Genomic DNA, 55,722 nt, shown 5'->3' with positions numbered 1-55,722 from the left:
CGGTTTCGATGTCCGCCGCGCCAGTGAAACGCAGCGCCTCGACGCTGTTGCTGGTCCACACATCGATGCGCGGTAGCAATGCCTGCATCATCGGTGAATCCGGCGATTCCACCAGCGGGCCCGGATCGAACACCACGTTGATTGTCCTCGGCAGCGCCAGCGTCCAGTCCAGCAACGCCTGGGCCTTGCCGCTGTGCAGCAGGCTGTAGCCGCTGACGTAGACGTAATCTCCCGACTCGGCGGCAACGCTGTTCAGCTCCGCCGCCGTGACCTCGCCTTCAGCGCCGATGTAGGAAATGAAACTGCGCTCGGCCGACGCATCGGTCAGCGCCACGCAGATCCCGGTGTCACGCTCTGCAGGCTGGTCGATGCCGATGCGGATGCCTTCGGCGTTCATCGCCTGCCGCGCCAAATCTCCGAAACGCCCGTTGCCGTGGCGACCCAGATAGACCACCGGCAAGCCGTTGCGCACAGCAGCGGCCATCACATTGAAGCCGCCGCCGGCTTCGAAACTGGCGGACTGCGCCAGCACGTCACCGCCGATTTGCGGCAGCGCTTCCACGGCCATGACCAGGTCGATGATGACCTGGCCGGTGTGCAACATCTTAGGCATGAGCATTCTCGGATTGCGCAGCGCGGCGATCTCTTGCCCCGCCGAGTACGAAGTAAATGCCGCCGGCGACCACGAACGTCACGATCCAGCCGAGGCCGTTATGGCCCAGCCAGGAGTCGGACAGGAAGCCCTTGAACCAGACATTTTCAGCCGTGGTGCCGATGGTGGTGAAACTGAAGCCCAGCACGATGGCGATCGCCCACGCGCCGAATGCACGCCACTCGATGCCGCCGCTGTACCAGTAGGCGCTGCTCGGGCTGACGTCGAGCAGGTCTTTCGGGCTGTAGTAGTGACGGTGAATCAGGTCGACCACGAAGATCCCGACCCACGCAGTGATCGGCACTGCCAGCAGGGAAATGAAGGTAATGAACGGACCGTAGAAACTGTCGGCGATCAGCATGAAGTAGATCGAACCGGCGAAGATCGCCACGATGTCGACCACCACCGCGTACACGCGCTTGACCTTCAGGCCGAGGGTCAGCGTGGTCAGGCCGGCGGAGTACACCGACAGGTTGTTCGACAGCAGCAGGCCACCGAATGCGGTGATCAGGTACGGCACGGCCATCCAGGTCGGCAGCATGTCGCGGATCGCTACGATCGGGTCAGTCGCCGAAGCAAGGTCGTTGTTGCCCACAGACAACAGGCCACCGAGGGTGATCAGCAGCACCAGCGGAATCCCCGCGCCGAACGCCGCCGACGCGACCAGACGCACGGCTTTGACGCTGCGATGCTGATAGCGCGACATGTCGGCGCCAGCATTCGCCCAACCGATCCCGGTGCCGGCGGCCATGGTGCCGATGCCGATGATCATCGCGCTCATCGGCGCCGGCGTGGCGTTGAACACCGCGCTCCAGTCGATGGTCGCGCAGAGGAAGCCGCCCACCAAAATGTTCAGCGCACCGAACACGTAGGTCGCCCACTTCTGGATCACCAGCAACGTGGCGTGGCCGAGGCCGGATACCGACAGGGTCAGCAGCACGAAAATCGCGATGAAGATCAGGGTCAGCACCGGCGCGCTTTTGGCTTCCACCGGCGAGCCGAACAGGATCGAGCACAACGACAGCAGCACGAACGCGGCGGTGGTGGTGTTGACGGTTTCCCAGCCCAGGCGCGACATCAGCGACACCAGCGTCGGGCCAATATTGCCGCGCACACCGAAGATTGCCCGCGACAAAGTCAGACTCGGCGCACGACCGCGACGGCCAGCAATCGAGATGATCCCCACCACCGCGAACGAACCGGCAGCGCCGAGGATCGCGACGATGATCGCCTGCCAGATCGCCAGGCCGCGAAACGCAACCAGCGTGGCGCCCAGCGGCAGGCCGAGGATGGAAATGTTGGCCGCGAACCAGACCCAGAACAGTTGCAGTGGATGGCCGTTGCACTCGCCTTCCGGCACCGGTTCGATGCCCCGGGTTTCCAGTTGCCCGGCGCTTTGTCCGGCGTTCGATGAACTCATGAAAAATGCTCCTGTTTGCCTTTATTGTGGTTGTGGCAATGACGCAGAACGACAAGAAATCCCGGCCTTCCTGGGCCTGTCTGCGCGATCCATTGCGGGTGAATATTCAGGGTTTGTGGTGCGTCCATCGCGAGCAGGCTCGCTCCCACAGGGATAACGCCGTACTTGTGGGAGCGAGCTTGCTCCGGGCGGCGATCCGACGATGGCGTCAGTTCAATCAGCGCAAGGCCAACAGCCCTGTCACCAACGGTTCCAGCTCCAGACCATTGACGGCCTTCACCGTCTCGATCATCGGTGCCGGCCAGTTCTGCAAGCCCAGGCAGGCCCCGAGCATGGCACCGAGAATCGCGGCGATGGTGTCGGTGTCACCACCGAGGCTCGCGGCCATGCACAGCGCATCGAACGGTGTCATTTCGCCGACCGCGACTTGCTGCGCGAGGGCGAATGACACCACTACCGACTCCTGCGAGGCCACCGAGGTGCCGATCACGTCGTACAGCAGATCCGCGAGCAACACCGGGTCGCTCTCGACACTGATGCTGCGCGCCCAACTGATCCGCGAGGCGATGCGCCCGCCGGCCACCCAGTGTCCGTGCGATTCCGCTTGCTGGGCGATCTGCTGACCGAGGTTCAGCGCCTCACCCAGATCCAGACCGTTGATGCCGGCCGAGACCACCGCCGCCACCGCCGCCGCGCTGGAAATCCCCAGCGTGGTGTTGTGAGTGACCTGACAGGCCTGCACCACCGCCGCAATGAAGCGCTCGGGGTCGGCGACATCCGCCGCGATGCCCACCGGGGTGATGCGCATCGCGGCGCCGTTGGTGGTGCCGTAGCGCCCGGCCTCTTCCGGCGAGTGGCCGGCGAGGATCATTTCAATCGCACGCTTGGTCGACGGGCCGAGCAAGTCCTGCGAGCCCTTGGCCTGCATCTCGGCTTCCCATTCGATCAACCGTTGCGCGAGCACCGCCGGTTCGATCCGGCCCTTGCCTGCGACCAGCAACTCGCCGACCAGAATCGCCTGTTCGGTGTCATCGGTGATCGAGCCCTTGGGCATGTTCGCGGCAATCGGCTGCAAGGGCCCGGCGTCCTGTAGATCGGTGATCTGGCCGAAGCGCTGCTTGATGGTTTCGCGATTCAGGGATTGGGTCGGCATGCCCAGCGCGTCGCCCAGGGCAAGGCCATAAAACGCGCCCAAGGCACGGTCGAGGGCGGTCATTTCGATTCTCCAAATTGCAGGTGCAGACGGAAATGCACCGGGTCGAGCAGGCTTTCGACCTGTTCCATGAAACGGTTCTGCCGGTCGTAGGTGGTCCGCAGCGCCTTGAGGAACACCGTGCCTTCGGGGCGGCCGAGCAGTTCGGCGTCCACGGCGTTGAGCGGTTCGGCGCCGATCCACTGATCGCCGCGCTCGCCGATGTAACCGTAGGCGGCCAGGGTGATGGTCAGGGAGTTATCGATCAGGCCCACTCGCGGCAGGCTTTCCAGGCCTCCGCTGGCGGGCATCAGAGAGCGTTCAAGGGACACCGCCGTGCCGTCGTTGGAACGGCGGCGACGTTCGAGAAGAATGAATTGATCGGAGCCGAAACGCGCAAGCAGATCCGCACGCGTCACGGCCTCCAGACGCAGCACGTCGGTATTGATCATCGCCCCGCTGTCGGCCAGGGCCTGGGCCCAGCCGCTGCGCTGGTCGAGCACCACACCGTCAAACGTGACGATGGAGCCCACCCCGCTTTGCGTGGCGATGTATTTGCGCCGTTTCAGTTCGGCCAGCGCTTCGCGCAACGTGCCACGGCTGACGTTGAATTCCTGAGCCAACTGATGCTCGCCGGGCAACAGAAAGCCGTCCTCCATGAGGCCGCTTTCGATGCGTCGGACGAGCTCGTCGACCACCCGTTGTTTCTTGTCAAATCGTACCTGTCTAATCATGTACAAAGTGATAACCGAAACGGGTTGCGGCGGGCAAGGGATATTTTGGGGAAGGAGACAGAAGGCGTGGCGTTGAAAGCACCCTCCCCCGAAGGAGAGGGTCAGAAGAACTTTGATCTCAACGCTGTTTCAGACGGTCGATAACCACAGCCAACAGCAAAATCGACCCACGAATCACATACTGATAAAAAGTGTCGATATTTTTCAGATTCATCGCATTCTCGATAATCGCCAGAATCAGCACCCCGGCAATCACGTGCCGGATCATCCCGATCCCGCCACTCAGCGACACCCCGCCCAGCACGCAAGCCGAAATCACCGTCAGCTCAAACCCCTGGCCAATCATCGGCTGACCCGAAGTCATCCGCGATGCCAGAATCACCCCCGCCAACGCACCAATCACGCCATGCACCGCGAAGATGATGATCTTCGTCCGGTCAACATTCACCCCCGCCAGCAACGCTGCTTCCTGGTTGCCGCCGATGGCCATGGTGTTGCGCCCGTAGGTCGTGTAGTTCAGCAACCAGCCGAAAAACAGGAAGCAGACGATGGTGATCAGGATCGGCACCGGCACACCGAACAACTGACCGTTGCCGAACACGAAGAACGATTCCTGCGAAACGCCCACCGCTTTGCCGTTGGCAAAGATGTAAGCCAGGCCACGGACGATCTGCATGGTCGCCAGCGTCGTGATCAACGCGTTGACCCGCAACTTGGCGATCACGATGCCGTTGATCAAGCCGACGATCAGGCCCATCACCAGCGCGGCGCTGACGCCGAGAAACACGCTGTTGGTGTCACGCATCACCACCGCCGCCACCACCCCGGCGCAGGCGATTACCGAACCCACCGACAAGTCGAAATGCCCCGACGCCAGGCAATACAACATGGTGCACGCGGCGATCCCGGTAGTGGAGATCGCCAGCCCCAGGCCACGCATGTTCAGCGGCGAAAGGAAGTTGTCGATCAGCAAGGTGCAGGCGACAAAAATGCCCACCGCCGCCAGCAGCATCACCCAGTCATCGAGGAAGCGCCGCATATCCAGAGGTTTGCGCTCGGTCGGCAGGGTTTCGTTTTGGGTTGTCATCATAGTCACCTCTCAGTTCGCCACGCCGTCAGCGCGTTGGCGCGGCAAAGCCAGTTGCAGCAGGTTGGATTCGTTGGCCTGGTCGCGGCTGACTTCGCCACGCAGGGCGCCCTCGCACAGCACCAGAATGCGGTCGGAAATACCCATGACTTCCATCAGATCGCTGGACACCACGATCACCGAAATACCGTCGGCGGCCAGGTTATGGATGATCTGGTAGATCTCGGCCTTGGCACCGATGTCGATGCCCCGGGTCGGCTCGTCGAGCAGCAGCACTTTCATCGGCATCGACAGCCAGCGGCCGAGAATGGCTTTCTGCTGATTGCCGCCGGACAGGAACTTGATCTGTTGCCCGGCGTGGGGCGTTTTCACTTTCAGGGCCTTGATCTGTTTCTCGGCGTTGCCCTTCTCCCAGATCCCGCGCAGCAGGCAGCCGAGACCGGAATGCGCACCGCGCGCACTGATGTTGATGTTCTCGGCGACGCTGGCCAGCGGGATGATGCCTTCCTTCTTGCGGTCTTCCGGGCACAACAGAATCCCGGCGGCAATCGCATCGCGGGGCGAACGCAGTTTTAGTTCATGACCGCGCAATTCCAGGCGTCCGGCGGTGTTGCGCTCAAGACCGCTGAGCAGCCGAAACAGCTCGGTGCGCCCGGCCCCGACCAGTCCGAACAGGCCCAGAATCTCGCCTTTGTGCGCATCGAAACTGATCGGCTCGCGCAGGCCCGGGCCGAGCAAGCCATCGACTCTCAGCGCCACGGCGCCGCGCGGGCGACCGCGATAATCGTAGATGTCCTGAATGTCGCGCCCGACCATGCAGGTCACCAGTTGATCGTGGGTCAGCTGGCTCATGTCCTCGAAAGTGCGCACGTAGCGGCCATCCTTGAACACCGTCACCGCGTCGCAGATGCGGAATACTTCTTCCATGCGATGGGAGACGTAGAGCACCACTTTGCCCTCGTCGCGCAGCCGGCCGATGATCGCCATCAAGCGGTCGATTTCCCGCGCCGAGAGGCTGCTGGTCGGTTCGTCAAAAGCAATCACATGCGCGCCTCGGGACAACGCCTTGGCGATTTCCACCAGTTGCCGCTGTCCGAGGGACAGGCGTCCGACCTTGGTCTGCGGATCGATTTCATCGGCCAGGCCTTTGAGGCATGCCAATGCCTGCTGGCGCAGCGCGCCGCGATTGATCAGGCCGAAGCTGGCCGGCAGGTGACCGAGGAACAGGTTCTCGGCCACAGTCATTTCCGGCACCAGATGCAGCTCCTGGTGAATCACCGCCACGCCGCTGCCGATGCTGTCGGCGGTGGACTTGAACGCCATCGTCCGCTCGCCGATCTGCAGCTCGCCGCTGCTCGGGATGTAGGCACCGCCGAGGATCTTCAGCAGGGTCGATTTGCCGGCGCCGTTCTCGCCCATCAAGGCGTGAACCTGCCCGGGATGCGCGACGAAACTGATGCCGTCCAGCGCCTTCACGCCCGGAAAGGTCTTGCCGATCCCGTTGAAACGCAGGCTACCGCTGGCACTGTGTTCTTGTGTCTGTACTTGCGCGTGCATTTAAGCCACCTCATCACACCGTTCAAGCGGCCCGGCTGCCCGGGCCGCCGCTGCCGTCAGTTCCACAGGCCGATCTTCTCCAGCTCCTGCTTGAAGTTGTCGCGGGTGATCAGGGTGACGTCGTCCATCGCGGTGTACTTCGGCGGTTCCTTGCCGGTGGTGACCCACTCGTACATCATCTCGGCAGTCTTGTAGCCTTCGATGTGCGGGCTCGGCAGCATCGAACCGTAGAAGCCGCTGTTAGGCTTTTTCAATTCGCCGATGGCGTCGGTGCCGTTGATGCCGATGCCGATCACATTGGCCGCGGCAAACCCGGCGGCTTCGGTGGCGCGTACGCCGCCGAGCACGGTGTTGTCGTTCATGCCGCCGATGATCAGGTTCTTCGCCGCACTCGGCAGCTTGACCAGCGCCGAGTTGGTGGCGTCCATGCTGCCCGGCACGTCGAGGGTTTTCAGGGCGGCCGTCAGAATGTGTTCTTTAGGCATGCCGGCGTCTTCGAGGGCCTTCATCGAGCCGTCGGTGCGCTTCTTGCCGGTATCGAGTTCGTTGTAGGTGTTGACCACCGCGTAGGTGTCTTTCCAGTCCCAGTTACGCTTTTTCGCTTCGGCGGCCATGGCGGCGCCCTGCTTCTGGCCGACTTCGAAGGCGGCCATGCCGAGGTACGGCACGTCCTCCATGAATTTGCCATTGGCATCGACGAAGCGGTCGTCGACGGCGATCACTTTCAGGTCATTGAGCTTGGCCTTGGCCATGATCGCCGGGCCGAGCGACACGTCCGGCGGGCAGATGACGAAGCCCTTGGCACCGTTGGCCGCGAGGCTATCGATGGCGGAAAGGGTTTTCTCGCCGTCCGGCACGGCGATCTTGATCAGCTCGAAGCCTTTGTCCTTGGCAGCTTTCTCGGCGAAGGCCCATTCAGTCTGGAACCACGGCTCTTCGGCCTGTTTGACCAGGAAACCGATCTTCACCGGATCGGCGGCCAGCAGCGAACTGCTCAGGCTGAACGCAGTAACCGCCAGCGCGGTACTGCACAGGGTACGAATCCCGAAACGACGTTTCATAAGCAGACTCCTTGTTATTTTTCTTGAGCGTTATTTGAAAAACGTTAAAGCGGTCGAAGCGTTTCCTGCGAATCATGACGACAATAGTCATATCGTATGATGATTGAATTTCAGGCGGACCTTTCCACCTGAAATCCGGATTTTCAGTCGTGGTACATCACCGAGCGACCACCATCGATGGTGATGCACGAGGCATTGATGAACGGCGCTTCATCGCTGGCCAGAAACACGGCGGTCATCGCCACTTCAATCGGCTGGCCGATGCGTTTCGGCGGATGCAGATCGAAAGCCCGTTGACGTTCGGCGTGCGGGTCGGCAAAGCCGTTCCAGTAATCGACGTTGAGTTGGGTTTCGATGTAGCCCGGTGCAATCGCGTTGACCCGAATACCCTTCGGCGCGTACTCGATGCCCAGCGCTCGGGTCAGCCCGAGCAAGCCGTGCTTGGCCACCGGGTACGGAAAGCAGCCGGGAATTATGTTCGTGGAATGGGTCGACGCAATGTTGATGATGCTGCCGATGCCTTGCTCGATCATCTGCGGCAATACGGCCTTGCAGCCATACCAGGCGCCGTCGAGGTCGATGGCGAAGCAGCGTTTCCAGTCTTCTTCGGTCATTTCCAGCGGATCGCGGAACACATTGACCCCGGCGCAATTCACCAGCACGTCGATGCGGCCGTGCAGCTCGATGGCCAGTTTGGCCATGGCGTGCAGATCCTGCTGACGCGAGACGTCGGCCTTGATCGCCTGCACATCGGCGCCCTGCTCGCGCCAGTGCGCGGCGACTTTCTCGACCTTTTCAGCCTGGATATCGCTGATCACCAGTTTGGCCTGCTGCGAGGCGAAGGTCGCGACGATTGCTTCGCCGATGCCTTGGGCGGCGCCGGTCAGCAGCACGACCTTGTTTTTCAGGCGCTCACCTTTCGGTGGCTCGGGCACCGGTGGCAAGGATAGTGGTTCAGCCATGAATCAGGACTCCTGTTCGAAAGCATAAAAAAACCGGGCATCTGACGATGTCCGGTCTGGAAGGCTTGTGGAACAAGACAGGCGAGCGCACGCCGCGGCACCGAGACGGCCCGAAGCGCTGACTCCGCTATGGAGTGCGATGGAAATTCGCTGCATCACTTCACCTGTTTTGTTCTTTTTAAGTGTGAGTGCGTGTTACTGCTGGGACCGACTATAAACCCGACCGCCAAATAATCTCAATATATAATTTTGTATCCCATATTTTGGGATTTAACTGGCAAATCGCGTGCAGAGCTTTCCGGCGACATCCACTTGCAGCGACAGTACGGCGCCGTCCAGCGGATGATTCAACGGACTTTTGGCGCTGGTGATGTACAGGGTTTTCAGGTCAGCGCCGCCGAACACGCAACTGGTGGGGCGACTGATCGGCAGGTCGATCTTGCGATCAATCTGGCCATCCGGCGTCAGGCGCAGCAGGCAGCTGCCGTCCCAGCGGGCGTTCCACACGTAGCCTTCGGCGTCCATCGCCGAACCGTCCGGGCCGCCGTGCTGATCGGCGCTGTACCAGGGCTGGGCGGTGTCGAGGTTGCCGTCGGTGTGAATAAAATAACGATACAAGGTGCTGTCGAGGCTGTCGCCGAACAGCAGCGTGGTGCCGTCGTCGCTCCAGAGCAGCGTGTTGGGAATGCCCAGGCCGCGCAGCAATGGCGTGACCCTTTTATCCGGATCAACGCGGAACAGCCCGCCGGAACGACGGGTGATCGGCAGATCCTCGCCCTGCTCGCCAATGTTGTTTTGCATGGTGCCGAGCCACAAGCGGCCCTGGCCGTCGCAACGTGCCTCGTTGGCGCGGTTGCCCGGTTGCGGGTCGGCGACGCAGAACAGCGTCAGTCGCGGCTCAAGTCCGGGGGAATCCAGATCAAGCCGATAAACGCCGCTGCTCAGGGTCACCAGCGCGTCGCCGCTGGCGCAGGGAATGAACGCCGAGACGTGCTCCGGCATCTGCCAGATCTGCACGTTCTGCCCGATCAGCCGCAGCGCCTGCCTGCCGGCGATGTCCACCCAGTACAGCGCCTGGGTTGGTGCGTCCCAGAACGGGCCTTCGCCCAGTTGCGCCCGATGTTCTGTCACCGCAGTCCACGTCATGCAACCTCCTGTCTTGTTGTTTTTGTCAGCTGGCTTTCTTGTCGGCCATCACCTGCGGGTAAAACCGCTTGATGGCCAGGTCGGCATTGTCGATCAGGGTCATGCAGGCCCACACCCCGCGCGCGGCATCCCGGGCGGCAATGGCGTCGGCCATGTCCTTGTGGATGGGCAGTGTGCGGCGCAATTCGTCAGGGTCGGCCGCCGAGACTTCGAAAGACACGGCAAGCAGTGCACCGAGGGCCGGCACCATTTGTTCGATGAATTGATTGTGGCTCGCGGCGAGAATGCATTCGTGGAAGAACTGGTCGGCGCGGTTGTAATCGATGCCGCTGTCGACCGCCCGTTCCAGCGCGTTGTAAGCCTGCTGCACGGCTTGCACCTGTTCGACGGTCGCCCGCTCGCAGGCCCAGCGCACCGCCATCGGTTCGATGGTACGGCGCAGGTCGAGCAGGTCATCGACGAAATTTTCCGGCAAGCCGCTGCGTGACAGCCAGCCCACCACTTGCGGATCGAACAGGTTCCAGCGCTTGATCGGCAGCACCCGCGTGCCGACCTTCGGCCCGACTTCGAGCATGCCTTTGGCGACCAGGGTCTTGATGGCTTCGCGGATCACGGTGCGGCTGACCCCGAGCTGCTCGCCCAGATCGGCCTCGACCTTGATCGCCTGCCCCGGCTTCACCTGGCCGGCAGCAATCCAGGCGCCCAGCCAGTCAACCGTTGATGCGTGAAAACTGCTCGACATGGACACCCCGAAGCCGTTCGCTGTGGGTGCCTACGCTAATCATCATACGATTGAGAGTCAACGACAAAAAACCGCAGCCTGCTTTCACAGACTGCGGTTTTTTTAAGGTTCGAGGCCGATGCGGAAGAACACGCCACCGCTCCAGACGCCGAGCCAGCGCTGGCCATCGATTTCACGGCTGACTGCCAGCTCCACCAACTGGTAGAACACGTTGCGGTGGATCAGCGCTTCGAGATTGGTGCGGACATGCACGTAAGGCGCAGGTTCTTGCGTCGCTGGATCAATCTCGACCCGGATCGGATGCTCCGGGCCGGCTTCCGTTGTTTCATCGACGTTGGTGGTGAAGCGCAGCACTTGCGCCTCACCCTCGCCTTCCACCTCGACGGCAATCGCCACGAATGGCGCGTCATCGACCTTGATCCCGACTTTCTCAACCGGAGTAATCAGGAAATAATCATCGCCGTCGCGGCGGATGATGGTGGAGAACAGCTTGACCATCGGCTTGCGCCCGATCGGCGTACCCAGGTAGTACCAGGTGCCGTCACGGGCGATGCGCATGTCGATATCGCCGCAGAAATCCGGGTTCCACAAGTGCACCGGCGGCAAGCCTTTGGTTTTGGGGATTTGTCCCAACAGGTCATTGGCTTTTTGCGGACCACTCATGGCGTACTCCTTTGAATTACTGGTCCCCGACGCCCAGCAGGCTGCGCGCGTACTGCGCAAGCGGTGGGCCGATCAGGTCTTCGGGCTTGTTGTCGTGGAACGTCAGTAAACCGCCACGACTCTTGATCCGTGCAGTATCAATCAAATACTGGGTGCTGGTCTCGATCAACATGATCTGAATCACGCCACCGTCGATACCGAGGCGGTCCACGGCTTCCTGATCGAGCCATTCATCGGAGTTGCCGATGCGGTCGTCGGCCTTGGCGAAACGGGTGTACAGCAAGTAGTGGGCACCGGCGTCGCGCGCTTCGCCCATTGCCTGGTCGAGGCCTTCCGGCGCACGGGCGCGGCGGACCATCGGGAAGTATTCGACGAAGCCTTTGAAGGCCTCTTCGGCCACTACGTTGGGGCGCGGGTAAGAACCACCCGGCGGCGCGAACGAGCCTTGCGCGATGTAGATGAACGAATCCGGCTGAATGCGGAAATTGTTCACGCGACGGCTGTCGCTGTGGTCCAGCAGACCCGCGTCGCTCATCTGGTAGCGAGTCCCTTCGGCCATGTCACTGACAGTCATACAGCCGCCCAGCGCCAAAACGGCCAGCAGCAAAACCAGGCTACGCATCCTAATCCTCCAGAAGCCGGTGACGGAAAACCGGCGAATGGCCGTAGGATGCAGCTTTTGCGCCACCTCCAGATCTTCGTCGTTTTTTCGATCGTAATCGCGAGCAGGCTCGCTCCCACAGGAAATAGCATTTACCTGTGGGANCTCGCGATGAGGATTTTCAGCCGCCGATGATCTTCATGACGGTGGCGCCGCCGGAGAACGCGACTTCCTGCTTGTCGCCCAACGCCTTGACCAGCAATCGTTGCAACGCCGGCAGCGCCTCATGGCGCGGCTTGTCGAGCAGGTCACCGACATAGTGGCGGTTGCTCGACGACAGGCACCCATGCAGCCATCCGGTGGACGACAGGCGCAGGCGCGAACAGGTTCGGCAGAACGGCACGCTTTCGTTGGCGATCACGCCGAAATTGCCCAGACCGGGAATCGCATAGCGAACTGCCGTGGCATCCACCGGCGCGTCGGTTTGCGCGTACTCGTAATGTTCGCCGATCAGGCTCAGCAGCTGTTGCAAGCTGACGAACTGCTGCAGGAAGGCGTTGGAATCAGTGGCCAGGTGGCCCATGCGCATCAGCTCGATGAAACGCAGTTCAAAGCCACGCTCGAGGCAGTAATCGAGCAGCGGCAGCACCTGGTCGAGGTTCTGCCCGCGCAACGGCACCATGTTGACCTTGATCTTCATCCCCGCCGCTGCGGCCTGATCCATGCCATCCAGCACGGTGGCCAGGTCGCCGCCACGGGCGATGCTGCGGAACGCGCCGGCGTCCAGAGTATCGAGGGAAACGTTGATGCGCCGCAGGCCGGCATCGACCAGCAACGGAAGTTTTTTCGCCAGGAGCTGGCCGTTGGTGGTCAGGCTGATGTCTTCCAGGCCCATCCTGCCGACGGCGCTCATGAAAGATTCGAGTTTGGGGCTGACCAGCGGCTCGCCGCCGGTGATGCGCAGGCGCTCGATGCCCGCGGCTTCGATCAGATAGGCTACGCCACGTGCCATGGCCTCGGCCGACAGTTCATCCTGCGCAGCCACCAGCCGCTTGCCGTTGGGCACGCAGTAGGTACAGGCGTAATTGCAGGCTGAAGTCAGACTGATCCGCAAATTGCGAAAACGCCTGCCTTGACGGTCAACGATCATGAAGCACTCCGGCGATGGAAAATCGAGCGGCTAAAACTTGACTCACAATTCAAGTTTTAGCAAGCCCTAAGCCTGAGTATATTCCTGCGGTACTGCGCCATGTAGCGAAAAACACGGCGCATAAGGCAACTGAATGATTCAGCTGCTTGGCGTTTCAGGGTCGCGCTTGCGCTTGTTGCCCATACGCACGCCGATATCCATCAGGAACTGGAAGAAACCTTCCTGATCTTCCAGCACATTGCTCCAGAACGGCGAGTGATACAGCGCCACCGCGCCGTGCACCAGCGCCCAGGATGCGCAGTAATGGAAGTATGGCGGCACGTCTTCGAGCTTGCCTTCGCTGATGCGGCCCTTGATGAGCAGCGTCAGGCGTTCGAAGTTCGAGGCACGGATCTTGTGCAGCTCCTCGACCATCTCGGGGACCTGATTGCCCTTGACCACCTTCTCTTCCAGGCGATCGAACAGGCGATAGCGCTGCGGGTCGCGCATGCGGAATTCAAAGTAGGCACGGGACAGCGCTTCCTTGTCCTTGTCGACATCGGCCGAGTGCAACAGCTCGTTCAAGTCGCGCTCGTAATCGAGCATCAGGCGCAGGTAGATCTCGGCCTTGGACTTGAAGTGCTTGTAAATCGTGCCTTTGCCGATACCCACGGCATCAGCAATCATCTCGACGGTGACACTGTCTTCACCTTGTTCGAGGAACAGCTTGAGCGCGGTATCGAGAATTTCTTGCTCGCGGCGACGAAACTCACGGACCTTACGAGGTTCTTTGTGCATAAGAAAAGGTCTGTAGGGGTCAAAATTCGAAGCCGCGTATTATGCCTAACTTGCGCAAAAATGCACGGATCATCCGACCATATCTGTGTTTCTTGTTCATTTCACGAACGTTTCGAGGGGAATGAGAACATAACCGAAGCGAACGTATTCCAAATTTGTTTAAAAACCCCGGCCAGCCAACTGGACTCGGCGCCAGACTGATCAATACTTGAACTGTCGGGCGACATCTCCCCCAAGTGTCGTGCCGGTAAAGGTACCAAGGGACCGCGTGCCTTTGTTTTACTCCTAATGGTCTTAACCCGGATTCACCCCCCAGAACCCGGGTTTTTTTTGCCTGCGATTCAGGCTTTTACATTCGCCAGCGGAAACAGTCGCTTGAAGTTCTCGGTGGTCTGCTCGGCAAAACGCTCATAGTTCTCGCCGCGCAGCATCGCCAGAAACTCTGCCACTTCCCGCACGTATTGCGGCAGGTTCGGCTTGCCGCGATACGGGATCGGCGCCAGGTACGGTGAATCGGTTTCCACCAGCAGGCGATCGGCCGGAACCTTGCTCGCTACATCGCGCAGCGCATCGGCATTACGGAAGGTGACGATGCCCGACAGGGAAATGTAATAACCCATGTCCAGCGCTGCCTTGGCCATGTCCCAGTCTTCGGTGAAGCAATGCAACACGCCGGCCTGGGGCAAAGCGGCTTCGCGCAACAACTCGAGCGTGTCGGCGCGGGCGCCGCGGGTGTGGATGATCACCGGCTTGCCGGTCTGCTGCGCGGCTTGCAGGTGCAGACGGAACGACTCCTGCTGAAGCTCGGCGGCTTCCGGCTCGTAGTGGTAGTCCAGACCGGTTTCGCCGATCGCCACCACTTTCGGGTGATTGAGCTCGTGCAACAGCCAGCCCAGCGCCGGCGCCGCGCCCGGCTGCACATCCAGCGGATGCACGCCGACCGAACAATCGACATCGTCGTAACGCTCGGCGAGGGCTTTAACGTCGGCCGCGTTGTCGGCGCTGACGCCGATGCACAGGAAATGCCCGACGCCGCGTTCGCGGGCCGCATCCAGTGCGGCATCCAGGGAACCGTCGTGAGCGGCGAGGTCGAGGCGATCAAGGTGACAATGGGAATCTACGAGCATAAAAAGGACTGCAACTTACATCGTATGAGTGGGACGGTCGGATTTCAGGGCTCCGGCCAGATGAGTTTCGATGCGACTGCGGGCGGTGTTGTCGCCATCGTTGAATTGCACACCGACGCCGGCCGCGCGGTTGCCCTGCGCGCCTTTGGGGGTGATCCAGGCGACTTTGCCGGCCACCGGAATCTTCTCCGCCTCGTCCATCAGGTTCAGCAGCATGAACACCTCGTCGCCCAACTTGTAGTTCTTGTTGGTCGGGATGAACAGGCCGCCGTTCTTGATGAACGGCATGTAGGCGGCGTAGAGGACCGACTTGTCCTTGATGGTCAGGGACAAGATGCCGTTGCGCGGCCCCGGACTGACGGGTTCATTCATGTTGACCTCCACTGCTGATGTTCAGAGTCTAGGTACACATTCTTATCTTTGGCCAGGCAAGCTCGCCCATTGCACCAGCAACGCTTCCAGCAGCAACGCCGCGTTGAGGTTGGCCTTGCTCAGGACTTTCTGGCGCTGGGCGAGAATCCAGTCCTGAATATCCAGCACTTTAGCCTGGGCACTTTTCTGCGCCAGATACTGCACGACCTTGCGCATGTCGGTCAGGCCGAGGCCCGCTTCGTCCTGGGTCAATTGATAGCGCAGGATCAGGCTCGACCAGTCGCAGAACCAATCGAACAGCCGCAGCATCGGAATGTTTTTCCACTCCTCGGCCAATTGCGTCGGCGATTGCTGCTGCTTGAGCAGCTTCTTCACGCCTTCCACCACCTGCGCGCGCTGTTCACGTACGCCCTGCCCCTGCAACGTGACGGCGGCCAACGGCGAGCCGGCGGCCAGGGTCAACAGTTCGACCCGTTCGTCTTCGGAACATTCCGGCAGTGCCTGAGCCAGCCATTGCAGGCTCATGGATTCGCTCGGCAGCGGACAGGCCTGCTGCACGCAGCGGCTCTTGATGGTCGGCAACAACCGGCTCGGCTGGTGGCTGACCAGTAACAGCACGGTATCGCCGGACGGCTCCTCAAGGCTCTTGAGCAAGGCGTTGGCGGCGTTGATGTTCATCGACTCCACCGGCTCGATCAGCACCACCTTGCGCCCGCCCAGTTGCGCGGTTTGCACCACGAAACTGACCAGATCGCGCACCTGGTCGACCTTGATCGCCTTGTCCGCTTCCTCCGGTTCGAGGATGTAATTGTCCGGGTGGCTGCCGGCCTTGAGCAGCAGGCAGGATTTGCACTCGCCGCAGGCTTCAGGCGTCGGACGCTGGCACAACAGGCTGGCCATCAGCCGCTCGGCCAGCGCACGCTTGCCGATCCCGGCCGGCCCGTGCAGCAGATACGCGTGAGCGTGCTGAGTGCGCCCGGCCAGTTGCTGCCAGAGGCTGTCCTGCCACGGATAGGCCTCAGCCACGGCTCAGCTCCAGCAAGTTCGGAATCAGGGTATCCAGCGATTGTTGAACCTTGGCCAACGGCTGACCGGCATCGATCCGCACGTAACGCGCCGGATCGGCTTCCGCGCGCTTGAGGAACGCACTGCGTACGGCTTCAAAAAACTCACGGCCTTCCAGCTCGAAACGATCCAGACGACCTCGGGCGCTGGCCCGGGCCAGGCCGATTTCCACCGGCAGATCGAATATCAGCGTCAGGTCGGGACGCAGATCGCCCTGCACGAAAGTCTCCAGCGCCGCGATGCGCTCCAGCGACAAGCCGCGGCCGCCACCCTGATAGGCGTAAGTCGAATCGGTGAAACGATCACACAGCACCACCGCACCACGGGCCAGTGCCGGGCGAATGACTTCAGCCAGATGCTGGGCACGGGCGGCGAACACCAGCAGCAGCTCGGTGTCCGGGTTCATCACTTCGTCGACCGGGGCCAGCAACACCTCACGAATGCGCTCGGCCAGCGGCGTACCGCCGGGCTCGCGGGTCAGCACCACTTCGATACCGGCGGCGCGCAGGCGCTCGGCGAGGTATTCGCGGTTGGTGCTTTTGCCGGCGCCTTCCGGGCCTTCCAGGGTAATAAACAAGCCAGTCACAGGCAGTCCTTAATCAAAGTCATTGCGTGTTTTGGGGAGCGGACGCTTCTGGTTCCGGCGTCGGTGCAGGCGCTTGAGCAGGCGGCTGCGGCAACGATTCCGGTGCAGTATCGGGTGAGGCGGCAGGTATCGCCTCCTCGGCTGCCGGAGCGGCCTCGGGCGCTGTCGTCGGCGCCGGGCTGGAGCGGTAATCCGCGCGCCGCTTGAGCTGATACTCGCGCACCGCGTTGTTGTGCGCGTCCAGGTCATCGGAGAACACGTGGCTGCCATCGCCACGGGCAACGAAGTAGAGGCTGGTGCCATCCACCGGGTTGAGAGCCGCGTGAATGGCTTCACGTCCGACCATGGCAATCGGCGTCGGCGGCAGGCCGGGAATCATGTACGTGTTGTACGGCGTGGCTTCCTTGAGGTGGGCGCGAGTCAGTTTGCCGTTGTAGCGGTCGCCCAGGCCGTAGATCACCGTCGGGTCGGTCTGCAGCTGCATGCCCAGCGCCATGCGACGCACAAAGACTCCGGCAATCTGGCCACGTTCCTGAGGCACGCCCGTTTCCTTTTCCACCAGCGACGCCATGATCAGCGCTTGATAGGGCTCGGTGTAAGGCACGTCGGCGGAGCGCTTTTCCCACTCCTTGGCCAGCACTTCGTCGAGGCGGTCGAAGGCCTTTTTCAGCAGTTCGGTATCAGTCACACCGCGCACGAAGCGGTAGGTGTCGGGGAAGAAGCGGCCTTCAGGGAACAGACCCTTGTGACCGATTTTGGCCATGACCTCGCTGTCACTCAGACCATTGAGGGTCTGTTCGATCTTTTCATCCTTGGCCAGCGCGGCGCGCACTTGATGGAAATTCCAGCCTTCGACCAGAGTCAGGCTGTACTGAACCACATCGCCACGCTTCCACAGGTCGATCAGGCCGTTGACGGTCATGCCCGGCTGCATGCGGTATTCACCGCTGTGAATCGGCGTGCCGGCGAGGTTGAAACGCCAATAGACCCGCAGCCAGAACGCGTCCTTGATGACGCCATCGGCTTCGAGTCCAAGAAAAGTACGGGTCGGGGTGGATCCCTTGGGCACATCCAGCAGTTCTTCCTGCGTGATGTTCAGGGGCTGTTCCAGTGCCGAATGAATCTTCCAGGCGCTGGCGCCCAACAGCAGCCCTGCCAGAACCAGTCCGGTTTCCAGCAGCAGCAAAAGTTTACGTCTCACGAATCAGGCATCCAGTAGCGCGCGGGCAATGGTTTGCAGTTTACGGGTGAGCGGGCCAACCGGCCAGCTCAGAGCAGCACAGGCGCGTACCGGCCAGACGCCATACACGCTGTTGCAGACAAAGACTTCATCAGCCCATTGCAGCTGTTCGAGGGGGATGTCGGTGATTTGCACGGGAATGCCCAGGGACTCGGCCTGAAACAATATTTCTGCGCGCATCACGCCGGCCACGCCGCAACGTTTCAGGTCCGCCGTGATCAGCACACCGTCACGCACCAGGAACAGGTTGCTGAAGACTCCCTCGATCACGCGACCTGCCTGATCGAGCATCAAACCTTCGGCGTGCTCACTGTCCCGCCATTCGGCGCGGGCAATGACCTGCTCCAGTCGATTGAGGTGTTTGAGCCCGGCGAGCAACGGCTGTCTGGACAAACGCGTGCTGCAAGGAAACAGGCGAACGCCCTGTTCGGCGTGGGCCGCTGGATAAGCGGCGGGAGGATTGCCTTGCAGAATGCGTCGGCCCTGCGCCGAAGGATCCGGCGCATAACCGCGCAATCCGTCGCCACGGGTGAGGATGAGCTTGAGCACGCCCTCGCCCATCGCGGCGGCATAGGATTGCAGCTCATGGCGAACCCGCTCGATGTCGGCTGCGATGGCCAGACGCGCACAGCCGTCGGCCAGACGCGTCAGATGCCGATCCAGCAGCAACGGCTGGCCGCCACGCACGGCGATGGTCTCGAACAGACCGTCGCCGTAAGCCAGGCCGCGATCTTTCAGCGACAGAGCGTCAGCCGGCAGACCGTCGACCCAGCAGTCCATCAGCCGGCGAACCGACGGAACGCCAACGTGCCGTTGGTACCGCCAAATCCGAACGAGTTGGACAGCACGACATCGATGTCCATGTTGCGCGCGGTGTGCGGCACGAAATCGAGGTCGCAGCCTTCGTCCGGCTCTTCGAGGTTGATGGTCGGTGGCGCCACCTGGCTGTTGATCGCCAGCACGCTGAAGATCGCCTCGACCGCGCCCGCCGCACCGAGCAGGTGACCGGTCATGGACTTGGTGGAGCTGACCGCCAGCTTGTAGGCGTGATCACCGAACACCGACTTGATCGCGTTGGCTTCAGCGAGGTCGCCGGCCGGGGTCGAAGTGCCGTGGGCGTTGATGTATTGCACTTGATCGACGTTAATCTTCGCATCGCGCAGCGCGTTGGTGATGCAACGTGCCGCACCGGCGCCGTCGGCGGGTGGCGAAGTCATGTGGAAGGCGTCGCCACTGGTGCCGAAACCAATCAGCTCGGCATAGATGGTCGCGCCACGGGCCTTGGCGTGTTCGAGCTCTTCGAGCACCAGGGCACCGGCGCCGTCGGACAGCACGAAGCCGTCACGGCCCTTGTCCCACGGACGGCTGGCGCGGGTCGGCTCGTCGTTGCGGGTCGACAGCGCACGGGAAGCACCAAAGCCGCCCATGCCCAGACCGCACGCGGCCATCTCGGCACCGCCGGCAATCATCACGTCGGCTTCGTCGTACATGATATTGCGCGCCGCCATGCCGATGCAGTGCGTACCGGTGGTACACGCCGTGGCGATGGCGTAGTTAGGCCCCTGTGCACCCAGGTGGATGGACAGGAAACCGGAAATCATATTGATGATCGAGCCAGGCACAAAGAACGGAGAAATCCGGCGCGGGCCGGTCTCGTGCAGGGTGCGGCTGGTTTCTTCGATGTTGGTCAGACCGCCGATACCCGAACCCATGGCCACGCCAATGCGTTCACGGTTGGCATCGGTGACTTCCAGACCGGCATTGCGTACGGCTTGAAAGCCGGCCGCCAGACCGTACTGAATGAACAGGTCGAGCTTGCGCGCTTCCTTGACCGACAGGTATTCCTCGACATTGAAGCCCTTTACCGAGCCGCCAAAGCGGGTGGAATAGGCAGAAAGGTCGGTGTGTTCGATCAGACCAATGCCACTGCGGCCAGCCAGAATGCCCTGCCAACTGCTCGGCACATCCGTGCCCAGTGGCGACAACATACCCATACCGGTGACTACGACGCGTCTACGCGACACAGCACTCTCCTTTTTCAAATGACGACTTTGCATCAGGCCTAAAGAAAAAACCGCACGCCATGATGGCAGTGCGGTTTTTCCATGACAGCAAGCAACGATTACAAACTATTACGCCTGGTGGCTAGTAACGTAGTCGATTGCAGCTTGTACAGTAGTGATCTTCTCAGCTTCTTCGTCAGGGATTTCGGTCTCGAATTCCTCTTCCAGAGCCATCACCAGCTCAACGGTGTCAAGGGAGTCGGCACCCAGGTCTTCTACGAAGGAAGCGGTGTTGACCACTTCTTCTTCTTTAACACCCAGTTGCTCGGCAACGATTTTCTTGACGCGCTCTTCGATGGTGCTCATACCTTGTTTTCACTCCTAATGGACAAATTCAGGCAGCTGGCCAGTGGGTAAGTGTATAGAAAGACTTTTCAGCTTTTCAACTGAAAGCTTCACTCCTCAAACCCTGCGGCCCTCTGCCTATAAATAGATTGCAGCTTTATAACGGATTTTAGACAGCTCGTATGACATTTTTTTGAAGCAATCCGTCACATTTGAATTACATGTACATCCCGCCGTTAACCGGGATTGTAGCCCCGGTCACGTATGCCGCACCGTCGGATGCAAGAAAAGCGACCACGGACGCGATCTCTTGAGCTTGTCCCAGACGGCCCAGCGGAATCTGCGTCTGCAAGGCTTCACGCTGTGCTTCAGGCAGCTCGCGCGTCATATCGGTGTCGATGAACCCTGGGGTTACCGAGTTGACCGTAATCGAACGCGAACCGACTTCACGCGCCATGGCACGGCTGAAACCTTCCAGCCCGGCCTTGGCGGCTGCATAGTTTACTTGGCCAGCGTTGCCCATGGCACCCACCACCGAGCCAATACTGATAATTCGGCCCCAACGCGCCTTGGTCATGCCGCGCAAAACGCCCTTGGACAGGCGATACAGACTGTTCAGGTTGGTATCGATCACGTCGTACCACTCGTCGTCTTTCATGCGCATCATCAGGTTATCGCGGGTGATGCCGGCATTGTTGACCAGAATCGCCACCGGAGCACCGAACTGCTCCTGGATGCTCGCCAGTACCTTGGTAACCGATTCGTCGCTGGTGACGTTCAGTTCGAAACCTGCGCCCTGAATGCCGTTTTCCTTCAGGGTCGCAGCAATACGCTCGGCGCCCGAAGCGGAAGTCGCGGTGCCGACAACGATGGCGCCCTGACGACCCAGTTCCAGTGCGATAGCCTGGCCGATGCCACGGCTTGCGCCGGTGACCAGTGCAACTTTACCTTGCAGACTCATGCAAGCTTCTCCTGATTCAGACAGCCGCTGCGCGAGCAGCAGCGAAAGCGTCTGGGGTATTGAGGTTGGAAGTCGAAACGCCTTCGGCGCAACGTTTGTTCAGACCGGCCAGCACTTTGCCAGGGCCACATTCGACCAGGTTGGTCGCGCCTTTGGCGGCCAGGGTCTGGACCGATTCAACCCAGCGAACCGGCTTGTAGAGTTGCTCCAGCAGATCACGCTTGAGGGTTTCCAGATCCGCCGGCACCTGGGCGCTGACGTTCTGCACCACAGGGATCTGCGGTGCCTGCCAGTCGATGGCAGCGATGGACTCGGCGAAGCGCTCGGCAGCCGGGCGCATCAGTTCACAGTGCGACGGCACGCTGACCGGCAGCGGCATGGCACGCTTGGCGCCACGGGCCTTGCAGCCTTCGATGGCACGCTCAACGGCAGCCTTGGCACCGGCGATCACTACCTGGCCCGGGGAGTTGAAGTTCACCGCGCTGACCACTTCGCCTTGTGCTGCTTCGGCACAGGCAGCGAGAACGTCAGCATCTTCCAGACCGAGGATGGCAGCCATGCCGCCCTGCCCGGCCGGTACGGCTTCCTGCATCAACTGGCCACGGCGCTCGACGAGCTTTACCGCGTCGGCCAGGCTCAGGCTGCCGGCAGCGACCAGCGCGCTGTATTCACCCAGGCTGTGACCAGCAACGAAGGCCGGACGCGCGCCACCTTCCGCCAGCCACAGACGCCACAGGGCGATCGAAGCGGTCAGAATGGCCGGTTGGGTTTTGTCGGTTTGATTGAGCAGCTCTTCCGGGCCCTGCTGGGTCAGTGCCCACAGGTCATAGCCCAGAGCATCGGATGCTTCTTTGAAAGTTTCGAGGATCAGTGGATGTTGCGCGCCCAGCTCGGCCAGCATGCCGAGGGACTGCGAACCCTGTCCTGGAAAGACGAATGCGAGGGAAGCAGACATGTAACAAGCCCCTAATGATCTTGTCGTCGGAAAAATGGCATCCCGCTAGAGGGACGCAAGAAACTGACAGTTGGATGGCCCTTTGAACCGGGCGGTCACATTTAAGCATTGTCCGACGAAAACGCCTAAGACAACAAATCCTCCAGTCGGCCGTGCAGGCGCTCGGGAAGATTCTCCTGAATCTCGATCAGCGCTCGCTGAATCGCACTCTGAAACCCCTGAACCCCGGCCGAACCGTGACTTTTCACGACAATCCCCTGCAAGCCGAGGAAGCTTGCGCCGTTATGTCGCGCTGGCGCCAGATCAGCCTGCAGACGCTTCATCAATGGCAGCGCCAGAGCGCCAACAGCACGGGAAGCGAAGTTTTTCTTGAACAAGGCCTCGATACGCGCAGCGATCATCGTCGCCAGGCCTTCGCTGGACTTGAGCAGTATATTGCCGACAAAACCGTCGCAAACCACCACATCCGCCTCGCCGCGATACAAGCCGTCACCTTCGATGAAACCGATGTAGTTAATGCCCCGTGCAGCCTGCAGCAACGTCGCAGCCAGTTTGACCTGCTGATTGCCCTTGATGTCTTCGGTGCCGATATTCAGCAGCGCAACACGCGGACGGGCAATGCCAAGGGTTTGCGCGGCCACGGACCCCATCACGGCGAACTGCAACAAGTGCTCGGCACTGCAATCGACGTTGGCGCCGAGATCAAGCAACTGGCAGTAGCCTTTTTGGGTGGGGATGGCGGCGACCATGGCCGGACGATCGATCCCCGGCAGGGTCTTGAGCACGAATCGCGACAGGGCCATCAGTGCCCCGGTATTGCCGGCACTGACACAGGCCTGGACCTTGCCATCACGCAGCAACTCGAGGGCGACACGCATCGACGAGTCCGGCTTGCCACGCAGGGCCTGGGCAGGTTTTTCGTCCATGGTGATGACTTCGGACGCCGGGACAATCGTCAGGCGCGCGCGATCGGCAGCCGATTGGCCGGTGATCAGTTCTTCAAGAAGGGAAGGTTGACCGACGAGGGTCAGGTGCAGCGAGGGTGTAGCAGAAAGGCAAGCAAGGCTGGCCTGAACAATGCTGCGGGGACCGAAGTCCCCGCCCATTGCGTCAATCGCGATGACTTGAGCGGACAAGTGATTACTCGTCAGCGCCCTTGTCGATCACTTTACGGCCACGGTATACGCCTTCTGGCGATACGTGGTGACGCAGGTGAACTTCACCAGTGGTTTTTTCTACAGACAGGGTGCTAGCCTCGAGAGCGTCGTGCGAACGGCGCATGTCACGGGCAGAGCGGGATTTTTTGTTCTGCTGAACAGCCATAATTGATTAACTCCTAAACGTTTGGGTCACGCTTTAACTGCGCCAATACACTGAACGGGTTGGACCGCGTTACCTCGTCCTCGCTCGGTTCGGGCTCATCTGCTCCCGCCGGCTGCTGGCATTCTTCCGGATGATGAGCAGGCACAATGGGCAAGGCGAGCAGAAGCTCCTCCTCGATCAGTGACTGCAGATCCAATGGATCTTCGCCCAGTTCCAGCACGTCATAACCTTTCGGTAACGACTGGGTATTCGCACCCTCCTTCACAACAGCGTAACTGCATTCGCTGTGGATCGGCAGGGTGACCAGCTCAAGACAACGCTGGCAAACCATTTTGACTTCGGTGTCGATAAAGCTGTGGATCACCACAGATTTACGTTCATCTCGTTCAAAAACGAATTTTGCCTGCACCGTACCGACATCGTCGGAAAGCGGGTCGCAGAGTCTCTTCAAATCGGCCAGCAGCAGTTCACCTTGAAGGGTGGTGCCACGGTCAGCCAATTTGCGCGGGTCAACGTGAGGTGGAATCGGGTCATTCAACATAGGCGCAGCATTATAGGGATGCACCCACCCATGTCAAAGGAAATTGTGCCCTGTCCGTCACTTGCGCGGCTCCGCTAGAATCTGTCGCCTGCCTCTGGAGATGCGAATGCTGCCTTTATTACTCGCTTCAAGCTCGACCTATCGTCGAGAATTGCTCAGCCGCCTGCGCCTGCCGTTCGTCTGCAGCTCACCGAATATCGATGAAAGCCATCGCCCGGACGAGTCGGCAATCGAACTGGTCAAACGCCTCGCCGAACTGAAAGCCCGAGCCTTGACCGACAGCCACCCTGCCCACCTGATCATCGGCTCCGATCAGGTTGCGGTACTCGGCGAGCGCATCATCGGCAAGCCGCACACCTTCGAAAACGCCCGCGAACAACTGATGGCCGCCAGCGGCGCCAGCGTGACCTTCCTCACCGGCCTGGCCCTGCTCAACAGCCAGACCGGCCACTGCCAGGTCGACTGCGTGCCTTTCACCGTGCACATGCGCGTACTGGACCAGGCCCGCGTCGAGCGCTATCTGCGCGCCGAGCAGCCCTACGACTGCGCCGGCAGCTTCAAGGCCGAAGGACTGGGAGTAAGCCTGTTTCAGTCCACCGAAGGCCCGGACGCCACCAGCCTGATCGGCCTGCCGCTGATTCGCCTGATCGACATGCTGCTGGTCGAAGGCGTACAGATTCCCTGACCCACAAAAAACCGGCCCTCAGGCCGGCCTTTCTTGCAACATTCGATCAACGCAACGACGGGCCGTTGAAACCCATCCACATTGCCAGCTTCTCGGCAACGCTGGCACCGAGCTTCTTCGAGAAGCGGTCGAACGGCGATTCCTGAACGGTGAAGTCCACCAGTTCCTTTTCGCCAATCACCTCACGCGCCACCGAACTGGCATTGCCCAGCCCATCGATCAGCCCCAATGGCAGCGCCTGCTCGCCAGACCAGACCAGCCCGGAGAACAGCTCCGGATGCTCCTTGTCCTTCAGGCGATCGCCACGCCCCTGCTTGACGCTGTTGATGAACTGCTTGTGCGTGGTATCCAGCACACTCTGCCAGAACGCCGTTTCTTCCGGCTTCTGCGGCTGGAACGGATCGAGGAACGCCTTGTGCTCGCCGGAGGTGTAAGTGCGACGCTCGACACCGAGCTTCTCCATGGTCCCGACAAACCCGTAACCGGCCGCCGTCACACCAATGGAACCGACCAGACTGGCCTTGTCGGCATAAATCTGATCCGCCGCACTGGCAATGTAATAGGCACCGGAAGCTCCCAGATCGGAAATCACCGCGTACAGCTTGGTGTCGGGATGCAGGCCGCGCAGGCGCTTGATCTCGTCATACACATAACCCGACTGCACCGGACTGCCGCCCGGACTGTTGATGCGCAGGATTACGCCCTTGACCTTCTTGTCCTCGAACGCCGCGCGCAGGCTGCCGACGATATTGTCGGCGCTGGCCGGCTCCTTGTCGGCAATCATGCCGGTGACGTCGATCAGCGCGGTGTAGTTGCCGCTGCGGGTGGCGCTTTTTTCCATGTCCATCAACGGCGTGAACAGGATCAGCGCAACAAACAGATAAACAAAGGTCAGCAACTTGAAGAAGATGCCCCAGCGCCGCGAACGACGCTGCTCCTGCACGCCGGCCAGCAGAGTCTTTTCCAGCAGCTTCCAGCTTTTCGCATCACCGTCGTCGGCAGTTGCCTTGGCCGGTGCTTTCCATTCGTCGGTCATGCCATCCACCCCAGCAAAAACGTATTAAGCCTGCTGCCCCAGCCAGGCGTGCAATTCGGAAAAATGGTCGATCGACAGTCGCGGCTCAAACTGCTGCAGTGATTCGATCGATTGCGCGCCATAACTGACCGCCACCGAATCCATCCCCGCATTGCGCGCCATCAGCAGATCGAAGGACGAATCACCGACCATCAGCGCTTGCTCGGCACGCACACTGCAATGCGCAAGGATCTGCTCCAGCATCAGAGGGTGCGGCTTGCTTGCAGTTTCATCGGCTGCGCGGGTGATATCGAAATAATCTTCCCAGCCATTGGCCTTGAGCACCCGATCCAGCCCGCGACGATTCTTGCCGGTCGCGACAGCCAGGTGATAGCCCTGCTCGCGAAAGGACGCCATCGACTCGACTACGCCTTCGAACAACGGCGAAGGCACGGCTTCTGCAGCGATGTAGTGATCGGCGTAATACTCGCGAAACAAGGTCATTTCGGCATCGCTGATTTCCGGATACAGCGTGCGGATCGCCTCGGGCAAGCCCAGACCGATGATGCCTTTGACGGCAAAATCATCACGCAACTCGAAACCTGAACGCCCGGACGCCGAGTGCATCGCCTCGACAATCCGATGAATGGAATCGGCCAGGGTGCCGTCCCAATCGAAAATCAGCAGCTTGTAATCAGATGGGCGCACTCAATCGCTCCACAGTCTTGGCCCACATTTCATCGACCGGTGCCTGCAACTTGAGTTCACCGCCATCGGGCAGCGGCACGGTCAGCATGTAGGCGTGCAGGAACAGGCGCTTGCCGCCCAGATCACGGATTTCCTTACTGAAACCGTCATCGCCGTATTTGGTGTCACCGGCAATGCAGTGTCCGGCGTGCAACGTGTGGACGCGGATCTGGTGCGTGCGCCCGGTGATCGGTTTGGCCTCGATCAAAGTGGCAAAATCGCCGAAGCGACGCAGGACCTTGAACACGGTCACAGACTCCTTGCCCTCCTCCTCGTCGACCTCGACCATGCGCTCACCGGAGCGCAGATTGCTCTTGCCGAGCGCCGCACGGACCTGCTTGATCGAGGTCGCCCAGTTGCCGCGAACCAGTGCCATGTAGCGCTTGTCGACACCGTCACCGCGCAACGCGGCATGCAAGTGACGCAACATGCTGCGTTTCTTGGCGATCATCAGCAGGCCGGAGGTGTCGCGATCGAGACGGTGAACCAGCTCGAGCTCCTTGGCATCGGGGCGCAACTGACGAAAGGCTTCGATAACGCCGTAATTCAGGCCGCTGCCACCGTGAACCGCAATGCCGGCGGGCTTGTTGATCACGATCAGGGCTTTGTCTTCGTAGACAATCGAGGCTTCCAGGCGCTGCAACAGGCCTTGAGCCAAAGGGACCGGCTCGTCACGCTCAGGCACGCGCACCGGCGGCACGCGCACAATGTCGCCGGCCTGCAGCTTGTATTCGGGCTTGATCCGACCTTTGTTCACGCGCACTTCGCCTTTGCGCAAAATGCGGTAAATCAAGGTCTTGGGCACGCCTTTGAGCCGGGCGAGGAGGAAATTGTCGATTCGTTGGCCGGCATATTCCGGCGAGACCTCAAGCAGTTGAACGCCTGGAGTCGTAGGGGCAGTAGTCGTCATGGCGCGGATAATAACAATTTTTTATGGAATTGAAGCACTTAATCATTGCTGCTATAGTCGCGAACGCCGCCAAAAGCGGCCTGGACAGCGGAACCACGGTCAAAAACCGGCCCTGACCAACGCAATTCACCAGGACGCGAGGCCGTCCTACGGGGCTTTTGCTACGTAACGGTGGAGTTTGCAGCTGTAACAAGCGCAGGTGACATGAGGCCTGAATCACGCCGCAAAGCAGAGTTTTCACTCGCCACGCGAGCCATATTCACGGCCAGTTCACAAAGTGCAGTCAGCCGCGGATGACCCCGAGCGAAGACTCCGGAAACACCGCCTGAATTAGCCATGATGCGTGACCTCCCCTTTCGGAGCTCACGGTAAATGCCAACCCGCTGCGGATTCTGCGCGCGGCAGCACCCGAATTATCAGGGATACGTGTAGGGTGGAGATGCACAACCGCTGGACTGTGTAGCAACAGGTTTTATCAAGACGCTTCATCTCGTCCACAGCCACCGGTTGATTCCTCCTCCTGACTGAGTGCTTAAGTAGCCACAGCAAGCAGGACGCGTACGTCGCGATAACGGCCCAATTGGCCGGACATCGCTGGACACGGGAATGGCCAACCACTCCCGACGCACCTGACACCGACCGTGAGAAGTCGTGTGTGCCGAACGCCGTTTCCGGCAGCCCGGAAACCGACGGTACTACATGAAAAGAATGCTGATTAACGCAACTCAACCCGAAGAGTTGCGTGTTGCACTGGTAGATGGCCAGCGCCTCTACGACCTGGACATCGAATCCGGTGCACGCGAGCAGAAGAAGGCCAACATCTATAAAGGCCGCATCACTCGCATCGAACCAAGCCTTGAGGCTGCCTTTGTCGATTTCGGCTCCGAGCGCCACGGCTTCCTGCCCCTCAAAGAAATCTCCCGCGAATACTTCAAGAAAGCCCCTGAAGGCCGCGTCAACATCAAGGACGTCCTGAGCGAAGGCCAGGAAGTCATCGTTCAGGTCGAAAAAGAAGAACGTGGCAACAAGGGCGCAGCCCTGACCACCTTCATCAGCCTGGCCGGTCGTTACCTCGTTCTGATGCCGAACAACCCGCGTGCCGGCGGCATCTCCCGTCGCATCGAAGGCGAAGAGCGCAACGAACTGCGTGAAGCGCTGAACGGTCTGGTCGCTCCAGCCGACATGGGTCTGATCGTGCGCACTGCCGGCCTGGGCCGCAGCAGCGAAGAAATGCAGTGGGACCTCGATTACCTGCTGCAACTCTGGACCGCCATCAAAGAAGCCTCGCTGGATCGTTCCGCGCCATTCCTGATCTACCAGGAAAGCAACGTGATCATCCGCGCGATCCGCGATTACCTGCGCCAGGACATCGGCGAAGTGCTGATCGACAGCGTTGAAGCCCAGGACGAAGCCCTGACCTTCATCCGCCAGGTGATGCCGCAGTACGCCAGCAAGATCAAGCTGTACGAAGACAGCGTTCCGCTGTTCAACCGTTTCCAGATCGAAAGCCAGATCGAGACCGCTTTCCAGCGCGTCGTCGAACTGCCGTCCGGCGGCTCCATCGTCATCGATCCGACCGAAGCCCTGGTGTCCATCGACATCAACTCGGCGCGCGCCACCAAAGGCAGCGACATCGAAGAAACCGCCCTGCAGACCAACCTTGAAGCCGCCGAAGAAATCGCCCGTCAGTTGCGCCTGCGCGACATCGGCGGCCTGATCGTCATCGACTTCATCGACATGACCCCTGCCAAGAACCAGCGCGCCGTGGAAGAGAAAGTCCGCGAATGCCTGGAAGCCGACCGCGCCCGCGTGCAGATCGGCCGCATCTCGCGCTTCGGCCTGCTGGAAATGTCCCGTCAGCGCCTGCGTCCTTCGCTCGGTGAAAGCAGCGGCATCGTCTGCCCGCGCTGCAGCGGCACCGGCATCATCCGTGACGTCGAATCGCTGTCCCTGGCGATCCTGCGCCTGATCGAAGAAGAAGCCCTGAAAGACCGCACCGCCGAAGTTCGCGCTCAAGTACCGATCCCGGTGGCCGCGTTCCTGCTCAACGAAAAACGCAACTCGATCACCAAGATCGAACTGCGCACCCGCGCCCGCATCGTCATCCTGCCGAACGATCACCTCGAAACCCCGCATTTCGAAGTTCAGCGTCTGCGTGACGACAGCCCGGAAGCCGCGACCAACCAGTCCAGCTACGAAATCGCTGCCGCTGCCGCCGATGTCGAAGACGTCCAGCCAGCCGCCGCGACCCGCACCCTGGTTCGCCAGGAAGCCGCGGTCAAGACGGCTCCGGCCCGCGCCAACGCTCCGGTTCCGACCGAAGTCGCCGCTCCGGCCCCGGCACCTGCTCCAGTTGCCGCGCCAGAGCCAAGCCTGTTCAAAGGCCTGGTGAAGTCGCTGGTCAGCCTGTTCGCCACCAAGGAAGAGCCGGTTGCTCCGGTCGTGGTTGAAAAACCAGCCACCGAGCGTCCGGCCCGCAACGAAGAGCGTCGCAACGGTCGTCAGCAGAGCCGCAACCGTAATGGTCGCCGCGATGAAGAGCGCAAGCCGCGCGAAGAGCGTGCACCGCGTGAAGAGCGCGCCCCACGTGAGCCGCGTGAAGAGCGTCAACCGCGCGAACCACGTGAAGTCCGCGAGCCACGCGAATCCCGTGACGAAGCACCGGTAGCCCGCGAAGAACGCGCACCACGCGCGCCTCGTGAAGAACGTGCACCACGTGCTCCGCGTGAAGATCGCAAGCCACGTGGCGAGCGTGAAGAACGCGTACGTGAACTGCGCGAGCCTCTGGATGCCGCTCCGGCCGTTGCTGCCGCCGCCACCGCTGAAGAGCGTCCGGCCCGTCAGCCACGTGAAGAACGTGCGCCACGTCCTCCGCGTGAAGAGCGTCAACCGCGCGCCGAACAGGCCGCTGCTGCCATCGCTGAAGAAGAAATCACCACCAACGAAGAGCAGCTGCCGGAAGAAGGTTCGGAGAACGCCGAAGGCGATCGTCCACGCCGCCGCTCCCGTGGTCAGCGTCGTCGCAGCAACCGTCGCGAGCGTCAGCGTGATGCCAATGGCAACGTGATCGAAGGTTCGGAAGAGTCCGAGTCCGGCGAAAACGCCCAGGCGCCAAGCACTGCCGATCTGGCTGCTGGTCTGGCTGTTACCGCTGCTGTTGCCAGCACCGTGATCAGCGCTCCGGCTGAAGCTCAGGCCCACGAGCAAGCTGAACGCGCTACCGCTGCAACACTGGAAACTGCTCCAGTAGAAGCGCCGGTTGTTGAAGCCACCACTCCGGTCGTAGCGCCTGCTGCTCCGGAAGTCGAAGTAGCTCCGGCTCGCGAAGCTCAGCCTCAGGTTGAAGTCGCTGCCGAACCAGCTGTGTCCTTTGAAGCGCCAGCCGTCGCTGAACAGTCGGTTGTCGAAACCGTCGCTGAAACCGTGACCGAAACCGTGCGTGAAGTTCGCGAAGAACAGACCGCGTTCAACTGGGTCGCCGAGCCGGCTGCCACTGAAACACCAGCGCCAGTGGTTGAAGCGCCTGTTGTTGAAGAAGCCAAGGCTGCCGAGCCAGTAGTTGTTGCTGAACCGGCACCGGTCGTTGAAGCCCCTGTGGTTGAAGCGCCAGTTGTAGCCGAAGCACCAGCGCCAGTGGTTGAAGCAGCTCCGGTCAGCGCCCTGACCCCAAGCGGCCGCGCGCCGAACGACCCGCGTGAAGTGCGTCGTCGCAAGCGTGAAGAAGAGCGTCTGCAGAAGGAAGCCGAGCTGGCTGCCGCTGCCGCCGCTGCTGCTCCAGCTGCCGAAGTGGTCGAGGCGGCTCCTGCCCCGGTCGCCGAGGAAGTGGCCGTTGAATCCGTGATTGCCGAAGCACCACGCTCCGTTCAGGAAGCGGTCGAGCAACACGAAGAGGCCCAGGAAAAAGAACACGAGCCTAAACCCCTCGTCTGATTCCAAAAGCCACTAAAAAGCCCCGCCTGGTGATCCAGGCGGGGCTTTTTTATATCTCAAGGTTTTATCAGGAGGGCGGGAACACCAGCGCATCCGGCACATCGATATCCCACAACACCCCCGGGTCATCCACCGCGACTTCAATCACCCGACCTTGGGCAAACAGCGGTCTGGCGCCCCGGTCACCGGACAAAGCCATCAGCCCTGCGGCGAACGAGCGGCCAAACCCGACCGGATGCCCATAGTCACCATTCAACGTCGGTACGCTGACGGAATCCTCGGCAATCGCCGCCACGACCCGCTCAATGCTCGACGGCAGGATGAACGGCATGTCGCCCAGCACAATCAGCCAGCCATCGGCCTCCGGGCAAGCCGCCACACCCGCCGCGATGCTGTCGCCCATTCCCGTGGACTCGATCGAGACAATGTCACACCCATAAGCCTGCGCCATGCGCATCGCCTGCGGGCGCGCCTCGGTCGTCACCAGCACTCGCTGATCGAGACTCGCCGGCAGGTTGACCAACACCTGCTCGATCACCGAACGCACCGCACCGTCGCGCCCGGTGCAATCGGCCAGCAGCTTGTCCTTGTCGGAACCCGCCACTTCGCGAAAGCGGCTGCCCTCGCCCGCCGCCAGCACAATCACTCCGATGGATCGGCTCATACGCTCTCCAGTGTCTTCTTCTGTTTGAGCTCGACACCATTCTTGATCGCGACGATTTCCGCCAACAGCGACAGGGCGATTTCCGCCGGTGAATGGCTGCCGATGTGCAAACCGATCGGCCCGTGCAAACGGGCGATGGCCGCTTCCGACAAGCCTAGCTCAGCCAGATTTTCCCGACGCTTGCGGCTGTTGACCCGTGAACCGAGTGCGCCGACGTAGAACGCCTTGGAGTCGAGCGCCGTGAGCAGCGCCATGTCATCCAGCCGTGGGTCGTGAGTCAGCGCGACAATCGCCGTGCGTTCATCGGTCTGGATATTCAGCACTGCTTCGTCCGGCATGCCGGGGACAAAACGTCCATGCTGCTCTTCCCAGCCATAGACGAACTCGGTGCGCGGATCACAGATCAGCACTTCGAAATCCAGCAGCCGCGCCATCTCGGCCACATACCGTGACAACTGCCCGGCGCCGATCAACAGCAGGCGCCAGCGCGGACCGTAAATGGCACGCAGGGTCTGGCCGTCGAAGCTCAAGGTGTCAGCCTTGCCGGCCGGTCGCAACACCACCTCGCCAGTGCCGATGTTCAGCTCACGAGCGACGATTTCGTGAGCCTCGCAACGTTCCAGCAACTCGGCGACCCACGCCGGATCGCCGACCCGCTCCTCGGTGAGGCGCAGGGTGCCGCCGCAAGGCAGGCCGAAGCGCGCCGCTTCTTCCTGCGTCACGCCGTAGGTGATCAACTGCACCGGCGGCCCGTTGGCGGGAATCCGCCCGTCGTGCAGCCGGGCGATCAGATCATCCTCGACGCAACCGCCGGACACCGAACCGATCACCACGCCATCTTCGCGCAACGCCAGCATTGCGCCGGGCGCCCGGGGCGCGGTGCCCCAAGTCTGCACGACACTGAACAACATCACTCGCTGCCCGGCGCGACGCCATTCGAGCACACTGCGCAGGACATTCAGATCGGCGCTGTCCATCACGCTTGCGCCTTCTGCCAGCCCTGCAACTGGTAACGCACCGGCAGGTTACGGATGCGCTGACCGGTGGCGGCGAAGATCGCGTTGCACAGCGCCGGCGCAATCGGCGGCACGCCCGGTTCGCCGACGCCACCCAGCGGCACCTCGCCCGGCGGCGTTACCAGATGCACCGCGACTTCCTTCGGCGCCAACGACATGCGCGCCACTTCATACATATGGAAGTTGTCCTGCTGCACCTTGCCGTCCTTGAAGCTGATTTCGCCCCACACGGCGTTGCCCAGGCCCATCACGCAGGCGCCTTCGAACTGCGAACGGATGCGCTCGGGGTTGATCTGCGGGCCGCAATCCACGGCGATATCCGCCTTGTGCACGATCAGCGTGCCGTCGTCCTTGACCTCGACTTCGATCACCGCCGCCACGTAGGTGACGAAGCTGTAATGCACCGCCAATCCGAGGCCACGACCCTTGGGCAGTTGACGACCCCAACCCGCCGCCTTGGCCGCAGTCTCGAGCACGGTGCGCATGCGCCCGGTGTCGATCGGATAACGCTCGGGGGATTCGCCGTAGTTCCATTCTTCACTGAGCGTGCGCGGATCAATCTGCCGATCCGGGCCGAGCAACTTGATCTGGTACTTGAGCGGATCTTCCTTGGCCTTGTGCGCCAGTTCGTCGACGAAGCTCTGAATTGCGAAGCCATGGGGAATGTTCGACACCGAGCGATACCAGCCGACCCGCGTATGAACCGTGGCTTCAGGGTTTTCCAGGCGCACGTTGGGAATCGCGTAGGCCATGTTGGTGAAACCCATGCCCAGCTCGAACGCAGCTTCGTGATTCATGCCCGGCGCAAACAGCGCGGTAATGCTCGGCGCTACCGTGCGGTGCAGCCAGGCGGACGGCAAACCGTCCTTGCCCACGCCGGCCTTGAGGTATTCGGCGGACACCGTGTGGAAATACGAATTGTGGATGTCGTCTTCCCGGGTCCACTGCACGCGCAAGGCTTTGCCAGGAAACTCCTTGGCGAGTACGGCCGCTTCAACGACGAAGTCCGGTTTGGACTTGCGGCCGAAACCACCGCCCAACAGCGTGACGTTGAAGGTGACGTTATCGAATGGCAGCCCCAGGCGTTCGGCGATCCGCTCACGGGTGACCTGCGGCGCCTGGCTCGGTGCCCAGGCTTCGCAAGTGCCATCCTTGTAACGGGCGATGGCCACCATCGGTTCCATCGGCGCCTGTGCCAGATGCGGCAAGTAATAAGAGGCTTCCAGCGTGCTGGCGGCACCGGCGATGGCTTTGTCGATGTCGCCGGTATTGCGTACCACTTTGCCCGGTTTCAGCGAAGCGGCTTCGATCTCCTTGCGATAGGCGACCGAGTCATAAGTGGCGTTCGGGCCGTCATCCCACTCGATTTTCAGCGCTTCACGGCCCTTCAATGCCGCCCAGGTATTGCTGGCCACCACAGCCACGCCACCCAACGGCTGAAATTCCGAAGGCAATGGCCGGGGTTCGATCTGGATGACTTTCAGCACGCCCGGCACCTTCAGCGCGGCGCTGTCGTCCACCGACTTGACCTTGCCGCCGTAAACCGCAGGACGCGCGATGACCGCGAACAACATGCCGTCGAAATGCACGTCGGCCCCGTACACCGCGCGGCCATTGACGATGTCGGCACCGTCGATGGCTTTGGTGCCTTCCTTGCCGATGTAGCGGAATTCCGACGGTTGCTTGAGCCGCAGGCTGTCACGGGCCGGCACCGTCAGCGCACTGGCCGCAGCGGCCAGTTCACCGTAACCCAGCTCGCGTCCGGACGGCGTGTGAATGACTTTATGCAGTTGCGCGCGGCATTCGCCGACTGGCACCTTCCACTGGGCGGCGGCCGCTTGTTCCAGCATGGTACGGGCGGCGGCGCCGCAACGGCGCATTGGTTCGTACCAGTGACGCATGCTGCGCGAGCCGTCGGTGTCCTGGTTGCCGAAGCGCACCTCATCACCCGGCGCCTGCTGAACCTTGACGTGCGCCCAGTCGGCTTCCAGTTCATCGGCGACCACCATGGTCAGGCTGGTACGCACACCCTGGCCCATCTCCGAACGGTTGCAGACCACGGTTACCGTGCCGTCGGCGGCAATGCTGACGTAGACCTTCGGATCGTCGATCCAGCCGTTGGGCATGCCATCGGCGCCGAACTGCTTGGGCTTGTCTTCGGCCAGCGCATCCTGCCAGCCCCAGCTCGCCGCCAGCACCAGCGCACCCGTGGCGCCGACGCCCTTGAGGAAGCCCCGGCGACTCAGGTTGCTCAGGGCGAAATCGTTCGGTAGACGGCTCATGCCTTGGCCTCCTTCAGGTGAGTGGATGCCTGGCGGATCGCGGTCTTGATCCGGTTGTAGGTGCCGCAGCGGCAGATGTTGCCGACCATCGCTTCTTCGATCTGCTCGTCGCTCGGGTTCGGGTTGGTCTTGAGCAACGCGGTGGCGGACATGATCTGCCCGCCCTGGCAGTAACCGCATTGGGCCACAGCGGTGTCGAGCCAGGCTTGCTGGACGATCTGACCGACCGGGTCGGCATGCAGGTTGTCGATGGTGGTCACGTTCTGCCCGACCACCGAACCGATCGGGGTGATGCAACTGCGCGCCGGCGCGCCGTCGATATGAATGGTGCACGCACCGCACAGGCCCATGCCGCAGCCGAACTTGGTGCCGTTGTAACCGGCGACGTCGCGGATCGCCCACAACAGCGGCATGTCCTCGGTGACATCGAGTGGATGATCTTGACCATTGAGTTTCAGGGTAATCATGGGCACGCCCGCATATTCTTGGAGGTTATGGGGTCGAGCCATCTGCCACCGCAGGGACGGTAGTGGTTCGCGCAGATCGGCTCAGGCTAATCAGGCTCTCTTGTGCCGACGGGAATGTCTGCAACGGGCCTTTGGTGGAGCAAATGGTTGGTATCGTTAGCTGGCTACGTTAACCCGCGATTAACAAAAAAGCCCTGCACTTTTTAAATAAGTGCAGGGCTTTGGGTTCAGCCTTGAAAGCGTAGCCTCAATACCTGTTGGGCTCCATTTCCAGCTCGACATTGAAACGTTCTGAAATGTCTTTCTGGATGCGCTGCGCCAGATCGAGCAATTGCAGCCCGGTCGCCGCACCGTAGTTGACCAGCACCAGCGCCTGCAATTTATGCACGCCGGCATCGGCCTCACGGAAACCTTTCCAGCCGGCACGCTCGATCAACCAGCCGGCCGCCAGCTTCATCTGCCCGTCCGGTTGCGCGTAGGCCACCAGATCCGGATGCTGCGCCTTGATCTGTGCAACCACGGCCGCCGACACCAGCGGGTTCTTGAAGAAGCTACCGGCATTGCCGAGCACCGCCGGGTCCGGCAGTTTTTCGCTGCGGATGCTGCAGATCGCTCGACTGACGTCTGTCGGCGTCGGCTGCTCGATGCCCTGCTCGGTCAGACGCTGACGCACCGGACCGTATTCCAGATGCAAATGCGCGACTCGGTCCAGTGCGAAGCGCACCCGCAGAATCAGCCAACGACCCGGCTGCTGCTTGAACACACTATCGCGGTAGGCAAAGTTGCACTCTTCCAGGCTGAAGTCGCGCAGCTCGCCGGTCTGGCGATCCAGCGCCGTCAGGCCGGCGAACACATCCTTGATCTCGACGCCGTAAGCACCGATGTTCTGCATCGGCGCAGCGCCAACAGTGCCGGGGATCAGGCTGAGATTCTCCAGCCCGGAAAAACCCTGCGCCAGCGTGTGCTGCACGAACGGGTGCCACGGCTCACCGGCTTCGGCTTCAATCACCACGCGGCTGCCGTCGTCGCTGATGACACGAATGCCACGGCTGGCCATGCGCAGCACCAGTGCCGGGATATCCGCCGTGAGCAACAGGTTGCTGCCGCCGCCGATCACCAGCAACGGCACGTTGTGAGAAGTCGTGTAAGCCAGGGCTTCGCGCACATCGGCGTCACTGTGAGCTTCGGCAAACAGCTGCGCGCGAACGTCAACGCCAAAGGTATTGAAGGGTTTCAGGGAAACCTGCGGTTGTATCTGCAAACTCATAACCGCCCCTTCACTTCAATCAACAGCTGATCGCAGGCACGCTCGATCAGATCCAGCACCTGCTCGAAGCCCTGATCGCCGTCGTAATACGGATCCGGCACCTCGTCGACTTCACCTTCGTAGCGGCGCAGGAACAAGTCCAGCTCGGCCTTGCCGGTGGACGGCTGCAAGGCCTTGAGGTTGCGCAGGTTGCTGTTGTCCATGGCAAGGATCAGGTCGTAGCTGGCGAAATCGGCGCGGCTGACCTGCTGCGCGCGTTGCGCCGACAGGTCATAACCGCGCAGCTTGGCCGCCGCCTGGCTGCGCTTGTCCGGCGGATTGCCAACGTGCCAGTCGCCAGTGCCGGCAGAGGCCACTTCGACCTGATTCGCCAGCCCCGCTTCGCGCAATTTGTGGCGCAACACGCCTTCGGCGGTGGGCGAACGGCAGATGTTGCCCAGGCACACGAACAGAACGCGCATCAGGCCTCCAGCAGGCGACGGACGCGCTCGAGGTCTTCGGCGGTGTCGACCCCGGTCGGCGGCGCGATCAACGCGTCAGCCACATGAATCCGCACGCCGTGCCACAGGGCACGCAATTGCTCGAGGGATTCGGTGTTTTCCAGCCAGCACGGACCCCAGCTCACGAAGTCCTGAAGGAAGCCTGCGCGGTAGGCATAAATGCCGATGTGACGACGATACGGCACGCCTTCCGGCAGCACGTCGCGGCTCTTGGCAAACGAATCGCGGGCCCATGGCAGGGTCGCTCGACTGAAGGTCAGCGCCAGACCGTTGAGGTCGCTGACGACCTTGACCACGTTCGGGTTGAACAGGGTTTCCACGTCTTCGATCGGCTCGGCCAGGGTGGCCATGCGCGCCTCGGTGTGGGCTGCAAGGTTGGCGGCGACCTGATCGATCACGCTCGGTGGGATCAGCGGCTCGTCACCCTGCACGTTGACCACGATGGCATCCGGCTCCAGACCCAGCTTCGCCGCCACTTCAGCCAGACGATCGGTACCGGAGTTGTGATCTTCACGGGTCAGCACCACTTCAGCGCCGAAAGCCTTGCAGGCCTCGACGATACGCGCATCGTCGGTCGCCACGACCACACGGCTGGCGCTGCTTTTGCTCGCCTGTTCCCAGACGTGCTGGATCATCGGCTTGCCGGCGATGTCCAGCAGCGGTTTGCCCGGCAGACGGGTCGAGGCGTAACGCGACGGGATGACAACGGTGAAGGCGGTGGTCATTTATCCAGACGCTCGTCGGTGGTCAGGGTGCGGGCTTCGCTTTCCAGCATGACCGGGATGCCGTCGCGGATCGGGTACGCCAGACCGGCGCCCTTGCTGATCAGTTCGGTCTTGTCGGCGCTGAGCTTGAGCGGGCCTTTGCAGACCGGGCAGGCGAGGATGTCGAGCAATTTGGTGTCCATGAACATTCCCTGGATAAAAACGGATTAAGGCAAAAGACGATCCGGCAACAGGCGCATCAACTGCGTGTCGAACCAGGCCACGAAGGCCGGTGACGGCACAGCATCGACCGCCAGGTACCACCAATCATCGGCGGCGAAGGCACGGCACTTCACCGCGTCCTTTTCAGTCATCACCACTGGCAATGACGGCGTAAAACTCAAGGCCTGCACGCTGTATTCGGCGTGGTCGGCGAAGGCGTGGGGCACAGGCCGCCAGTCTAGCGCTTCGAGGGTATTGAAGAAACGTTGCGGGTTGCCGATCCCGGCCACCGCGTGCACGGCCTGACCAGGCGGAAAATGATCGAGCGGCCGGCGTTCACCGCTGCGCAGGTTGACCAGCGCCGAGGGCTTGAGACGGAAAGCGAAACCGCCGTCGCGATCCTCAAGGGCGCCGTTGAACAGCACCCCGTCAACGCTTTGCAGGCGCTCGACCGGTTCGCGCAGGGGGCCGGCGGGCAGGCAGCGTTGGTTGCCAAGGCCTCGGGCGGCGTCGATCAACACCAGTTCCAGATCCCGCGCGAGGCGGTAATGTTGCATACCGTCATCGGACAGGATCAGGTCCAGCGGCTCGCTGTCCAGCAGGGCTCTGACGGCGGCGCTGCGATCGGGATCGATCATCAGCGGTACGCCGGTGCGCTGCACGATCAGCAACGGCTCGTCGCCGGCGATGTCGGCAGTCTGCTCAGCGTCGACCCGCCACGGCAGTTGCGCCGGTTTGGCGCCGTAACCACGGCTGACCACGCCGACCCGCAGCCCGTGGCGTCGGCAGTGCTCGATCAGCCACAGGATCATCGGTGTCTTGCCGGTGCCGCCGACCGTGATGTTGCCGACCACGATCACCGGCACCGGCGACTGGTAGATCTCACCTTCGCCATCGAGAAAACGCTGACGTTTGCCCGCCACCACGCGGCGGTACAGCCACTCCAGCGGCCGCAACAGCGTCAGGGCCGGGTGCCCCTGATACCACGCGGCGAGCAGACGATCGGACATGGCCATCAGGATTTGGGCGCCGCCTCGACCGTGGTCATGCGCAGATGGCTGAAACCGAGCTTGCCGGCCGCATCCATGGCGGTGATCACGGATTGATGCTGAGCCTTGCCGTCAGCACTGATCGACAGCGGCATATTGGTGTCGCCGTTGGCTTCTTTCTGCATGGCTTCCATCAACGTCGCCAGATCGTTTTTCGGCAGAATCCTGTTGTTCACCGAGAACACGCCTTCGGCGCTGATGGCCACGTCCAGTTGCTTGACCTGCTGATCCTCGGCCGGCGAGCCGCTGACCGCTTCCGGCAGGTCGACACGCAGCTGGGTTTCGCGGGTGAAGGTGGTGGTCACGACGAAAAACAGCAACAGGATGAACACCACGTCGATCAGCGACGCGAGGTTGATGTCGATGGTTTCCCGGGGCTTGCGACGGAATTTCACGCTTTGCCCCCGGCCAGATCGACGTCACGGTCGCCCTGCACCACTTCCACCAGTTTGATCGCTTCCTGTTCCATGCCCACCACCAGTTCATCGATGCGGCGTTGCAGGAAACGGTGGAAGAACACTGCCGGAATACCGACCATCAGGCCCGCAGCGGTAGTGATCAGCGCCTTGGAAATACCGCCGGCCAGCACCGCAGCATTGGTGGTCATGCCGGAGCCGGTGAAGGCACTGAAAATATCGATCATGCCCAGCACCGTGCCCAGCAGACCCAGCAACGGCGACATGGCGGCAATGGTGCCCAGCGCGTTGACGTAGCGTTCCAGCTCGTGGATGACCCGGGCGGCCGCTTCTTCAATGCACTCTTTCATGATCTCGCGACCATGCTTGGAGTTGGCCAGGCCTGCGGCGAGGATTTCCCCCAGCGGCGAGTTGGCGCGCAATTCCTTGAGTTTTTCCTTGTTGAGCTGCTTGTCCTTGATCCAGACCCAGACCTGACCCAGCAGATGCTCAGGGGTGACGCGACTGGCGCGCAGGGTCCACAGGCGCTCGGCGACGATCGCCATGGCGGCGATGGAACTCAGAATGATCGGCAACATCATCCAGCCGCCGGATTTGACCAATTCCCACACAGTGACAGCCCCCTCGAAAAAGTGCGCCACTTTACCATACCGGTTCGTGATAAAGACCCGTCGCCCCGACGACCGTGCTCAACGGTACTCCGCCCCCGGCAACGGCGGGGCGCGCCAGAACCGGCGTTGTTGACGCATCGACCGGGCCGGCTGAAACCGCCCCAGTTGCAGATGAATGGCGCCCAGCTCGGCACTGTCGTGGATGTGTATTCCCTGTTTGCGGTAGCGGGCGATGACCGTCGGGTGTGGATGGCCGAACGAGTTGCCCTGCCCCCGGGAGATCAGCACGGCCTGGGGCTGCAAAACCTTGAGCAAGGCCATCGATGAGGAACTGCGGCTGCCATGGTGCGGGGCTTGCAGCCACTGGGTCGGAACCGCCAGTGCGCTGTAAAGCAAATCCCGTTCGGCAGCGCTGTCGATGTCACCGGTCAGCAGCAACCGCTCGCCGTTGGCTTCGATCTGCAACACGCAGGAACGCTGGTTGCTGTCGTGGGCTTCTGCCCATTGCCATAGATGAAAGGCAACGCCGTCCCACTGCCATTGCCGACCGCTTTCACAGGCCTCGGCGTTCAGCGCCTCGGGCAGACCCGGCGGGTCGCCACTGATGACCCGACTGACGGCCAGTCCTTTCGCCACGGCGAGTGCACCACCCGCGTGATCGGCATCGGCATGGCTGAGCAGCATCAGGTCGAGTCGCTCGACGCCCAGTTTGTGCAAGGCTGGCAACACCACCCGCTCGCCGACATCGAAATCACCGAAGCGCGGGCCGCTGTCGTAAAGCATTGTGTGGTTACGGGTGCGGACTAGAATCGCCAGGCCCTGCCCGACATCCAGTTGCCAGACATCCGCCACACCTTCGGCCAGCCGTTCTCGCGGTGGGAATGCCAGCACCAGCAGCAACGGCCAGCCCAAGGGACGCAGGGGAACGCCTCGGGGCAGCAATAACAACAGAGAACCAAGACCTCCCAGCGCCCAGACCCACCACGCCATCGTCGTCGGTACCCACGCCGGCCAGCGCCCGGCAATCATGGCCAGCGCCCGGAACAATCCATCGATCAGTCCGCCGGCCAGCCACAGCAGCCCTTCGCCGACATGAGGAATTGACAGCAACAAAGTCCCGAGCAACGCCGGCGGCAGCACCGCAAAACTGACCCACGGCACCGCCAGCAGATTGGCCAGTGGCCCGCTGAGACTGATCGGCAGACTCAACGCCACCAGCACCGGGCACAAGCCGATCGCGATCAACCACTGCGCGCGCGTCCAGGTTTGCCACCAGCGCCACGGCCCCAGACGGCCGCCGAAGGTGAAGATCAACACAGACACCGCCGCGAAAGACAGCCACAACCCCGGACGCAAGCTGGCCAGCGGATCCATCAACAACACGCCATTGAAGGCCAGCAGCAATGGCCACCATGCACCGAGGTGGCGGAAGCGCAAACGCCACAGCAGCACCAGCGCAACCATCACGCAGGCCCGCCGGACCGGCACATCGAATCCAGCCAGCAGGCCGTAACCCAGCGCCGCCGCGAATGCCAGACCGCACGCCCAGGGCAGCCAGGGCCAACGCAGCGGCCAAAATCCGAATCGGGCCAACCCGGCGACCAGCGCGTACATCAACGCTGCCAACAGCCCGATGTGCTGGCCGGAAATCACCAGCAGATGCACGGTGCCGGTGTCCTGCAAGATCTGCCAGTCTTCGCGACTGAGGCCGGAACCATCGCCGAGCACCAACGCGGCCAAGGCGCCGTTACGACCCTGGGCGTCAACGGCAAGCAGGCGCTGGCGAATACTGTCGCGCCAGGCCCACTGCGCTGGCGCCAGACGCTGGCCATCCTTCACCGTCCCGGTAGCACCAATGCGTTGCGCCAGCAGCCAGGCCTCGTAATCGAACGCATCCGGATTGAGCAAGCCACCGGGGCGCTTGAGCTTGACCGCCAATCGCCAGCGTTCGCCGCTTTTGACCTCAGGCCCGGCGTACCAGGCCAGGCGCATCAGCGACGGCAGCTTCTCGTGACGCGAGCGCGCATCGGCCAGCTCAAACCGCACGACGCCCTCGGCACTCTGCGGCAAGCCGACGACCCGGCCCTCCATCCAGCGCGTTTCGCCATCCAGCCGGGACGGCAGTCGATCATTCAACGCCAGTTGCGCGTTGAATCCCGCCCATGCGAATCCAAGCAGTAAAAACGCCAGTGGATAGCTGCGAAACGGCAGCAGCATCAGCGCCACCCACGGCAACACCAGCAATAACCCGACCGGCGGCAAGGCCGGTAAAAAAACCGCTGCCAGCAGACCGACCGCCAGCGCCATCATCCCTGTGCGCATAAGCCCGTCCTTGAGAGTCCCACCTTCAGGCATAGCGGCTGCGGGGCACGGGCGTCGTTATCAATTGTCACAAAGTCTGAATGGGCGGTTCGTAGAATCCAGACATACTTGCCGCCTTAACCGACCGAGAAGCCTTATGCCCCGGCGCTTATTCAAACGTTACATGCCCGACCCGACGAGCATCAGGGAACACAAATCCTTACGCTTTCTCGGTACGTTGCTGCATGACCCGAACCTCTGGCACCTCAACCGACACTCGGTGGCCCGCGCCATGGCCGTTGGTCTGTTCGCCGCGTTTCTGCCGATTCCCGCACAAATGCTGGTGGCCGCCGTACTTGCGATCATGGTGCGCGGCAACATGCCGATTGCCGTCAGCCTGGTCTGGCTGACCAATCCGATCACCATGCCGGCGGTGTTCTTCTGCACCTATCAAGTCGGGGCCTGGCTGATGGATGTTCCCGCCCGCACACTTCCAGACGAATTGACCTGGGAATGGATCAGCGGCGAGCTTTCGACCCTGTGGCAACCGTTCCTGCTGGGTTCGGTGGTGGTCGGGCTGGCACTGGGCGCCCTCGCCTACTGTCTGGTGATGCTGTACTGGCGCTGGTGGGTGGCCCGGCAATGGGCGCGGCGCAAGAAAAGTCGCATGCGCTGAATGCAAAACGGCCTCCACTGTGGGAGGCCGTTTTTCATTGCAGCATTGAAGAAATCAGGTACGCATTCCGCGCCCGCTCACCAGCAGCCGTGCGCAACCGAAATACAGCGCCACGGTCGCCACCAGCATGAAAGTGATCGCGATACCGATGCGGATGTCCGACACACCGAGGATGCCGTAACGGAAGGCGTTGACCATGTGCAGCACCGGGTTGGCCAGCGACACGGTCTGCCAGAACGGCGGCAGCAAGGTGATCGAATAGAACACACCGCCAAGGTAGGTCAACGGGGTCAGCACGAAGGTCGGGATGATCGAGATGTCATCGAAGTTGCGCGCAAACACCGCGTTGATGAAGCCCAGCAGCGAGAAGATCGTCGCCGTCAGCACCACCACCAGAACGGTCACGCCCAGGTGATGCACCTGCAGACTGGTAAAGAACAACGACAGAATCGTCACGATGACGCCCACCATCAAGCCACGCAGCACGCCGCCAAGGGTGTAGCCGATCAGGATCGTATGCGGTGAAACCGGCGACACCATCAACTCTTCGATGGAACGCTGGAACTTGCTGCCGAAGAAGCTCGACACCACGTTGCCGTAGGAGTTGGTGATCACCGACATCATGATCAGACCCGGCACGATGTACTCCATGTAGGTGAAGCCACCCATGTCACCGATCTGCCGGCCGATCAGGTTACCGAAGATCACGAAATACAGAACCATGGTGATCGCCGGCGGCAGCAGGGTCTGCGGCCAGATCCGGGTGAAGCGTCTGACTTCGCGGTAAACGATGGTGTTAAGGGCAACGAGGTTGGGGCGCAGCTCGGAACTCATACCGCCACCTTCGACAGATTCTTCTCCACCAGGGACACGAACAGCTCCTCGAGGCGATTGGTTTTATTGCGCAGGCTCAGCACTTCGATGTTCTGCAGGGCCAGTTGGCCGAACAGCGCAGTGATGCCCATGGACTTGTCGACCTGGACTTCCAGCGTATGGCCGTCCACCAGGCGCGCCGGATAGCCTGCCAGTTGCGGCGCAGCGCTCAGGCCGTTCTTCAGATCCAGCAGGAAGGTTTCGACATGCAGTTGTCCGAGCAGCTGACGCATGCTGGTGTTCTCGACGATGGTGCCGTGGTCGATGATGCCGATGTTGCGGCATAACTGCTCAGCCTCTTCCAGGTAGTGGGTGGTGAGGATGATGGTGATGCCTTTCTGATTCAGTTCGGTGAGGAACGTCCACATCGAGCGGCGCAGTTCGATGTCGACGCCGGCAGTCGGCTCGTCGAGGATCAGCAGACGCGGCTCATGCACCAACGCCCGGGCGATCATCAGACGCCGCTTCATGCCGCCGGACAGCGAACGCGACGGCACATCGCGCTTGTCCCAAAGGCCGAGCTGGGTCAGGTACTGCTCGGCGCGTTCCTTGGCGACCTTCGCCGGAATGCCGTAGTAACCGGCCTGGGTCACGACGATGTCGAACGTCTTTTCGAACTGGTTGAAGTTGAACTCCTGGGGCACCACGCCGATCGAGCGCTTGAGCGCCGCCGGGTTCTTGTCCAGGTCGTGGCCGAAGATATTCACGGTGCCGCTGGTCTTGTTGACCAGGGTCGAGAGGATGCCGATCGTCGTGGATTTGCCGGCGCCGTTGGGGCCGAGCAAGGCGAAGAAGTCACCTTCGGCGACGTCCAGATCGATACCACTCAAGGCCTGGAACCCGTTGCCGTAGGTTTTGGTTAGCTGCCGGATGGACAGAGCGGAACTCATATCGGATTTACGCACCCAGTAAGGAAAAAAGGACTGATAAAAGGCCGGCGGCGAGGAAGACAACCGCAGCGCTCGAGCGCAATGGTGCTTGCCGTCGCCGCACAAGTACAGTCAAGTGTGTCGATAGTAGGTATTAAGTCAACGCGGTCATGACGGCTTTGCGATAGGCCGGACGCTGTTTCAACCGCGCATACCAGGCCTCAAGGTTCGGCTGTGGCGCGCGCTCGATCGGCATCTCGAACCAGGCATAAATGAAACTGCCGAGCGGGATATCGCCCATGCCGATTTCACTCCCGGACAGATACGGCTGGTGCTTCAGTGCCTGATCGGCCATCGCCAGCAAGCCGTCACATTCCTTGATCGCCGCGTGGATGGCCGGCCAGTCCTGCTTGTCTGCCGGGGTACGCAGAACGCCCCAGAACACTGTGCGAAACGGTCCGGCAAAACTGGAAGTCGTCCAGTCCATCCACTTGTCAGCGGTGGCGCGGGTCTGCGGATCCGTCGGATACCACGAAGTATCGGCCGCATGTTTTGCCAGCAGATAACGCACGATGGCATTCGATTCCCACAACACGAAACCATCGTCCTGAATCACCGGCACCCGCCCGTTCGGGTTCATATCCCGGTACTCCGGCGTGTCGACCACACCAAACGCGCCACCGGCATCGATGGCCTCGTAGGCAAGCCCGAGCTCTTCGGCAGCCCACAACGGCTTTCTGACATTCGACGAATTCTTGCGACCCCAGATCTTCAGCATGACCGCCTCTTTTCCAGTGAATGGGCAGGCAGCATACGCCGGATCAGAGACTGCCGACATCACCGCGCATGTCACTGGACAGTGGCGTCTGCTGATCGTTGAACAGGTGCGGATAACATTTCTGCAGATGTTCGAAGAAAAAAGATTCCGGTACATCGGCGAACTGGCCGTGATCGACCAGGTACTCCATCAGCAGCGCGCCATCGCTGTTGTACGGGTGAAAAACGCTGTCGTTCATGCCGTCGAATTCCAGCGGCGCAACGTTGAACATTTCGCAGAGTTTCTGGTTGAACGCGGGTGTGGCTTTGACCCAGCGATCATTGAGAAACAGCTCGGTATAACCATGCATGGCGAACACTTCGCTTCTCAGCAGTTCAAGCAGACGCGGCGTCGACAGATGATTTTTCACATCCGCCAGACCAATGCGTGCGGGGATCCCGCAATGGCGCGCGCAACCGGCGAGCAACGTGGCCTTGGGCACGCAATAACTTTCACCTGCCGCCAGCGCGTAGCTGCCGCGCAAGGTCTGCGGGTCGCGGCTGAAGGTGTACATGTTGTAACGCACCGCCTCGCGCACGGCGTAATAAAGACTGATCGCCTGCGCGAGCGGATCGCGACTGGCACCACGGTGCTGCTCGGCGAACTCCACCACCGAGGGGTGGTCACTATCGATGAAGCGGCCGGGGCTCAGATACTCGTGCATGACGACATTCTCCTGATTGAGCCCCGAGTCTAGCGAGAGGTTCAGCACAGAGATAACGACGTTTCGGCCAAACATGCACGTAAAGACGCGGAAGCGGCGAACGATTTCCCACGCGTGTTGCCCACCGAACCTACAAAAGACATCCGGGGTTTCCCACGATTTCAATCACCTTGCTCTGACCGCCCCGTTTTGCAGATGCCGTCTAAGCTCTGGAGGGTCGGTTCGCCCTGGTTCACGGAGGATTAAATATGCTGTTGTTGTGGATACTGGTTCTGATCGTCGGCGTGGCGTATCTGGCCCACCGGCGCATCGCCCCGCTGCCGGCACTGGGCATCGTTGCCGCTTACCTGCTGGCGATGGGAATTTTCAGCCACGCACCGGGCTGGTTGCTGCTGATTTTCTGGGTGGTGCTGGCCCTGGTCGCCGCCCCGCTGCTGTTGCCTGACCTGCGCCGCAAACACTTCACCGCACCGCTGTTCAGCTGGTTCCAGAAAACCCTGCCACCGATGTCGCAGACCGAGCGCAACGCGATCGACGCCGGCACGGTGTGGTGGGACGGCGAACTGTTCAGCGGCCGTCCGGACTGGGACAAGCTGCTGTCCTATCCCAAAGTGCAACTGAGTGAAGAAGAACAGGCGTTCATCGACGGTCCGACCGAAGAGCTCTGCGCCATGGTCACCGACTGGCAGATCGGCCAGTCGATGGACCTGCCGCCGGAAGCCTGGACTCACATCAAGGAACACGGTTTCTTTGCCCTGATCATCCCCAAGGAATTCGGCGGCAAGGGTTTCTCCGCCTACGCCCACTCCCAGGTGGCAATGAAACTGGCGACCCGCAGCGGCGACCTCGCCTCCACTGTGATGGTGCCCAACTCCCTCGGCCCGGCCGAACTGCTGCTGCATTACGGCACAGACGAACAACGCAATCATTACCTGCCACGGCTGGCCCGGGGCGACGACATTCCGTGCTTTGCTTTGACCGGCCCGCTTGCCGGCTCCGATGCCGGCGCCATGCCCGACACCGGGATCATCTGCAAGGGCGAATGGGAAGGCCAGGAAACCCTTGGCCTGCGCCTGAACTGGGAAAAACGCTACATCACCCTCGGCCCGGTCGCGACCTTGCTTGGCCTGGCCTTCAAGGCCTATGACCCGGATCACCTGCTCGGCGACAAGGAAGACCTCGGCATCAGCCTCGCGCTGATCCCGACCGATACTCCCGGCGTGGAAATCGGTCGCCGCCACCTGCCGCTGGGCGCTGCGTTCATGAACGGCCCCAACTCCGGCAAGGACGTGTTCATCCCGCTGGACTTCCTCATCGGCGGCCAGGACATGCTCGGCAAAGGCTGGATGATGCTGATGAACTGCCTTTCGGTCGGGCGTTCGATCTCGCTGCCGGCAGTGGGTACCGGCGCGGCCAAGTTCACCAGTCTGGTGACCGGGCAATACGCGCAGATTCGCGAGCAGTTCAACGTGCCGCTGTCAGCGTTCGAAGGCATTCAGGAAGCCATGGCGCGGATCGGCGGCAACGCCTGGATGATGGACGCCGCACGGATGCTGACCGCCAACGCGGTGGATCTGGGCGAGAAGCCTTCCGTGCTGTCGGCGATCCTCAAGTACCACCTCACCGAACGCGGTCGCGAGTGCATCAGCCACGCCATGGACGTACACGGCGGCAAGGCGATCATCATGGGCCCGAACAACTACCTGGGTCGCAGCTGGAACGGCGCGCCGATCTTCATCACCGTGGAAGGCGCGAACATTCTTTCGCGCAACCTGATGATCTTCGGCCAGGGCGCCATCCGCTGCCATCCGTTCGTCCTCAAGGAAATGGCCCTCGCCGGACGCGAGGACAAGGATCAGGCACTCAAGGAATTCGATGGCCTGCTGCTCAAGCACATCGGCTTTGCCGTGAGCAACGCCGCCAGCACCCTGGTGTTGAACCTTGGCTTCGGCCATTTCGAACATGCGCCGGGAGACAAGCTCAGCCAGGGCTATTTCCGTGCGCTCAACCGTCAGGCTGCCGCTTTTGCCATGCTTGCCGATCTGAGCATGATGTTGCTGGGCGGCGAACTGAAACGCCGCGAGCGATTGTCAGCACGATTGGGCGATGTGCTGAGCAACCTGTATCTGGCGTCGGCGGCGCTCAAGCGTTATCACGACCTCGATTCCCCGGCGTACATGGAACCGCTATTCAGATGGGCCATGGAGGAAAGCCTCGGCCAGTCGGAAAAGGCGCTGGATGAACTGCTGACCAACTTCCCGAACCGAGTCTTTGGCTGCCTGTTGCGCGTGATCGTGTTCCCGTTCGGCCGCCGTCACAAAGGGCCTTCGGACAAACTCGGTGCCGAGGTGGCTGCAGTCATCGGCCGGGCCAAGGGCGATCCGGCGCTGGAAGAACTGCTTGCCGGCTGCTATCGCCCGCAATCGACCGATGATGCAGTCGGTGCGCTGCAACACGCCTGCGATCAACTGAACGCTGCGCAACCGCTGCACAAGAAATTGCACTCGTCGCTCAAGAGCGGTCAGGTCAAACCGGTAGCTGGCGAACACGCCATCGATGCGGCGCTGGAAGCCGGCGTGTTGCAGGCCGTGGAAGCCCAGACCCTGCGTGATGCCGAAGCGGCGCGGCGCAAGGTGATCGATGTCGATGATTTCGACAAGGAGCAACTCAAACCCGCGGAAGGCAAAATCCGCTGATCCCTTCAATCAGTGAAAAACGGGCGCGGGCGCTTTATACTCCCGCGCCCGTTTTGCTCTTGAGGACTTATCTCGTGTCCAACGTCGTTGCCGATCATCTGGTTTTGCTCGACCATCTGCGCAGTATCCTGGTCGCCGTAGGTGAGGCCGATCAGGTTCCCGAAGAAAGCCATGCCCTGTTCCTGGAGCGTTTCGACGAACTGCTGGCGTCACTGCCGATCGAGCCAATCGAAAGCCAATACCTGGGCCAGGACATCCTGACTCAAGTGATTACCCGTTACCCGCAAATTGCCCACCTGATCCCGCGGGATCTGCTGTGGTTCTTCGCCGGCGACTGCCTGCATTACCTGTCCGACGAAGAAATCGACATGTATCAGGCGCTGGAAGAACGCCGCTACGAAGCCGAACAGAACGACGAACCGTTCGACTGGAACCAGGAAAAACAGCTGCTGGCGATGTCCGCCCAGGACAGCAAGCACTGATTTTCGCCCGATAAAAAAAGGCCCGCACGGTGATCCATGCGGGCCTTTTTTATGGAATCAAAGCAGCCCTTCACTCTCGGGCAATTCGTACTCGGCCAACGGTTTCACACCGCCAGACTTCCCCGGCTTGCTCAGGGTCGGCTCTTTCTCCAGACACTCCACCAGATAATCGATGAATACCCGCAGCTTCGGCGGCAGATAGCGCGTCGGCGAATGCAGCAACCACAATCCGCCGTGGTACGACGCCAGGAATGTCCAGTCCGGCAGCACCTGCACGATCAGCCCCTGCTCCAGCGCATAACGGGCGGTGAAATACGGCAGGCTGCCAATACCGATGTGTTGCAACACGGCGCCCAGACGCACGCCGGTGTGATTGGCGGCATACCGGCCGCGCACGCCGACGGTGACGGCTTTGGTGCCTTTCTTGAATTTCCAGCGCGCATCACTCGGGGTTTCGCCCAGGTAAATGCAACTGTGGTTGAGCAAGTCGTGGGGATGAGTTGGCGTCCCGTGTTCAGCCAAATATTGCGGCGTCGCGCAGAGCAAATGGTCGATGGTCAGCAGTTGTCGGCCGACCAGTCCGGCCGGCGGGCGATCCGTGATGCGAATGGCCAGGTCGACATGGTCATCGATCAGATCGACCTGGCGGTCCTCCAGCAACAGCTCCACATCGACCTTCGGATAGCGCCGCAGAAACTCCGGCATGTGCGGATGAATCACGAATCGCCCCACCGCTTTCGGCACGCTGACCCGCACCAGACCTTCGGCTTCGTGGGTGAACTGGCCGCTGATCTCCATCACCGACTTGGCGGCGCTGACCATTTCCTGGCAGCGCTTGAACACCTCTTCCCCGCCGTCGCTCAAGCGCAGTTTGCGCGTGGTGCGTTGCAGCAGCCGCGTGGCCAGCGCTTTCTCCAGCCGGGAAATACTGCGACTGACTGCCGAGGGCGATGAGCCCAACTGGCGAGCGGCTTCGGAGAAACTGCCGGTCTCGACGACTTTGACGAAAATCGCCATCTCACCAAGCAGCGGCAGGGGAAGATTTATGCTCACAGCGCAACAGTCCTTTGATGTTTGAACGGATTATCACGTTATTGCACGATTCATATAATTAAAAAAGAAACTTTAATAAGGGCATGGAATATGACGCTTCGCCTCTTTTTCCATAGTGATGACCTCAAGGCCAATGTGGAAGTCCTCGACTGCACGCCCCACCAGAACGAGTTCGCCGTTGTGTTGCGCGCCACGCTTTTCCATCCCCAGGGCGGTGGCCAACCCTGCGATACCGGTTGGATTGGCGAAAGCAAGGTTCTGCGCGTCGTCCAGGAACCGGACCGGATCATTCATTTTGTCGATCAGCCGGTGCCACTGGGCATGACCCAGATTCGCGTCGACGAAGAACGCCGCCGCTTCAACACCCGCATGCACTCTGCCGGACATTTGATCGGCCACTTCGTCCAGGCCATGGGCTGGATGCCGATCAAGGCGCACCACTGGCCGGACGAGGGCCGGGTTCAATTCAAACCCGGAGATTCGGCCCAGGAAGTCGATGCGCAAACCGTTCAATACGGCATCGGGCAATGGATCGAACACGACCTGCCACGCCTGACGTCCCTGCGCGAAGGCGCGCGGGAAATCGGTTTCGGTGAACTGCCAGCCTATGGCTGCGGTGGCACCCATGTACGCAGCCTGAAGGATTTGGGCACAGTCACGATCGCGTCCCTTTCGCAGAAGAAAGGCACGTTGTCCGTCCACTACAGCGTGGATTGAGGATTTCGGGCGCTGCCAGATGCAGCGTCCGACGCCGGGGGAACCGCGTTCGCCGGTTCCGTTGACTATTCGATAGATGGACCTGAAACCATGATGCTTGACGTCGAGCGTCTCGATGAGACGTGCATAAAAAAACTGGCCAACGAAGAAGTCCTCGCCATCCGCTTCAAAGGCTTTCTGCCCCAGGCGCAGGCAATCCAGATTGGCGACAAGATCCTCGCCCCCGGCTTCGAGGGCTACATCAACGCGCCGAGCATCGGCCGCATCGGCATGGCGTTCTACGAGGCGGAAAACCAGCCGCTGCTGATCGAAGATTATTTCGAGCGCGCCACCAGCAACATCGCCGAACTACGTAACCGTTGCGCACCCTACTCGTCGCCGGTCGATACCTTGCGCTGCATGCTCGACGAATCCTGGCCGGCGGGTGCCCACCTGGAAAACCTCTACGGTCGCAAGATGTACGTCGGCCTGTCCCGCGTGGTGAAACCGGGAGTGTGCTTTCTGGCCCACCACGACATCTTCGCCAAGGACGCCCCGGACAGTTTTCAGGCCCGCAGCCTGGAGGCGCAGTTTGCCTGCAACGTCTACCTCAACATGCCGACCGAAGGCGGCGCGTTGCAGATGTGGGAAGACGACATTTCCCCGGACCGCTTCGACGAAATGCGCGGCGACAGCTACGGCATCGACCCGGCACTGCTCGGCCCGCCCGCCCTCGAAGTTCGCCCGGAACCGGGGGATTTCATCATGTTCAATTCGCGTCGCATGCACTCGGTAACGCCGGGCGTGGCCGATCCGCGCTTGAGCCTTTCGTTTTTTGTCGGCTATCGCGGCAATGCCTCACCCCTGACTTTCTGGAGCTGAAATGACATCGAATTATCTGGGCGAGTTTCTGGCGCTGGCCACCATCCACTTTCTGGCCGTGGTCGCTCCCGGCCCGGACTTCGCCGTGACCATCCGCCAGAGTGTGCGCTTCGGTCGTTTGGTCGGCATCTGCACGGCACTGGGCATCGGCGCGGGGATTTCCGTGCACGTGCTGTACACCCTGCTGGGCGTCGGCGCCTTGATGCACACCACGCCGTGGTTGCTGACCGTCGCCAAAGTGGTCGGCGGTGCTTACATTCTTTATCTGGGCGTCAGCCTGATCCGCAGCAAACCCAAGACGACAATGGAAGGCGAAAAGACCAGTGACGAACCACTGGTCGAGCAATCGCTGTTCAAGGCGTTTTCCACCGGTTTCCTGACCAACGCCACCAACCCCAAGGCCACGCTGTTTTTCCTGGCGATCTTCACCACGATCATCAGCGCCAGCACGCCGCTGCAAATCCAGGCCCTGTACGGGTTGTGGATGTGCGGGGTGAATGCGTTGTGGTTCGTGATCGTCGCGCTGTTCTTTTCCAGCAGCAAAGTGCGCGTGCTGTTCATGCGCATGGGCCACTGGTTCGAGCGCAGCATGGGGGTGATTCTGATCCTGTTTGCCGGGCGTCTGGTGCTGTCGATGTAAGCATGCTGATCGGAGAAGCCCGATTCAGACAGATTGGACGGGCTTTTTCGATTCTGCGCCGCTTTTGCATTTCTGTGCGACGCGTCCCACTCCGGGGGCTCCCGGGCACGCTCGTGTGGTGGTAGTTTGCGAGACCGTCTGACGCATCGGTCAGACAACTCCTTCTCATCGCCTGCAAAGGAATGCCCTTAGCAATGGATTTTTCACTCAAGCAACTGGCCGCGTCGACGCTGATTCTGGCCAGCCTTTCGTCCGTCACGCTGCCAGCCCAAGCCAACCTAACCGAGCAGCAGAGCGCGACCATTCTCAAGACCTTCAATGAGGCAAAGGTCAGTGACTTCAGAGCATTTCTCGGTGATCTGGCCAAGAACGACCTGAGCAAGACCGACGATCTGCGCCCTGCCATCAGCGCCTTCCTCGACAACAAGACGCTGACCGCCGAACAGCAAAACGAAATCCATCGCCTGCTCGGTCTGTACACCCGCGTGAAGTACGGCAAAGCTGCGCTGGAAACCCTGCGCGAACTGGTGGAAATCCCGACCTTCCGCAAGGACGGTGTCGATCAGCACGACAACCCCGAATTCATCAAGATCGCCGGCAAGATCAAGGATCTGGCTGAGTCTTTCGGCCTGAACTACCGCAACATCGACAACCGCGTCTACGAAATCTCCCTCGACGGCAGCGGCAAGGACGTCGTCGGCATTCATGCTCACGCCGACGTGGTGCCGGTAACGCCGGAAAACTGGGTGCTGAAGGACGGCACCAAACTCGACCCGTTCAAGGTCACGCTGATCGGCGACCGCATGTACGGCCGCGGCACCGAGGACGATAAAAACGGCATCGTCGTGACGCTGTATGCCATGAAGGTGATCAAGGAAGAGAAGCTGCCACTGGCGCGCAATTTCAAACTGCTGGTGGACACCACCGAAGAAACCACCGGTGACGCGATTCCCTACTACTTCGAACGCAACCCGACGCCCGAGTACAACCTGGCACTGGATGGCGGCTATCCCGTAGTGATTGCGGAAAAAGGCTACGGCACCGTCATGGCCGAGTTCGCCAAGCGCAAGGCCGAGGGTAAAGGCGCGGAGATCGCCTCGATGACCGGAGGCCTGGCGACCAACCAGATTCCATCGGTTTCGGTCGTCACGCTGGTGACTGACAAACCCGCCGAGCTTGCGGCCAGCCTGCAAAAGGCCGGCACTGAATACGCCAAGCGCAATGGCGGCGATTTCGAAGTGAACGCCAAGGTCGATGGCAAAGACGTCAAACTCACCGTCACCGGTGTTTCCGCGCACTCGTCCGAGCCAGAATCCGGCGTTAATCCGGTCGCGCGCATGCTCGACTTCATCCACAGCGTGGACGGCAAGATCGCCTTCAAGCACAACCACATCACCGACGCTGCCCACTACGCCGCCGACAACTGGGGCCTGGATTACAAGGGTGGCAAGCTGGGCGTCGGCTTCGCCGATGACTTCATGGGCCCGCTGACCACGTCCCTGACCTACGTCGGCATGGACGACAAAACCTTCAAACTCGCGGTCAACCTACGCGTGCCGAAGGGCAAGTCGCCGGAAGTGCTCAAGCGCGAAATCGCCGACAAACTGGCGGCCTGGAGCAAGAAGACCCATGTCGCGGTCAACTTCGACTATTCGATCGCCGAACCGATGTACCGCAATCCAGAAGGTGAGTGGGTCAAGGCGCTGCTGGCCGTGGCCACCGAAAACCTGGGCATGAAACACGAATTCGGCACTTCGGCCGGCGCCACCTCGGTGCATGAACTGCCGAACGGCGTGCAATTCGGCCTGGCGCGACCTGAGGTCAAGTACACCGGTCACACCGATGGCGAATTCAAGACCGTTGACCAGTTCCTGCTGGACCTGCAGATCGTCACCGAAATGATGGGACGCATCGGGCAATTGCCGAAGCTCTGATCGCGTACCGGGCTCGCCACATTGGCGGGCCCACAAAAAAGGACCGCGAGGTCCTTTTCTATTGCCTGACAAAAACCGCACAAACAAAAACGCCGCTCATCACTGAGCGGCGTTTTTGTGAATTTGGAGCGGGAAACGAGACTCGAACTCGCGACCCCGACCTTGGCAAGGTCGTGCTCTACCAACTGAGCTATTCCCGCAATGGCGTCCCCTAGGGGACTCGAACCCCTGTTACCGCCGTGAAAGGGCGGTGTCCTAGGCCACTAGACGAAGGGGACACAGGCTACAACTTTCACTAATAAAAACGCCGCTCTTTGCAAAGCGGCGCTTTTTGAATTTGGAGCGGGAAACGAGACTCGAACTCGCGACCCCGACCTTGGCAAGGTCGTGCT

At 61.2% G+C, this 55,722-nt stretch carries 56 protein-coding genes and 2 tRNA genes (1 of these 58 only partly in view); 9 read left to right on the top strand and 49 right to left on the bottom strand.

Annotated elements, in window-relative coordinates; genetic code table 11:
• From ACTJK9_RS07610 to ACTJK9_RS07480, 27 genes are all read right to left on the bottom strand, one after another.
• Positions 1-613, bottom strand: partial view of a PfkB family carbohydrate kinase gene (locus ACTJK9_RS07610; protein ID WP_085612258.1) — the 5' portion only. It extends 317 nt beyond the left edge of the window; 613 of the gene's 930 nt are visible here — the first part of the coding sequence; it begins with the start codon at positions 611-613; its stop codon lies beyond the left edge, outside the window.
• A complete protein-coding gene (locus ACTJK9_RS07605) occupies positions 606-2,072 on the bottom strand; it encodes a purine-cytosine permease family protein (protein WP_085683520.1) in 1,467 nt (488 codons plus the stop codon). The genes ACTJK9_RS07610 and ACTJK9_RS07605 overlap by 8 nt, the downstream gene beginning before the upstream one ends.
• Positions 2,073-2,289: 217 nt before the next feature.
• Positions 2,290-3,288 carry an ADP-ribosylglycohydrolase family protein gene (locus ACTJK9_RS07600; protein WP_440813169.1) on the bottom strand — a complete coding sequence of 333 codons (999 nt, stop codon included), beginning with the start codon at positions 3,286-3,288 and terminating at the stop codon, positions 2,290-2,292.
• On the bottom strand, positions 3,285-3,998 hold the full coding sequence (locus tag ACTJK9_RS07595; RefSeq protein ID WP_064598527.1) for a GntR family transcriptional regulator: 714 nt from the start codon (positions 3,996-3,998) through the stop codon (positions 3,285-3,287). Before ACTJK9_RS07595 ends, ACTJK9_RS07600 begins: the two co-directional genes overlap by 4 nt.
• Positions 3,999-4,116: 118 nt before the next feature.
• Entirely contained in the window at positions 4,117-5,085 is a 969-nt protein-coding gene (gene araH, locus ACTJK9_RS07590; RefSeq protein ID WP_011335422.1) for an L-arabinose ABC transporter permease AraH, read from the bottom strand.
• A gap of 12 nt (positions 5,086-5,097) precedes the next feature.
• Positions 5,098-6,642 (bottom strand): L-arabinose ABC transporter ATP-binding protein AraG, encoded by a 1,545-nt coding sequence (araG, locus tag ACTJK9_RS07585; RefSeq protein WP_440813166.1) that lies wholly within the window; start codon positions 6,640-6,642, stop codon positions 5,098-5,100.
• A gap of 56 nt (positions 6,643-6,698) precedes the next feature.
• On the bottom strand, positions 6,699-7,703 hold the full coding sequence (locus tag ACTJK9_RS07580) for a substrate-binding domain-containing protein (RefSeq protein ID WP_108562966.1): 1,005 nt from the start codon (positions 7,701-7,703) through the stop codon (positions 6,699-6,701).
• A 143-nt stretch (positions 7,704-7,846) separates the two neighbouring features.
• A complete protein-coding gene (locus ACTJK9_RS07575; protein WP_011335425.1) occupies positions 7,847-8,665 on the bottom strand; it encodes an SDR family oxidoreductase in 819 nt (272 codons plus the stop codon).
• A gap of 270 nt (positions 8,666-8,935) precedes the next feature.
• Positions 8,936-9,811, bottom strand: a complete 876-nt coding sequence (locus ACTJK9_RS07570; RefSeq protein WP_236189951.1) for an SMP-30/gluconolactonase/LRE family protein — start codon at positions 9,809-9,811, stop codon at positions 8,936-8,938.
• 25 nt (positions 9,812-9,836) lie between these two features.
• Positions 9,837-10,553, bottom strand: a complete 717-nt coding sequence (locus ACTJK9_RS07565; RefSeq protein WP_007950814.1) for a FadR/GntR family transcriptional regulator — start codon at positions 10,551-10,553, stop codon at positions 9,837-9,839.
• 102 nt (positions 10,554-10,655) lie between these two features.
• Positions 10,656-11,216: a DUF1285 domain-containing protein gene (locus ACTJK9_RS07560; protein WP_440813164.1), complete on the bottom strand. Its 561-nt coding sequence runs from the start codon at positions 11,214-11,216 to the stop codon at positions 10,656-10,658.
• 16 nt (positions 11,217-11,232) lie between these two features.
• Complete coding sequence (locus ACTJK9_RS07555; RefSeq protein WP_007950810.1) at positions 11,233-11,838, bottom strand: DUF4823 domain-containing protein; 606 nt, start codon at positions 11,836-11,838, stop codon at positions 11,233-11,235.
• Positions 11,839-11,998: 160 nt separating this feature from the next.
• Entirely contained in the window at positions 11,999-12,967 is a 969-nt protein-coding gene (locus tag ACTJK9_RS07550) for a GTP 3',8-cyclase MoaA (protein WP_039770652.1), read from the bottom strand.
• 138 nt (positions 12,968-13,105) lie between these two features.
• Positions 13,106-13,744: a TetR/AcrR family transcriptional regulator gene (locus tag ACTJK9_RS07545; RefSeq protein WP_007950805.1), complete on the bottom strand. Its 639-nt coding sequence runs from the start codon at positions 13,742-13,744 to the stop codon at positions 13,106-13,108.
• A gap of 341 nt (positions 13,745-14,085) precedes the next feature.
• Positions 14,086-14,871 (bottom strand): TatD family hydrolase, encoded by a 786-nt coding sequence (locus ACTJK9_RS07540; RefSeq protein WP_085612129.1) that lies wholly within the window; start codon positions 14,869-14,871, stop codon positions 14,086-14,088.
• A 15-nt stretch (positions 14,872-14,886) separates the two neighbouring features.
• Positions 14,887-15,243: a PilZ domain-containing protein gene (locus ACTJK9_RS07535; protein WP_039770657.1), complete on the bottom strand. Its 357-nt coding sequence runs from the start codon at positions 15,241-15,243 to the stop codon at positions 14,887-14,889.
• A 42-nt stretch (positions 15,244-15,285) separates the two neighbouring features.
• Positions 15,286-16,269 (bottom strand): DNA polymerase III subunit delta', encoded by a 984-nt coding sequence (locus ACTJK9_RS07530; protein ID WP_085612128.1) that lies wholly within the window; start codon positions 16,267-16,269, stop codon positions 15,286-15,288.
• Positions 16,262-16,894, bottom strand: a complete 633-nt coding sequence (gene tmk / locus ACTJK9_RS07525) for a dTMP kinase (protein WP_007950797.1) — start codon at positions 16,892-16,894, stop codon at positions 16,262-16,264. Before tmk ends, ACTJK9_RS07530 begins: the two co-directional genes overlap by 8 nt.
• A 19-nt stretch (positions 16,895-16,913) precedes the next feature.
• The gene (gene mltG, locus ACTJK9_RS07520; RefSeq protein WP_085612127.1) at positions 16,914-18,095 is read right to left on the bottom strand and encodes an endolytic transglycosylase MltG; all 1,182 of its coding nucleotides are present in this window, start codon (positions 18,093-18,095) and stop codon (positions 16,914-16,916) included.
• 3 nt (positions 18,096-18,098) lie between these two features.
• Positions 18,099-18,914: an aminodeoxychorismate lyase gene (pabC, locus tag ACTJK9_RS07515; RefSeq protein ID WP_085612126.1), complete on the bottom strand. Its 816-nt coding sequence runs from the start codon at positions 18,912-18,914 to the stop codon at positions 18,099-18,101.
• Positions 18,914-20,158: a beta-ketoacyl-ACP synthase II gene (gene fabF, locus ACTJK9_RS07510; protein WP_041475396.1), complete on the bottom strand. Its 1,245-nt coding sequence runs from the start codon at positions 20,156-20,158 to the stop codon at positions 18,914-18,916. The genes pabC and fabF overlap by 1 nt, the downstream gene beginning before the upstream one ends.
• Before the next feature lie 108 nt (positions 20,159-20,266).
• Positions 20,267-20,503 (bottom strand): acyl carrier protein, encoded by a 237-nt coding sequence (gene acpP, locus ACTJK9_RS07505; RefSeq protein ID WP_003175607.1) that lies wholly within the window; start codon positions 20,501-20,503, stop codon positions 20,267-20,269.
• Positions 20,504-20,699: 196 nt separating this feature from the next.
• On the bottom strand, positions 20,700-21,443 hold the full coding sequence (gene fabG / locus ACTJK9_RS07500) for a 3-oxoacyl-ACP reductase FabG (RefSeq protein ID WP_007950790.1): 744 nt from the start codon (positions 21,441-21,443) through the stop codon (positions 20,700-20,702).
• Between the two features lie 16 nt (positions 21,444-21,459).
• Positions 21,460-22,398, bottom strand: a complete 939-nt coding sequence (gene fabD / locus ACTJK9_RS07495) for an ACP S-malonyltransferase (protein ID WP_007950787.1) — start codon at positions 22,396-22,398, stop codon at positions 21,460-21,462.
• A gap of 125 nt (positions 22,399-22,523) precedes the next feature.
• Positions 22,524-23,534 (bottom strand): phosphate acyltransferase PlsX, encoded by a 1,011-nt coding sequence (gene plsX, locus ACTJK9_RS07490; RefSeq protein WP_085612125.1) that lies wholly within the window; start codon positions 23,532-23,534, stop codon positions 22,524-22,526.
• 4 nt (positions 23,535-23,538) lie between these two features.
• Positions 23,539-23,721 carry a 50S ribosomal protein L32 gene (rpmF, locus tag ACTJK9_RS07485; protein ID WP_003179396.1) on the bottom strand — a complete coding sequence of 61 codons (183 nt, stop codon included), beginning with the start codon at positions 23,719-23,721 and terminating at the stop codon, positions 23,539-23,541.
• A gap of 13 nt (positions 23,722-23,734) precedes the next feature.
• Positions 23,735-24,262 (bottom strand): YceD family protein, encoded by a 528-nt coding sequence (locus tag ACTJK9_RS07480; RefSeq protein WP_003204262.1) that lies wholly within the window; start codon positions 24,260-24,262, stop codon positions 23,735-23,737.
• 106 nt (positions 24,263-24,368) lie between these two features.
• Here ACTJK9_RS07480 and ACTJK9_RS07475 point away from each other — a divergent pair, with 106 nt between their 5' ends.
• Positions 24,369-24,947, top strand: coding sequence for a Maf family protein (locus ACTJK9_RS07475; RefSeq protein ID WP_085647444.1), 579 nt, complete (start codon positions 24,369-24,371; stop codon positions 24,945-24,947).
• A gap of 46 nt (positions 24,948-24,993) precedes the next feature.
• On the opposite strand, the gene sppA is transcribed toward ACTJK9_RS07475, so the two are convergent.
• From sppA to rluC, 3 genes are read right to left on the bottom strand one after another with little or no spacing between them, the layout of a single operon-like run.
• Complete coding sequence (gene sppA / locus ACTJK9_RS07470) at positions 24,994-25,983, bottom strand: signal peptide peptidase SppA (RefSeq protein WP_085612123.1); 990 nt, start codon at positions 25,981-25,983, stop codon at positions 24,994-24,996.
• A 24-nt stretch (positions 25,984-26,007) separates the two neighbouring features.
• On the bottom strand, positions 26,008-26,670 hold the full coding sequence (locus tag ACTJK9_RS07465) for an HAD-IA family hydrolase (protein WP_440813155.1): 663 nt from the start codon (positions 26,668-26,670) through the stop codon (positions 26,008-26,010).
• A complete protein-coding gene (gene rluC / locus ACTJK9_RS07460) occupies positions 26,657-27,619 on the bottom strand; it encodes a 23S rRNA pseudouridine(955/2504/2580) synthase RluC (protein WP_039770677.1) in 963 nt (320 codons plus the stop codon). Before rluC ends, ACTJK9_RS07465 begins: the two co-directional genes overlap by 14 nt.
• A gap of 699 nt (positions 27,620-28,318) precedes the next feature.
• Here rluC and rne point away from each other — a divergent pair.
• Complete coding sequence (rne, locus tag ACTJK9_RS07455; protein WP_440813153.1) at positions 28,319-31,549, top strand: ribonuclease E; 3,231 nt, start codon at positions 28,319-28,321, stop codon at positions 31,547-31,549.
• 67 nt (positions 31,550-31,616) lie between these two features.
• Here rne and ACTJK9_RS07450 read toward each other — a convergent pair whose 3' ends face one another.
• The 12 genes from ACTJK9_RS07450 to ACTJK9_RS07395 all read right to left on the bottom strand — a co-directional run bounded on the left by ACTJK9_RS07450 (position 31,617) and on the right by ACTJK9_RS07395 (position 43,069).
• Positions 31,617-32,213, bottom strand: coding sequence for a nucleotidyltransferase family protein (locus ACTJK9_RS07450; RefSeq protein WP_085612120.1), 597 nt, complete (start codon positions 32,211-32,213; stop codon positions 31,617-31,619).
• On the bottom strand, positions 32,210-33,190 hold the full coding sequence (locus ACTJK9_RS07445) for an XdhC family protein (RefSeq protein WP_085612119.1): 981 nt from the start codon (positions 33,188-33,190) through the stop codon (positions 32,210-32,212). Before ACTJK9_RS07445 ends, ACTJK9_RS07450 begins: the two co-directional genes overlap by 4 nt.
• Positions 33,190-35,511, bottom strand: coding sequence for a xanthine dehydrogenase family protein molybdopterin-binding subunit (locus ACTJK9_RS07440; RefSeq protein ID WP_085612118.1), 2,322 nt, complete (start codon positions 35,509-35,511; stop codon positions 33,190-33,192). The genes ACTJK9_RS07445 and ACTJK9_RS07440 overlap by 1 nt, the downstream gene beginning before the upstream one ends.
• Positions 35,508-35,978, bottom strand: coding sequence for a (2Fe-2S)-binding protein (locus tag ACTJK9_RS07435; RefSeq protein WP_039770687.1), 471 nt, complete (start codon positions 35,976-35,978; stop codon positions 35,508-35,510). Before ACTJK9_RS07435 ends, ACTJK9_RS07440 begins: the two co-directional genes overlap by 4 nt.
• Before the next feature lie 247 nt (positions 35,979-36,225).
• The gene (gene murB / locus ACTJK9_RS07430) at positions 36,226-37,245 is read right to left on the bottom strand and encodes a UDP-N-acetylmuramate dehydrogenase (protein WP_440813150.1); all 1,020 of its coding nucleotides are present in this window, start codon (positions 37,243-37,245) and stop codon (positions 36,226-36,228) included.
• Positions 37,242-37,706: a low molecular weight protein-tyrosine-phosphatase gene (locus tag ACTJK9_RS07425; RefSeq protein ID WP_085612116.1), complete on the bottom strand. Its 465-nt coding sequence runs from the start codon at positions 37,704-37,706 to the stop codon at positions 37,242-37,244. Before ACTJK9_RS07425 ends, murB begins: the two co-directional genes overlap by 4 nt.
• Positions 37,706-38,470, bottom strand: coding sequence for a 3-deoxy-manno-octulosonate cytidylyltransferase (gene kdsB, locus ACTJK9_RS07420; RefSeq protein WP_039770692.1), 765 nt, complete (start codon positions 38,468-38,470; stop codon positions 37,706-37,708). Before kdsB ends, ACTJK9_RS07425 begins: the two co-directional genes overlap by 1 nt.
• On the bottom strand, positions 38,467-38,652 hold the full coding sequence (locus tag ACTJK9_RS07415) for a Trm112 family protein (RefSeq protein WP_003179363.1): 186 nt from the start codon (positions 38,650-38,652) through the stop codon (positions 38,467-38,469). Before ACTJK9_RS07415 ends, kdsB begins: the two co-directional genes overlap by 4 nt.
• A 24-nt stretch (positions 38,653-38,676) precedes the next feature.
• Positions 38,677-39,687, bottom strand: coding sequence for a tetraacyldisaccharide 4'-kinase (gene lpxK, locus ACTJK9_RS07410; RefSeq protein ID WP_221397906.1), 1,011 nt, complete (start codon positions 39,685-39,687; stop codon positions 38,677-38,679).
• On the bottom strand, positions 39,687-40,115 hold the full coding sequence (locus ACTJK9_RS07405) for an ExbD/TolR family protein (protein WP_039770694.1): 429 nt from the start codon (positions 40,113-40,115) through the stop codon (positions 39,687-39,689). Before ACTJK9_RS07405 ends, lpxK begins: the two co-directional genes overlap by 1 nt.
• Positions 40,112-40,747, bottom strand: a complete 636-nt coding sequence (locus ACTJK9_RS07400) for a MotA/TolQ/ExbB proton channel family protein (RefSeq protein ID WP_163976130.1) — start codon at positions 40,745-40,747, stop codon at positions 40,112-40,114. The genes ACTJK9_RS07405 and ACTJK9_RS07400 overlap by 4 nt, the downstream gene beginning before the upstream one ends.
• 78 nt (positions 40,748-40,825) lie before the next feature.
• Positions 40,826-43,069 (bottom strand): DNA internalization-related competence protein ComEC/Rec2, encoded by a 2,244-nt coding sequence (locus ACTJK9_RS07395; RefSeq protein ID WP_440813145.1) that lies wholly within the window; start codon positions 43,067-43,069, stop codon positions 40,826-40,828.
• Positions 43,070-43,205: 136 nt separating this feature from the next.
• Between ACTJK9_RS07395 and ACTJK9_RS07390 the strand changes: the two genes are divergently transcribed.
• A complete protein-coding gene (locus ACTJK9_RS07390; protein ID WP_085612113.1) occupies positions 43,206-43,724 on the top strand; it encodes a DUF2062 domain-containing protein in 519 nt (172 codons plus the stop codon).
• Between the two features lie 54 nt (positions 43,725-43,778).
• On the opposite strand, the gene ACTJK9_RS07385 is transcribed toward ACTJK9_RS07390, so the two are convergent.
• The 4 genes from ACTJK9_RS07385 to ACTJK9_RS07370 form a co-directional block, all read right to left on the bottom strand.
• Positions 43,779-44,558, bottom strand: coding sequence for an ABC transporter permease (locus ACTJK9_RS07385; protein WP_085612112.1), 780 nt, complete (start codon positions 44,556-44,558; stop codon positions 43,779-43,781).
• On the bottom strand, positions 44,555-45,487 hold the full coding sequence (locus tag ACTJK9_RS07380) for an ABC transporter ATP-binding protein (RefSeq protein WP_064598582.1): 933 nt from the start codon (positions 45,485-45,487) through the stop codon (positions 44,555-44,557). Before ACTJK9_RS07380 ends, ACTJK9_RS07385 begins: the two co-directional genes overlap by 4 nt.
• A 133-nt stretch (positions 45,488-45,620) precedes the next feature.
• Positions 45,621-46,244, bottom strand: coding sequence for a glutathione S-transferase family protein (locus ACTJK9_RS07375; protein ID WP_440813142.1), 624 nt, complete (start codon positions 46,242-46,244; stop codon positions 45,621-45,623).
• 43 nt (positions 46,245-46,287) lie between these two features.
• On the bottom strand, positions 46,288-46,947 hold the full coding sequence (locus tag ACTJK9_RS07370) for a transglutaminase-like domain-containing protein (protein WP_085683545.1): 660 nt from the start codon (positions 46,945-46,947) through the stop codon (positions 46,288-46,290).
• Positions 46,948-47,195: 248 nt separating this feature from the next.
• On the opposite strand from ACTJK9_RS07370, the gene ACTJK9_RS07365 reads away from it, so the two are divergent.
• Both ACTJK9_RS07365 and ACTJK9_RS07360 read left to right on the top strand, forming a co-directional pair.
• Complete coding sequence (locus ACTJK9_RS07365; protein ID WP_440813139.1) at positions 47,196-49,643, top strand: acyl-CoA dehydrogenase; 2,448 nt, start codon at positions 47,196-47,198, stop codon at positions 49,641-49,643.
• A 74-nt stretch (positions 49,644-49,717) separates the two neighbouring features.
• The gene (locus ACTJK9_RS07360) at positions 49,718-50,125 is read left to right on the top strand and encodes a PA2817 family protein (protein ID WP_007950758.1); all 408 of its coding nucleotides are present in this window, start codon (positions 49,718-49,720) and stop codon (positions 50,123-50,125) included.
• A gap of 57 nt (positions 50,126-50,182) precedes the next feature.
• Here ACTJK9_RS07360 and ACTJK9_RS07355 read toward each other — a convergent pair whose 3' ends face one another.
• Positions 50,183-51,178, bottom strand: a complete 996-nt coding sequence (locus ACTJK9_RS07355; protein ID WP_440813137.1) for a LysR family transcriptional regulator — start codon at positions 51,176-51,178, stop codon at positions 50,183-50,185.
• A 90-nt stretch (positions 51,179-51,268) separates the two neighbouring features.
• Here ACTJK9_RS07355 and ACTJK9_RS07350 point away from each other — a divergent pair, with 90 nt between their 5' ends.
• The 4 genes from ACTJK9_RS07350 (at position 51,269) to ACTJK9_RS07335 (ending at position 55,330) form a co-directional block, all read left to right on the top strand.
• A complete protein-coding gene (locus tag ACTJK9_RS07350) occupies positions 51,269-51,895 on the top strand; it encodes a hypothetical protein (RefSeq protein ID WP_085612107.1) in 627 nt (208 codons plus the stop codon).
• Between the two features lie 90 nt (positions 51,896-51,985).
• Positions 51,986-52,756, top strand: coding sequence for a 2OG-Fe(II) oxygenase (locus tag ACTJK9_RS07345; protein ID WP_064598593.1), 771 nt, complete (start codon positions 51,986-51,988; stop codon positions 52,754-52,756).
• A gap of 1 nt (position 52,757) precedes the next feature.
• A complete protein-coding gene (locus ACTJK9_RS07340) occupies positions 52,758-53,396 on the top strand; it encodes a LysE family translocator (protein WP_011335460.1) in 639 nt (212 codons plus the stop codon).
• A 194-nt stretch (positions 53,397-53,590) separates the two neighbouring features.
• On the top strand, positions 53,591-55,330 hold the full coding sequence (locus tag ACTJK9_RS07335; protein ID WP_440813134.1) for a dipeptidase: 1,740 nt from the start codon (positions 53,591-53,593) through the stop codon (positions 55,328-55,330).
• Between the two features lie 124 nt (positions 55,331-55,454).
• On the opposite strand, the gene ACTJK9_RS07330 is transcribed toward ACTJK9_RS07335, so the two are convergent.
• Both ACTJK9_RS07330 and ACTJK9_RS07325 read right to left on the bottom strand, forming a co-directional pair.
• Positions 55,455-55,530, bottom strand: a tRNA-Gly gene (locus tag ACTJK9_RS07330).
• Between the two features lie 2 nt (positions 55,531-55,532).
• Positions 55,533-55,608: transfer RNA gene (locus tag ACTJK9_RS07325), tRNA-Glu, on the bottom strand.
• Positions 55,609-55,722 lie beyond the last annotated feature (114 nt).

It is taken from the genome of Pseudomonas sp. 22082 (genome assembly GCF_052046055.1).
GTDB classification, from domain to species: domain Bacteria; phylum Pseudomonadota; class Gammaproteobacteria; order Pseudomonadales; family Pseudomonadaceae; genus Aquipseudomonas; species Aquipseudomonas pharyngis.
Note: the sequence above shows the minus strand (reverse complement) of the source record. Positions and strands in the feature narration are given on the sequence as shown.

What these genes read in the sequence shown, in the direction of transcription:
- ACTJK9_RS07335 (WP_440813134.1), top strand. Translation starts at nt 53,591, where the DNA reads ATGGATTTTTCACTCAAGCAACTGGCCGCGTCGACGCTGATTCTGGCC.
- ACTJK9_RS07415 (WP_003179363.1), bottom strand. Translation starts at nt 38,652, where the DNA reads ATGGACACCAAATTGCTCGACATCCTCGCCTGCCCGGTCTGCAAAGGC.
- fabD (WP_007950787.1), bottom strand. Translation starts at nt 22,398, where the DNA reads ATGTCTGCTTCCCTCGCATTCGTCTTTCCAGGACAGGGTTCGCAGTCC.
- ACTJK9_RS07345 (WP_064598593.1), top strand. Translation starts at nt 51,986, where the DNA reads ATGATGCTTGACGTCGAGCGTCTCGATGAGACGTGCATAAAAAAACTG.
- ACTJK9_RS07380 (WP_064598582.1), bottom strand. Translation starts at nt 45,487, where the DNA reads ATGAGTTCCGCTCTGTCCATCCGGCAGCTAACCAAAACCTACGGCAAC.
- ACTJK9_RS07450 (WP_085612120.1), bottom strand. Translation starts at nt 32,213, where the DNA reads ATGAGCCGATCCATCGGAGTGATTGTGCTGGCGGCGGGCGAGGGCAGC.
- ACTJK9_RS07480 (WP_003204262.1), bottom strand. Translation starts at nt 24,262, where the DNA reads ATGTTGAATGACCCGATTCCACCTCACGTTGACCCGCGCAAATTGGCT.
- ACTJK9_RS07535 (WP_039770657.1), bottom strand. Translation starts at nt 15,243, where the DNA reads ATGAATGAACCCGTCAGTCCGGGGCCGCGCAACGGCATCTTGTCCCTG.
- ACTJK9_RS07475 (WP_085647444.1), top strand. Translation starts at nt 24,369, where the DNA reads ATGCTGCCTTTATTACTCGCTTCAAGCTCGACCTATCGTCGAGAATTG.
- murB (WP_440813150.1), bottom strand. Translation starts at nt 37,245, where the DNA reads ATGAGTTTGCAGATACAACCGCAGGTTTCCCTGAAACCCTTCAATACC.
- ACTJK9_RS07445 (WP_085612119.1), bottom strand. Translation starts at nt 33,190, where the DNA reads ATGGACAGCGCCGATCTGAATGTCCTGCGCAGTGTGCTCGAATGGCGT.
- rne (WP_440813153.1), top strand. Translation starts at nt 28,319, where the DNA reads ATGAAAAGAATGCTGATTAACGCAACTCAACCCGAAGAGTTGCGTGTT.
- ACTJK9_RS07550 (WP_039770652.1), bottom strand. Translation starts at nt 12,967, where the DNA reads ATGATCGTTGACCGTCAAGGCAGGCGTTTTCGCAATTTGCGGATCAGT.
- ACTJK9_RS07555 (WP_007950810.1), bottom strand. Translation starts at nt 11,838, where the DNA reads ATGCGTAGCCTGGTTTTGCTGCTGGCCGTTTTGGCGCTGGGCGGCTGT.
- ACTJK9_RS07580 (WP_108562966.1), bottom strand. Translation starts at nt 7,703, where the DNA reads ATGAAACGTCGTTTCGGGATTCGTACCCTGTGCAGTACCGCGCTGGCG.
- ACTJK9_RS07560 (WP_440813164.1), bottom strand. Translation starts at nt 11,216, where the DNA reads ATGAGTGGTCCGCAAAAAGCCAATGACCTGTTGGGACAAATCCCCAAA.
- ACTJK9_RS07385 (WP_085612112.1), bottom strand. Translation starts at nt 44,558, where the DNA reads ATGAGTTCCGAGCTGCGCCCCAACCTCGTTGCCCTTAACACCATCGTT.
- ACTJK9_RS07575 (WP_011335425.1), bottom strand. Translation starts at nt 8,665, where the DNA reads ATGGCTGAACCACTATCCTTGCCACCGGTGCCCGAGCCACCGAAAGGT.
- rluC (WP_039770677.1), bottom strand. Translation starts at nt 27,619, where the DNA reads ATGACGACTACTGCCCCTACGACTCCAGGCGTTCAACTGCTTGAGGTC.
- ACTJK9_RS07545 (WP_007950805.1), bottom strand. Translation starts at nt 13,744, where the DNA reads ATGCACAAAGAACCTCGTAAGGTCCGTGAGTTTCGTCGCCGCGAGCAA.
- ACTJK9_RS07540 (WP_085612129.1), bottom strand. Translation starts at nt 14,871, where the DNA reads ATGCTCGTAGATTCCCATTGTCACCTTGATCGCCTCGACCTCGCCGCT.
- ACTJK9_RS07375 (WP_440813142.1), bottom strand. Translation starts at nt 46,244, where the DNA reads ATGCTGAAGATCTGGGGTCGCAAGAATTCGTCGAATGTCAGAAAGCCG.
- kdsB (WP_039770692.1), bottom strand. Translation starts at nt 38,470, where the DNA reads ATGACCACCGCCTTCACCGTTGTCATCCCGTCGCGTTACGCCTCGACC.
- lpxK (WP_221397906.1), bottom strand. Translation starts at nt 39,687, where the DNA reads ATGGCCATGTCCGATCGTCTGCTCGCCGCGTGGTATCAGGGGCACCCG.
- sppA (WP_085612123.1), bottom strand. Translation starts at nt 25,983, where the DNA reads ATGACCGACGAATGGAAAGCACCGGCCAAGGCAACTGCCGACGACGGT.
- ACTJK9_RS07435 (WP_039770687.1), bottom strand. Translation starts at nt 35,978, where the DNA reads ATGATTACCCTGAAACTCAATGGTCAAGATCATCCACTCGATGTCACC.
- ACTJK9_RS07365 (WP_440813139.1), top strand. Translation starts at nt 47,196, where the DNA reads ATGCTGTTGTTGTGGATACTGGTTCTGATCGTCGGCGTGGCGTATCTG.
- ACTJK9_RS07340 (WP_011335460.1), top strand. Translation starts at nt 52,758, where the DNA reads ATGACATCGAATTATCTGGGCGAGTTTCTGGCGCTGGCCACCATCCAC.
- acpP (WP_003175607.1), bottom strand. Translation starts at nt 20,503, where the DNA reads ATGAGCACCATCGAAGAGCGCGTCAAGAAAATCGTTGCCGAGCAACTG.
- ACTJK9_RS07390 (WP_085612113.1), top strand. Translation starts at nt 43,206, where the DNA reads ATGCCCCGGCGCTTATTCAAACGTTACATGCCCGACCCGACGAGCATC.
- ACTJK9_RS07565 (WP_007950814.1), bottom strand. Translation starts at nt 10,553, where the DNA reads ATGTCGAGCAGTTTTCACGCATCAACGGTTGACTGGCTGGGCGCCTGG.
- araG (WP_440813166.1), bottom strand. Translation starts at nt 6,642, where the DNA reads ATGCACGCGCAAGTACAGACACAAGAACACAGTGCCAGCGGTAGCCTG.
- fabG (WP_007950790.1), bottom strand. Translation starts at nt 21,443, where the DNA reads ATGAGTCTGCAAGGTAAAGTTGCACTGGTCACCGGCGCAAGCCGTGGC.
- ACTJK9_RS07440 (WP_085612118.1), bottom strand. Translation starts at nt 35,511, where the DNA reads ATGAGCCGTCTACCGAACGATTTCGCCCTGAGCAACCTGAGTCGCCGG.
- ACTJK9_RS07595 (WP_064598527.1), bottom strand. Translation starts at nt 3,998, where the DNA reads ATGATTAGACAGGTACGATTTGACAAGAAACAACGGGTGGTCGACGAG.
- ACTJK9_RS07570 (WP_236189951.1), bottom strand. Translation starts at nt 9,811, where the DNA reads ATGACGTGGACTGCGGTGACAGAACATCGGGCGCAACTGGGCGAAGGC.
- ACTJK9_RS07605 (WP_085683520.1), bottom strand. Translation starts at nt 2,072, where the DNA reads ATGAGTTCATCGAACGCCGGACAAAGCGCCGGGCAACTGGAAACCCGG.
- ACTJK9_RS07395 (WP_440813145.1), bottom strand. Translation starts at nt 43,069, where the DNA reads ATGCGCACAGGGATGATGGCGCTGGCGGTCGGTCTGCTGGCAGCGGTT.
- ACTJK9_RS07600 (WP_440813169.1), bottom strand. Translation starts at nt 3,288, where the DNA reads ATGACCGCCCTCGACCGTGCCTTGGGCGCGTTTTATGGCCTTGCCCTG.
- ACTJK9_RS07350 (WP_085612107.1), top strand. Translation starts at nt 51,269, where the DNA reads ATGACGCTTCGCCTCTTTTTCCATAGTGATGACCTCAAGGCCAATGTG.
- ACTJK9_RS07370 (WP_085683545.1), bottom strand. Translation starts at nt 46,947, where the DNA reads ATGCACGAGTATCTGAGCCCCGGCCGCTTCATCGATAGTGACCACCCC.
- ACTJK9_RS07425 (WP_085612116.1), bottom strand. Translation starts at nt 37,706, where the DNA reads ATGCGCGTTCTGTTCGTGTGCCTGGGCAACATCTGCCGTTCGCCCACC.
- araH (WP_011335422.1), bottom strand. Translation starts at nt 5,085, where the DNA reads ATGACAACCCAAAACGAAACCCTGCCGACCGAGCGCAAACCTCTGGAT.
- pabC (WP_085612126.1), bottom strand. Translation starts at nt 18,914, where the DNA reads ATGGACTGCTGGGTCGACGGTCTGCCGGCTGACGCTCTGTCGCTGAAA.
- rpmF (WP_003179396.1), bottom strand. Translation starts at nt 23,721, where the DNA reads ATGGCTGTTCAGCAGAACAAAAAATCCCGCTCTGCCCGTGACATGCGC.